Origin of the sequence: Streptacidiphilus pinicola, from assembly GCF_003258295.1 — a bacterium.
GTDB classification, from domain to species: domain Bacteria; phylum Actinomycetota; class Actinomycetes; order Streptomycetales; family Streptomycetaceae; genus Streptacidiphilus; species Streptacidiphilus pinicola.
In genome coordinates this window covers 1-43,833 of the sequence record NZ_QKYN01000093.1, presented here as the reverse complement: position 1 = coordinate 43,833, position 43,833 = coordinate 1, and the positions used below count along the sequence as shown (strand labels likewise).

Here is a 43,833-nt window from a genome sequence, read left to right as displayed (position 1 = left end):
TGCCCGGCTCACCCCGCCCTCGTCGTCGTCCTCGTGCTCGTCGAGGGCGGGGTGAGCCGGGCACACCGTGGCCCGCAACGCGTCCAGGTCCGCGATCAACGTCAGGTGCGGCCGCTGCCCGCCCGTCACCGGCAACGCCCCACACCCGAGCGCGAGATCGGTGACCACGCCCAGCGCGTCACCCATCCGCTCCGCATGCGTCCGCGACTCCCCCTCGACCGGAGTACCCATCGCCGCCTCCAACGCGGTGCGCAGCTTCTCCCCCACCAGCGGCGACAACTCCCCCGACACCACCCAGAACGGATCCGACGTCGTCCCGGTCTGCGACAGCCTCACCCACGACTGGAACGGCCTCGCCGCCCGCCCGCCGCCCACACCCTCGCTGTCACGCTCGGGAACCAGATGGGCATGCAACTGCCGGGCGGCCTGACGCACCTGGGCCAAGTGCAGCCGCGGCGCGTGCTCCACCATCAACACCGCGGCCTCCGCCCGCGCCCGCGGATCATCGACCGGCGCGAGCTCGCGCGCGAGCACCTCCCCCTGGTCCGCCGACAACACCCCCGCCGCCTGCGCATCACGCACCACCGGCAACCGGTCCAACTCCCGCGCCAACACCACCAACCGATTCGCCCGCCCCTGGGACATCTGCGCATGCGTACGCAGGAAACCCTTCGTCGAACGCGACCGCACCGCCAACGCCCCACCCATACGGTCGAACACCGCCAACCGACGCAACTTCTCCGCCGCCAGCCGCTCCTCCAACCGCTCCAACGCCAACAACTGCTCCGCCTGAAAATGCGGACCCGCAGCCACCAACGCCTCATCACCCTCACCGGCCAACCCAGCCAACAAGGCAAGCACCACCGACGGCAACGTCCGCAACACATCAACAACAGAAGCAGCAGAAGCCGAAGCAGCAGGAGAAGACGAAGAAGGGGAGGAGGAAAGAGAGCGGGATGACTGGCGAGAGGAAACCGGGGTCAGCGGATCAGCCAGAAAAGCATCCCCGAGCGAGGCAAAACCCCCACCCATGGACGCCTCTCCACCTTCACAACCGCCCCCGAACATCGAGGCGTCCATAGAACAAGTTTGACACCTCATCCCCTCCCCGTCATCACTCACAAGAGTGAAAACCCCCAGCTCAGACGGGATGTGATCACATCAGCGCGGCACCAGCGCCAGCACGCGCCCCTCCTGGCCGAACCCGTGCGCCAGGTCCAGCTGGAGCCGCAGGTTGCCGATCCGGGCCAGCACCAGACCGATCAGCCCCGCCGCGCCGGCCGAGACCAGACCGCACGCCATCAGGCCCACCCGCGGCCCGTACTGCTGCGTCAGCCAGCCCACGACCGGCGCGCCCAGCGGCGTCCCGCCGGCGAAGACCATCATGAACAGGCTCATCACCCGTCCGCGCATCTCCGGCGCGGTGCGCAGCTGAACGAGCGCGTTGGCCGCCGTGTTGAACGTCAGGCCGAGCAGGCCGACCAGGGTCAGCAGCACCGCGAAGGCCCAGAAGTCCGGCGCCAGGCCGGCCAGCGCCTCCAGCAGACCGAAGCCGAGGGCCGCCGCGACCAGCAGGCGCAGCCGGGGCCGGGAGCGGCGCGCGGCGAGCAGCGCGCCGACCAGGGAGCCGACGGCCAACGCGGTGTTGAGCAGACCGTACTGGCCGGGTCCGACATGGAAGACCGAGTACGCGAAGCCCGAGAGCACCGTCGGGAAGTTGAAGCCGAAGGTGCCGATGAAGCCGATCAGCACGATCGGCCAGATCAGGTCGGGGCGCTCGCCGACGTAGCGCAGGCCCTCGCGCAGCTGGCCCTTCTCGCGCGGGAGTCGGGGCTGGCGGCGCAGCTCGCTGCCGCGCATCGCCATCAGGCCGAGGATCACCGCGCCGAAGGACAACGCGTTGACCGCGAAGGCCCACCCGGCGCCGACGGCGGCCATCAGCGCACCCGCGATGGCGGGGCCGACGAGACGTGCGGTCTGGAAGTTGGCCGAGTTGAGACTGACGGCGTTGGCCAGGTCGGCCTTGCCGACCATCTCCACCACGAAGGTCTGCCGGGCGGGGTTGTCCACGACCGTCACCAGGCCGAGCAGGAAGGCGAACACGTAGATGTGCTCGGGCCGGACGACCCCGGCGAGGGTCAGCGCGGCCAGGCCGGCCGCGAGCAGGCCCATGGCGCCCTGGGTGGCCATCAGCAGCTTCCGCTTCGGGAAGCGGTCGGCGATGACGCCGCCGAACAGGCCGAACAGCAGCACCGGCAGGAACTGCATGGCCGTGGTGATGCCCACGGCGAAGGCGCTGCCCGTGAGACTGAGCACCAGCCAGTCCTGGGCGATGCGGGAGATCCAGGTGCCCGAGTTGGACACGACCTGTCCCGCGAAGAAGTAGCGGTAGTTGCGGTTGTGCAGGGCGGAGAACATGCCTCCGCGCTTGGCGCCTGTTGAGGCGTTACTGCCTATGGAGTTGTTGTGGATCGTCTTGGCTTCGGTTGTCTCAGGCTCTCCGTGCGACGAATGCAAGGCTTCGTGTCCCCTGTGCGGTTGTGTTTCTGTTCTCTCTCCTCCGTATGCCTGAGTGCCGAATCCGACGGTGCGGTGTCGCCGTGGTTCAGAGTTGCGCGAGCTTCTCGAGGACGGGCGCGGCGGCGCGCAGGACGGCCCGCTCCTCCTCGGTCAGACCCGAAGTGAGCTGGGCCAGCCAGGCGTCACGCTTGGCTCGACTCTGGTCGAGAATGCTCTCGGCCTGCTCGGTGCTGCTGACGACCACCTGCCGGCGGTCCTGGGGGTGCGGCTCGCGCCGCACCAGGCCCTTCTCCTCCAGCATCGCGATGATCCTCGTCATCGACGGCGGCTGCACATGCTCGCGCCGGGCGAGCTCCCCCGGGGTGGCGCTCCCGCAGCGCGCGAGCGTGGCCAGGACCTGCATCTCGGTGGGTGTGAGTGACTCCTCCACCCGCTGATGGCGCAGCCGCCGAGCCAGTCGCATCACCGCGGAACGCAGGGTGGCGATCGCGACGTCGTCCGTCGGCTCCGGCAACTCAGACATGATAGTTACCCTAGCTCATTACCTTTGCTAAAGAAAATGAGATTCCCCATGTGACCCCTGTGACTCGCGCAACAGTGCGACGATGCCGATGCCCGGATCACCACAGGTCGGGCAAGGGAGGGGAACCCACGTGAAACGAAGCATCCGGCGCGCCGCCGCAGGCGCCGCACTGACGGCGGCCTTGGCCGCCACTGCCATCCCGACCGCCTCCGCCGCGGAGTCCGCCCCGGGCCGCGCCGCCACCGCGACGCCCGCCACCGTCGCCGCGTTCGGGCGCCTCGCCGAGGCCGTGCTGGCGCAGCGCACCGCGGCATTGGTGGACCACCGCCAGGCGCGTACGCCGCTGGCCGCCCTCACCGCGGACGCGCGCGCAGGCGTCGGGCTCGCGGCGGCGGAGGCGCGCAGCGAGAACGCCGTGGACGCCTCGCTGCAGACGCGCCGCGCGCGGCTACGGGCCGCCGGGGAGGCGTACCGCGCGGGCAGCACCGCGGTGACGGTGGACCGGGTGCGGATCAGCGGCCACCGGGCGGACGTGCTGGTCACCGAGACCACGACACTGACGTACGAGAAGCTGCGCGGCGACGAGCCCCCGACGACCGGGTTCCAGGCGCAGCACGAGGCGACGTTCGTCGCGACGCCCGAGGGTCACTGGCAGCTGACCGGCCTCACCGACCTCGACACCGCCCCGGGCGGCCCCGGGGTCCCGCAGGTCAACGAGCCCACCCCGACGGGCTTCGACACCCCCGCGCCGGCCGCGGCCCACCTCGCCGTCCACGTCGACTCCCCGCTCGCCAAGCTGACCGACCCGCCGCAGGCGACGGCCGCGAGCACCGCATGGCCGGCCGCGCCCCGCCCGAAGCCCGCGAAGTCCGGCACAAACGACTACACCGCGATGGCCGCGTACGCGGAGACCTACTGGAGCCACTACAACCCGGCCTACCGGCAGTTCAACGGCGCCGGCGGGGACTGCACCAACTTCATCAGCCAGTCCCTCAAGGCGGGCGGCTGGCAGTTCGCCTCCGGCTGGGCCTCGGACTACGACCACACCTGGTGGTACAGCGCGACCAACCCGGCGACGCAGAGCTGGTCCTGGAACGGTGTGAACGAGTGGTCCTGGTATGCCCTGTCGAGCCGGCGCGTCACGAACCTCCCGGACGTCTACCAGCTCGGCGTCGGCGACATCCTGCAGATGGACTTCGACCGCGACGGCTCGAAGGACCACTCCATGATCGTCACTTATCGGAGCGGGTCCGGCATGCCGTACGTGACGTACCACTCCACCAACACCCTGAACCGCTCGGTGGCCAGCCTGGTCTCCGTCTACCCGGACGCGTACTACTACGCCTACCGGACCTGACGCTCCGTCGGCCACGGCCTGTTTGCGCCCCGCCGCGTAGTACTCGTCGCGTAGTAGTCTGCAGGCGCTGACGCTCACGCGACATGCGCGAGGAGAACAACGCATGCAGGCCAACGACGCCCAGACGCTGGTGCTCTGTGCGCTCGCCAACGGGCCGCTGCACGGGTATGCGATCAACACCGCCATCGAAGGGCTGACCGGTCAGCGCCTCGGCCCCGGCAGCCTCTACGGCGCGCTGACGCGACTCGAGGCCAAGGGACTGATCGAGCCCCTCGACGAGGTCGAGCGCACCCGGCCCGTGCAGCTGACCCCCAGGGGCCGCGAGGTGCTGGAACAGGAGCTGCGCTCCATGGCCCGCGTCGCGGCGGCGGGGCTACGGGGGCTCGGCGTGAACCCGGCATGAGCGGCGGGCGCGAGGGCCGCCGGACCCGGGTCGTGGTCGGGCCTGGTGGCGAGCGCCGTCGGGATGTGGCTGCACCCGGTCAGGGCCACACGGCACTCGTCCAGCCGTGCCCGCCCCGCCCCGGCAAGGGTCGGCGCCCCTCGCTCAAGCTCCGCCCAGGAGGCCATCCGCGCCTCGGTTCACCGGCCGGGACTCACTGCCCGATGCCCAGTGCTGGCATCAGGTAGTAGAAGGTGAACACTGCCGCCACCACGTACAGCGGGATCGGCACCTCACGCCAGCGCCCGGTGGCGATGCGCAGGATGCAGAAGATGATGAAACCGATCCCGATCCCGTTGGTGATCGAGTAGGTGAACGGCATGATCACCATGGTCAGGAACGACGGGATGGCGATCGTGAAGTCCGCCCAGTCGATCTGGCCGATGCCGCTGGCCATGATCAGGAAGCCGACGACCAGGAGGGCCGGGGTGGCCGCCTGGCTGGGGACCATGGTGGCCAGCGGGGTGAGGAAGAGGGCGGCGACGAAGAAGAGGCCGGTGACGACGGAGGCGAGGCCGGTGCGGGCGCCCTCGCCGACGCCGGTGGTGGACTCGGCGAAGCAGGTGCCGGCGGAGCTGGAGGTGGCGCCGCCGGTGAGGGTCGCGATGCCGTCGATCATCAGCACCTTGTTCATGCCCGGGAGGTTGCCCTGCTTGTCGAGGAGGTGGGCTTCCTCGGCGACGCCGAGGACGGTGCCCATGGCGTCGAAGAAGCAGGACAGCAGCACGGTGAAGACGAACAGAATGCCGGTCAGCACGCCGACCTGACTGAAGCCGCCGAAGAGGGAGACCTTGCCGAGCAGGCCGAAGTCCGGGGCCGCGACGAGGTTGTGCGGCAGGGCCGGGACGGTGAGGCCCCAGCTCGCGGCGGGGATGGTGGCGACCTTGTCGACGATCATCGCGAAGACGGTGGCGGCCACGATGGAGATCAGGATCGCGCCCGGGACCTTGCGGACCAGCAGGATCAGCGTGAGCAGGGCGCCGAGGACGAAGACCAGGGTGGGCCAGCCGTTGAGGTGGCCGTTGCCGCCGAGCTGGATCGGGACGGTGGTGTGGGCGGCGTCCGGGATGCGGGTGACGAAACCGCCGTCGACCAGGCCGATCAGGGCGATGAAGAGGCCGATGCCGATGGCGATGGCCTTGCGGAGGCTGAGCGGCACCGCGGCCATGACGCGCTCGCGCAGGCCGGTGGCGACCAGCACCATGATGGCGATGCCGGCCAGGATGACCATGCCCATCGCGTCCGGCCAGGTCATCTTCGGGGCGAGCTGCAGCGCGACGACGCTGTTGACACCGAGGCCGGCCGCGAGCGCGATCGGGACGTTGGCGAAGACGCCCATCAGCAACGTCGTGAAGCCGGCGGTGAGAACCGTCGCCGTGACCAACTGACCGCTGCTCAGGTGGTGGCCGAATTTGTCGGTCGCCGAGGACAGGATGATCGGGTTCAGCACGATGATGTAGGCCATCGCGAAGAACGTCGCGGCGCCGCCGCGGATCTCGCGGCCGAAGCTGGAGCCCCGCTCGGAGATCTTGAAGAACCGGTCCAGCCCGTTGCGGGGCGTCTGGGGGCCGGGATCGGGGGGCGAGGTCGTGGCGGGAGCGGCCGACGAGGTCATGAAGAAGATCCTGGTTCGAGCGGGAGTTCGAGCGCGTCCAGTATCAAATAAACAAAAAGCTTTAGCCATCTGCGCGCGTAGACTGTGCAAAGCTCTAAAGAAAGTGCGTCACGGTACGCTCAGCCTGTGAAGATGCCCGGCCTGATGAAGCGGACCGCCAAGCTGCCCTCGGCGCCTCCGATGGAGGCGAACGACGTCGCCATCGTGACCGGCGGCACGGTGCTGTGGCTGATCGGGTTCCTGGTGCTGCTGCCCTTCCACTCCTCCATGGCAGCGCACGGGCGCGGCGACTGGCAGTGGATCTGTCTGGCCGGCTTCGGGCTCGGGCTGATCGGCATCTGGTACTGCCGCGCCCGGCGCGACGCGATCCGGCGCGCCCAGCAGGCGCGGGAGGAGTAGCCAACCTAGGGTCGGCCGTATGACCAGCACGCTGCCGACCCTCACCGGACTGACCGACGCCGAGGTGGCGCAGCGGGTGGCCGCGGGGCAGGTGAACGACGTTCCGCTGCGGTCCAGCCGGAGCACCGCCGAGATCGTCCGGTCCAACGTCTTCACCCGGTTCAACGCGATCATCGGCACGCTGTTCGTCGTGATCCTGGTGGTCGGGCCGATCCAGGACGCGCTGTTCGGCTTCATCATCGTCGCCAACACCGGCATCGGGATCATCCAGGAGCTGCGGGCCAAGCAGACCCTGGACAACCTGGCCGTGATCGGCGAGGCGAAGCCCCGGGTGCGGCGCGGCGGGAGCACGCTGGCGATCAGCAACAGCGAGATCGTGCTGGGCGACCTGGTCGAGCTGGGGTCCGGCGACAAGATCACCGTCGACGGCGAGGTGGCCGAGGCCGAGGGTCTGGAGATCGACGAGTCGCTGCTGACCGGCGAGGCGGACCCGGTGCACAAGAAGCCGGGTGACCCGGTGCTCTCGGGCAGCTTCGTGGTGGCCGGCGGCGGGGCGTTCACGACGACGAAGGTGGGGCGCGAGGCCTACGCCGCCCAGCTGGCGGAGGAGGCCAGCCGGTTCACCCTGGTCGAGTCGGAGCTGCGCAGCGGCATCAACACGATCCTGCGCTTCATCACCTACCTGCTGATCCCGACCGCGATCGGGCTGATCCTCAGCCAGCTGTACGTCTCCGGCAGCGACATCCGCGAGGCGGTCCGCCGGATGGTGGCGGGGATCGTGCCGATGGTGCCGGAGGGTCTGGTGCTGCTGACCTCCGTGGCCTTCGCGATCGGCGTGGTCCGGCTGGGGCGGCGTCAGTGCCTGGTGCAGGAGCTGCCCGCGATCGAGGGGCTGGCCCGGGTCGACACGGTCTGCCTCGACAAGACCGGCACGCTGACCGAGGGCGGCATGGACGTCGAGGAGCTGCGCGTCCTCGACGGTGCGTGGCGAGAGGAGGTCGAGCGGGCGCTGGGCGCGCTCGGCACGGCGGACGCGCGTCCCAACGCGAGCCTGCAGGCGATCATCGACGCCTACCCGGCCGCGTCGGGGTCGGGCTGGCAGGTGGTGGAGGCCGCGGCGTTCTCGTCGGCACGCAAGTGGTCGGGCGCGGAGCTCCGGGACGGGTCCGGCGCGGTGGCGACGTGGCTGCTCGGCGCGCCGGACGTGCTGCTGCCCGCCGGGAGCCCGGCCCTGGCGGAGGTCGACGGGCTCGGCGCGCAGGGCCTGCGGGTGCTGCTGCTGGCGCGGACACCGACGCCGCTGGACGCGCCGGACCCGGCGCTCGGCCTCGCACCGCAGGCGCTGGTGGTGCTGCGGCAGCGGGTCCGGCCCGACGCGGCGGACACGCTGCGGTACTTCGGGCGGCAGGACGTCGCCGCCAAGGTGATCTCCGGCGACAACGCGCTGTCGGTCGGCGCGGTCGCGGGCTCGCTCGGGTTGCCGGGCGCGCAGGACCCGATGGACGCGCGGCAGCTGCCGAAGCCCGGCTCGGAGCCCGAAAAGCTGGCGGACGCGGTGGAGCACCACTCCGTCTTCGGGCGGGTGACGCCGCAGCAGAAGCGGGACATGGTCGCGGCGCTGCAGTCGCGCGGGCACCACGTCGCGATGACCGGTGACGGCGTCAACGACGTGCTGGCGCTGAAGGACGCGGACATCGGCGTGGCGATGGGCTCGGGCAGCGAGGCGACACGGGCGGTGGCCCAGATCGTGCTGCTGGACAACCGCTTCTCCACGCTGCCGGTGGTGGTCGCCGAGGGCCGGCGGGTGATCGGCAACATCGAGCGGGTCGCCAACCTGTTCCTGGTCAAGACGGTCTACGCGGTGCTGCTGGCGCTGGCGACGATCGTCTGCCGGGTGCCGTACCCGTTCCTGCCGCGGCACTCGACGGTGCTGAGCGGGCTGACCATCGGCATCCCGGCGTTCTTCCTGGCGCTGGCGCCGAACAACGAGCGCGCGCGGCCGGGCTTCGTGCGGCGGGTGCTGCGCTTCGCGATCCCGGCGGGCGTGATCGCGGGCGCGGCGGCGTTCACCTCCTACCTGCTGGCGCGCGCGAACCACGCGACCGGGCAGGTGGCGGACACCTCGACGGCGACGCTGACGCTGTTCATCGTGGCGCTGTGGGTGCTGGCGATCATCGCCCGGCCGTACGCGCTGTGGAAGCTGGCCCTGGTGGCGCTGATGGGCCTGGGATTCGTGCTGGTGATGACGGTGCCGTGGGCGCAGGACTTCTTCCAGCTGCATCTGGAGGGCTGGCGCGACCCGTGGACGGGCGTGCTGGTCGCGGTGGTGGCCGGGGTGCTGCTGGAGATCGTCTGGCGGTGGATCAACATCGGTCTGCCGCAGCTGCCGAGCGTCCGCAGCCGGCGTCCGTCCGACTAGTCGCCCTTCACCGGGAGGGGGCGGCCCGGTACCGTGCGGCGGGTGACTCAGGGAGCCGCCGCGGCCGGCCGCGCGTCAACCGGGATCCCCGCCCAGCGGGGCACCGGCTTCGGCATCGGTATCGGCAGCGGCGTCGGGCAGGTGCGGCACCGGCTGGTGGCCAAGCGGGCCACCTGGCCCTACCTGCTGCTCGGGCTGCTGTTCTGCGCGGTCTACTCCGTCATCGAGCTGAGCCGCTACCTGCACGACGGCGCGATGTCCTGGGACACGGCCATCTTCGTCGAGGAGGTGCGCCAGTACGCCGACTTCCACGCCCCGATCGTGCACATCAAGGGGGCGGACGCGAACATCCTGGGCGACCACTTCAGCCCGATCGTGGCGCTGCTGGCCCCGCTGTGGTGGCTGTTCCCCTCGACGGTGACGCTGCTGCTGGCGCAGTCCGTGCTGTTCGCCGGCTCGGTGACGGTGGTCGCGGCCACCGCCGGACGGTTCCTGGGCCGCACCAAGGGGATCTGCCTGGGCGTGGCCTACGGGCTGTCCTGGGGGATCCAACGGGCCGTCGACTTCGACTTCCACGAGATCTGCTTCGCCGTCCCGATCCTGGCGGTGGTGCTGCGCAACGTGCTGCTGCGGAGATTCCACCGGGCGGCCTTCTGGGCGCTGCCGCTGACGCTGGTCAAGGAGGACCTGGGCGTCACCGTGGTCGCGGTCGGGCTGCTGCTGTTCCTGCTGCGCGAGCGGGCGCTCGGGGTGATGCTGGCGATCTTCGGGGCGGGCATGACGGCGCTGACGGTGTGGGGCGTGATTCCGCACTTCAGCTCGACGGCTGCGTACGCCTACCGGGACAAGCTGCCCGGCGGAGCCTTTGCGCACCTGCTGACGGGCCTGCTCAGCCCGGCCGACGTCAAGCTGTCGACGCTCGGGATGCTGCTGGGGATCACCGGCTTCCTGGCGCTGCGTTCGCCGCTGCTGCTGGTGGCCCTGCCGACGCTGGGGTGGCGCTTCGTCTCGGTGGACCGGGACTACTGGGGCACCGGGTGGCACTACAACGCGGTGCTGATGCCGGTGCTGTTCCTGGCCCTCGTCGACGCGGTCCGGCGGTTGCGCGAGCGCGAGGACGCGCCGGGGTGGCTGCGCGCCTACGCCGAGCGCGGCGTCGTTCCGGCGGTGACGGCCGTCGCGCTGACGCTGTGCGCGACGCTGACGCTGCCGGCGGCGACGGTGCTGCGGCCGTCGACGTACGCGTCGACGCCGCGCAGCGACGCGATCTCGCGCGCGCTGGCGCTGGTGCCGGACGGGGCGGTGGTGGAGTCCAACATCACCGCGATGCCGCGGCTCGCCTCGCGCACCGACCTGTACTGGCTGGGCGGTTCGCCGGCCCCGCCGCAGTACCTGGTCGTGGACCTGTCCTACGGCTGGTCGCCGGCGCCGCCCGTCGACCTCCCGGCCTACGCCGCGCAGCTGCACCCGGGGCACAGCTACCGGCTGCTGAGCGACGAGATGCAGTTCGCGGTGCTGGAACTGACCGACTGAACCGGCGGACCCAGCTGCGGCTCAGCCCTCGAAGTCCCGTGCGGCGCTGAGCTCGTAGGCGCGGTCCGGGTCCCCGAGCAGGGCCAGCACCTCGAAGCGGCGTTGCCAGGCGCCGGCCGCCCAGGCGAGACCCGCGGCGAGGCCCTCCGGGGTGGCGGCGTGCAGGGTGCCGAAGGGGACGACGGTGGCGAACTCGTCCGAGGCGTCGGCGGGTTGCTCGCCCTCCGGCAGGGCCGGGGCCTCGCTGTCCGCGTCCCAGCGCCAGCCGACGGGGGCCTCCTCGCCGTCGGGGCCGACGACGAGCAGCTCCTCGTGCTCCTCGTAGACCGCGGGGCAGCCGGGCAGGAGTTCGCGGATCTCCTCCGGGACGGCGCGGACGGTGCCCTCGGTCAGCACCCGGCCACCCGCGATCTCGCTGGCCAGCGAGACGTGCAGGCGCTCGGCCAGTGCCGGCGCGAGCGCGGGGGCGACCGTGAGCAGCGGGAAGTCGTCCAGCAGCTGCACCAGGTCGGGGGCGTCGGCGACGACCGCGTCGGCGACGTCGACGATGACCGTGTGCGCGGGGCGCCGGTGGGTGGCCGGGTCGAGCGGCGGGAGGGCGCGGACCTCGTCCGGCAGCGGGATGCGGTCGAGCGGGACCGTCGCCAGCGCGGTGTAGATGCCGTGCAGCTGACGGTGCGCCACGGGGCGTTCCGCGTCGGCGAGGCGGTCGAGGACGTCGTCGGGGCCGTCCGGGTCCTCCAGCAGCGCGGCGAGCGTGGTGCGCACGCCGAGGGCGTGCAGGAAGGTCTCGTCGAGCTCGGTGCGGGCCTCGTCGTAGAGGCCGCGCAGCAGCTTGTCGCCGCCCGCGGCGCGCAGGCCGGCGGGGGCGCGGCCGTCGAGGACGGGGTGGTCGCGCAGCCACCAGGCGGCGTAGGGGACGACCTCGGCGGTTCGGCCGTCGGGCAGCAGCAGGCGGACCCGGTCCACCACGGCGCTGCGCAGCGGCGGCTGGGCGAGCAGGGCGAGGGCCTGCGGCCAGGCGTCGTCGGCGACGAGGTCGAGGTCGCGCACCGCGAGCAGCTCGGCGGCGACGGGCGGTACGGCGGGGACGCCGGGCGGCAGGTCGTCCCCCGCGCCGCCCAGGACGAGCTCGGTGACGTCCTCGGCCCAGTCGGCGAGGCCGTCGGGGGCCTCGTCGAGCAGGGCGGCGGGCTCGCCGCCGAGCGCACGGTCGGCCGGGGCGGTCGGGTCGAAGCGCTCCAGGTCGTCCGGGTCGAGGACGGCCTCCTCGGCGCGGAGCAGGCCGAAGCTGTGGGCGACGCCGACGGCGCGCAGCACGTCCGTGCCCCAGCGCTCGACCAGCTCCTCGTCGATGAAGACGGCGTCGTCCTCGTGTGCGACGGCGGCCAGGGGGCTGCCGGGCAGCACGAGTTCACCGGCCGGGGTCCACTCGCCCTCCTCGTCGGTGAGCGCGAGGCGGGCCAGCCACGGGTGCTGACCAGCCGTCAGTTCGCCCTCGGCCAGCGCGGATCGCACGACGCGGAGGACGGCGTCGGCGAGCTCCTCGGCCTCCTCCTCGTCGTCGAGCTCGGCGGAGCGGGCGACGGCGGCGCGCAGCTCGGGGGTGTCCAGCACGCCGGCGGGGGTGGCGACGCCCGCGCCGAGCTTCTCCAGCAGCGGGTGGGCGGCGTCGGGGTGGGCCAGGCGCAGGCCGAGGACCTCCAGGTCCTCGGCGCGGACCGGGCCCTCCTCCCCCACTGGCACAAGCACGCGGCGCGGGCCGCGCACCATCCGGCCGTCGGCGAGCGGAACGGGCAGCGCGCCGAGCGCCTCCGGGTCGGCGCCGGCGAGGGAGCCGTAGAGGTTGCGCCACCACTCGGGCTCACGGTCGAGGTTGGCGAGCTGGTCGACGGTCTCGGCCAGCGCGACGCGGCGCACCTCCAGGGCGCGCAGCTCCTGACGGCGCTCCAGCCCGGCGGGCAGCAGGCCGGGCAGGACGGTGGCGAGGGCGCGCACGACTTCGGCGTCGGCGCCCTCCAGCAGCAGCGCGTCGCGCGGACGCAGCGCGGTCTCGCCATCGACGGCGGCCGCGTCGCCCTGCTCGCTCGGCTCGCCCGCGTCGCCCGCCTCCGGCAAGCTGTGCTGGTCTTGTCCCGCCTCCGGCAGGAAGGGCGTCTCGGGCAGGCGGGCGAGGATGGCGCGGCGGAGCTTGGCGTCCAGTTCGCCCTTGCCGAGGAGGGCGGGGACGAGGCGGAGCGAGCCGAGGCTCGCGCCGCGGCGGCGGACCAGCTCGGCGTAGGCGTCGGCGGCCTGCTCGACGAGGAAGTCGGTGAGCGGGCCGGGCGCGACGTGGCGGCGGGTGGAGTCGAGCGGGAAGCTCGCGATCAGCAGCGCGGGCAGGCCGAGCGGCTCGTCGCTGGGGGTGGGCGCGTGCAGGTAGGCGCTGCGGACGCGGACCGGGTCACCCGCGTCGTCGACGGGGACGGCCCAGGTGAGGGACCAGTACGGGCGGTGGCGCTCCTCGGTGGTCCGGTCGGCGAGCAGCGCGGCGTCGAGCGCGCCGCTGCGGCCGAGCACCTGCCAGCGCGTCTCGCTCTCGTCGTCGGCGATGACGACCTCGTCCGCGGACCCGCTCGGGTGGCGGGCGAGGGTGCGGGCGCCGTCCTCGGTCTCGATGACCACCTCGGTGAGGCCCGGGAGAGCCAGCAGCAGGGCGTCGTCGGTGTCGTCGAGGAGACGGCGGGTCAGGTCCTCGGCGGCGGCGTCGCGCAGCGGCAGCAGGACGACGGTGTCGTAGCCGGCGGGCGGGGTGCCCTCGGCGGGCAGCGGCAGGCGCAGCAGCGGGACGTGGCCCTCGCGGCGGCGCAGCTCCTCGGCGAGGCCCGGCTCGGCCCCGGCCCGCTCCGCCGCCTCGGCGGCCAGCTGGCGCGCCTCGGCCAGGGACCAGCGGACGCCGCCCGGCAGACCGATCACGCTCGGTTCGTCGGTGATCGACAGCACGGCGGAGAAGCCGACGCCGAAGCGGCCGACCGAACCGGTGTCGCGCTGCTCGCGCTTGGAGGAGGCGCGCAGCGTGGAGAGCGACTCGACGCCCTCGGCGTCCAGGTGCGCGCCGGTGTTGGCGGCGGCCAGCACCCCGCCGCGCAGGGTCAGCCGGAGGCGGCCCGGGACACCGGCGCGCCGGGCGGCGTCGGCGGCGTTCTGGGCGAGCTCGACGACGAGGCGGTCGCGGTAGCCGCCCAGCGCGAGCTCCTCCTCGGCGTTGGCGTCCTCGCGGAAGCGGGCGGGCGCGGCGGCCCACGCGTCCAGCACCCGTCGGCGCAGTGCGGCGGTGCCGAAGGGGTCGACGCCCTCGGTGCCGTCCGTGCCGTACGCGTCCGTCGACGTCCTGGCGGTCATAGCCGTCCTCCCGGTCCCCTGAAGCCTGGCAGAAGCCACGGCGGAAGCCGCGGCTACCAGCCTGCGCCGCATTCTGCCTGGTGCGGGTGACAGGGACGAAAACGGGACGCCGGGTGTGTCCCGGCGTCCCGTCCCGTCAGTGCCCGAAGGAGTGCCTCAGATACCGGCGTAGCTGTGCTTGCCGTTGATGAAGATGCTCACGCCGTAGGCGTTGAACAGGTAGCAGGCGAAGGCGATGAAGACCAGGATCGCCGCCTTGCGGCCCTTCCACCCGGCGGTGGCGCGGGCATGCAGGTAGCAGGCGTAGGCGACCCAGGTGATGAACGCCCACGTCTCGGTCGGGTCCCACTCCCAGTAGTGGCCCCAGGCGGCCTCGGCCCAGATCGCGCCCGCGATGATGGTGAAGGTCCACAGCGGGAAGACGAAGGCGTTGATCCGGTAGGACCACTTGTCGAGCGTGGCCGCGGCGGGCAGCCGCTCGAACACGTCCGACCACCAACCGCCCCGCTTGACGAGGTCCTTGGCCTTGCGGGACTCGTAGACGTCCTTGGCGACGAAGAGCATCGCGGCGACCGCGCCCGCGTAGAGGGCGCCGCCGCAGACCATCGCCCCGGAGACGTGGATCCACAGCCAGTACGAGTGCAGCGCCGGGACCAGCTGCTCGGAGTCGACGTAGAAGACGGAGACGGCGAGACCGAGACCGAGCACCGAGCCGAAGGTGACCGGCAGGCCCATCCAGCGCACGTTCTTGCCCGCCGCGAGCAGCACGACGAAGAGCAGCGAGGCGACCATGGTGACCGCGACGGTGAACTCGTAGAGGTTGCCCCACGGCGGGCGGTGCGCGGAGATGCCGCGGGTGACGACCGCGCACAGGTCGAGCAGCGCGGCGAGCGTGGTCAGCGAGACGGCGATGCGGCCGAAGCGGTCCGCGCCCTCGTCGCCTCCGGAGGCACCTACGCCGTCGACGGGCGGGGCCGCGTCGCCGCGGGTGACCACGTCGACCTTGCCGGCCTTGGCGGCGACGGTGCGGGTCAGCGTGGTGGTGCCACCGCCCGCGCCGGTCACCTTGACGGCGACGGTCGGTGCGGTGCGCGCGGCCGCCCCCTCCGCCTCAGCGTCGGCGACGGCCTGGCCGAGCGAGGCGCCGGCCTTCGCCGCGAGCGCGGCGGACTGCCGCGCGACGCGGCTGCGACCGCCGAAGGTCCACTCGAACGTGTAGGCCAGGAAGGCCAGCAGGAACACCGCCATCGCGGAGTAGACCAGGATGTTGGAGATATTGGCGAACTTGGTGTCGATCGCCGCCTGGGCGAGGATCACGTTCACTCCTTCTCGGCTGCGGTGGTGGCGGTGTTGCCGGCTGCGGGGTCTTCGGGCTCGTCCGGCAGGTCGGCCGGGGCGGTGTCCTGGAGGGCGAGGGCGAGGTCGGCGAGTTCCTCGGCGATGCGGGCCGACTCGCTGCGGGCCAGGCCCGCGATCTCGACGGTGGTGGCGCCGTCCGGGCCCTCGACGGCGCGGACCCAGATCCGGCGGCGCTGCACGAACAGCGAGCCGATCAGGCCCACGACTGCCATGACCGCGCTGATCAGCGCCCAGCCGGTGCCCGGGTTGTGGGCGACGGTGAAGTTGGCCCACTGCTCGACGCCGGTGAAGGTGACCGTGCCGCCGCTCGGCAGCTTGAAGCCCTGGCCCGGCTGGCGGTCGAACTTCAACGGCTGGCCGTCGACCGTGTACTGGGTCATGTGCTTGGTGTCGAGCTCGTAGATGCTCTGCGGCGCACCGGAGTTGTTGCCCAGGTCACCGTGGTAGACGGTGAGGTACATGTGCGGGTCGAGCAGGTCGGGGAAGACCGAGTGCGGGCCCGTCGTCTTGAACTCGGAGGCGGGCGCGGCGGTCGGCGTGAACAGGCCGGAGATGCCGAGCTGGGTGGCGTTCCCCTTGTTGTCGACGTAGCCGTCGTTGACCTTGATGGCGCAGGTCGAGGTGATGTTGCCGTCCTGCGGCAGGCAGGGGGTCGGGCCGTCGAAGACGACGTCGCCCTTGGCGTCGGTGACCTGGAAGACCGGCGCGTAGCCGTGCGCGGTCAGGTAGACGTTGCTGCCGTCGATCGCCAGCGGGTGGTTGACCTGGATGCTCGCCTTGACCGCCTTGGACGGGTCGCTGCCGGTCCAGTAGGAGACGTTGGCCTGGAAGGTGCGCGCGGTGCCTACCTGGGTGCCGCTGGCCTGGTAGGTCGCCTCGAACTTGTCCAGCTTGAAGCCGAACGGGACCAGGCTGTCGGCGGTGTAGAAGGTGCTCGGCATGAAGTCGTCGTACATGGCGACGTTGTTGCTGAACGCCTTGCCCTCGATGACGAGGACGGTGCCCATGCCGCCGAAGAGCTTGCCGACCGCGAAGGCGATCAGCATGCCGAACAGCGAGATGTGGAAGAGCAGGTTGCCGACCTCGCGCAGGTAGCCCTTCTCCGAGGTGATCGCGTCGCCGCTGCGGGCGACCCGGAAGCGGCGGCGGCGCAGCAGCGACTCGGCGGCGGTCAGCGTCCGCTCGGCGTCGGCGCTGGTACCCGTCCCGGCGGAGCGCCAGGTGGCGTAGACGGGCAGCCGCACCAGGTGCTTGGGCGCGGCGGGCGGCTGAGCGCGCAGCACGCCGACGAACTGCCAGGTGCGCGGGACGATGCAGCCCGCGAGGGAGATGAAGAGCAGCAGGTAGATCGCGGAGAACCAGAACGAGCTGTAGACGTGGAACAGCCCGAGCTTCTGGTAGATCGGCGCGAGGGTGCTGTGCTTGGCGACGAAGTCGGCGACCTTGGTCGGCGACGCGGCGGTCTGCGGCACCAGCGAGCCGGGGATGGCCGCGAGCGAGAGCAGGAACAGCAGGATCAGCGCGGTGCGCATGGAGGTGAGCTGCCGCCACATCCAGCGCAGCCAGCCGAGCAGGCCGATGCCGACGTCTCCCCCGCCCCCGTTGTCCTCCTTGGGGGCGGAGCTCAACTGCTCCGCGGCGTCGAGGTCGGTCGTCATCAGATACCCACCGTGTTGTTGGGGAACCAGTACTTCAGCTGCGTGGTGACCTGGTCCCACGCCCCGGTGACCAGCAGCAGGCCGACCAGGACGAGCATGCCGCCGCCGATCCGCATGACCCACTGGTTGTTGCGCTTGATCCAGCCGAACGCGGCGAGCGTCCGGCGGAAGGCGAGCGCGGCGACGATGAACGGCAGGCCGAGGCCGAGGCAGTAGGCGACGGTCAGCAGCGCGCCGCGACCGGCGCTCGCCTGGTTGAAGGAGAGGGTGTTGACGGCCGCCAGCGTCGGCCCGAGGCAAGGGGTCCACCCGAGCCCGAAGACGACGCCGAGAAGGGGCGCGCCGATCACGCCCATCACCGGCTTGCGGTGGCTGCGCAGCTCGCGCTGGGTGAAACCGGGCAGGAAGCCCATGAAAGCGAGGCCCATGAGGATCACCAGCACCCCGGAGACGCGGGTGATCGTGCTCTGGTACTGCGCGAGCGTGTTGCCGAAGTAGCCGAAGAGGGCGCCGCCGGAGACGAAAACGGCCGTGAACCCCAGCACGAACAGCAGCGAGCCGAGCGCCATCCGGCCGCGGCGGCGGCCGTCAGCGGCCGCGAGGTCGGCGGCGGAGAAGCCGGTGACGTAGGAGAGATAGCCGGGGACGAGCGGCAGCACACAGGGTGAGAAGAACGACACCATCCCCGCGAGCAGCGCGATCGGCAGGGCGAGCAGCAGCGCGCCGTGCAGGACCGTCCCGTTCACGACTTCTCCGCGATCACCGGATCGAGGATCTTGCTCAGCTGGTCGCTGGTCAGCGGCTGGAGCGCGCGGACGGCGATGCGGCCCTGGCGGTCGAGGATCAGCGTGGAGGGGATGGCCTGCGGGTTGAGGCTGCCCTTGGGGAACTGGAGCAGCAGCGAGCCGTCCTCGTCGTAGAAGCTCGGGTAGGTGAGCTTGTGCGCCGCGACGAACTGCTGGGCCTGGTCGATCTGGGTGTCGCGGGTGTTGATCCCGACGAACTCGACGCCCTTGGCCTGGTCGGCGGTGAAGACCTGCTCGAAGTCGTCGGCCTCGGCGCGGCAGGGACCGCACCAGGAGCCCCAGACGTTCAGGACGACGACCTTGCCCCGGTAGGAGGAGAGGTCGATGGCCTTGCCGTTCAGGTCCTTGCCGGTCAGGTTGATCGCCGCGCCGCGCTGCGCCGCCGGGACGGACACGGACTCGCCGGTGCCCGCCACGTAGCCGCTGTCACTGCCTCCGCCGGTCTCGGCGGCGTTGCTGCCGCTGCAGGCGGAGAGCATGAGAACGCCGCTCAGGGCGGCGAGTGCGAGCAGAGAGCGGCGGCGCGTCATGTGAAGAGTTTCGCATGCTTGTTTAGGGCGATTTCACGCCCCCCACGAATGCGTCGTGGTAGGCCCTTGACCTGCCACGACGCTTCGTGTAGTGGATATTTAATTGATCTTTATGCTCGCTCAGGCCCCGAATGACTTGTTGGTCAGGGGCCCCTTCTTGCCGGTCAGATGAGCCGGGAGCAGATCGCGGGCGGGCTCGCTGTAGCCGATGGAGACGATCTTGTCGCCCTCGTAGGTGAAGGACGTCAGGCTCGCCAGCGAGCACTGGCGGCGGCGCGGGTCGTGCCAGAGCCGGCGGTGCTCGGCGAAGCAGCGGGTGACCCAGATCGGCAGCTGGTGGCTGACGCAGACCGCCTCGTGGCCGCGCGCGGCGTCGCGGGCCGCGCCGAGCGCGCCCATCATCCGCACGACCTGCTCGATGTACGGCTCGCCCCAGGACGGCTTGAACGGGTTGGTCAGGTACTTCCAGTGGGACGGGTTGCTCAGCGCGCCGTCGCCGACGCCGAAGGTCTTGCCCTCGAAGATGTTGGCGGCCTCGATCAGCCGCTCGTCCTCGGCGACGGTCAGCCCGTGCGCGGCGCCGATCGGGGCGGCCGTCTCCTGGGCGCGGTCCAGCGGCGAGGCGACGACGTGGGTGATGTCGCGTCCGGACAGGTGGTCGGCGACCCGGTCGGCCATCTTCCGGCCGAGCTCGGAGAGGTGGTAGTCCGGCAGCCGCCCGTAGAGGATGCCCTCCGGGTTGTGCACCTCGCCGTGCCGCATCAGGTGGACGACGGTGATGTCGCTCTTGCTCACGGCTCAGTACCCCTTCTGGGTCGTTTCCGCGGCCGCGCGGGCCGCGACCGGCAGCGCGGCGGCGATGCGCTCCAGCGCGCGCTCGTCGTGCGCGGCGGAGACGAACCACGACTCGAACGCGGAGGGCGGCAGGTAGACGCCCTGGCTGAGCATGGCATGGAAGAAGGCGGTGAAGCGGAACGACTCCTGGGCGCGCGCCTCGTCGTAGTTGGTGACCGGCTGGTCGGTGAAGAAGACCGAGAACATGTTCCCGGCGGTCTGCAGCCGGTGCGCGACGCCCTCCTTGTGCAGCGCCTCGGTGACCAGCGCGCCGACCTCGGCGGCGACCTGGTCGACGGTCGCGTAGACGGCGTCGGTGCAGGCGCGCAGCTGGGCGAGTCCGGCGGCCGTGGCGACCGGGTTCCCGGAGAGCGTGCCCGCCTGGTAGACCGGGCCGGCCGGGGCGAGGTGGGCCATCACGTCGGCGCGGCCGCCGAAGGCCGCGGCGGGGAAGCCGCCGCCCATGACCTTGCCGAAGGTCATCAGGTCCGGCTTGACGTCCGCGGACCACCCTTCGTTCGCGGATTCGAAGCCGTACCAGCCGGCCTTGGAGACGCGGAAGCCGGTCATCACCTCGTCGGAGATGAAGAGCGCGCCGTTCGCGCGGCAGAGCTCCGTCAGCCCCTTGTTGAAACCGGGCAGCGGCGGGACCACACCCATGTTGCCGGGGGACGCCTCGGTGATCACGCAGGCGATCTCACCGGGGTGTGCGGCGAACGCGGCGCGGACGGCGTCGAGGTCGTTGTAGGGCAGCACGATCGTGTCGCCGGCCTGGGCGCCGGTGACGCCGGGGGTGTCCGGCAGCGCGAAGGTGGCGACGCCGGAGCCGGCCGCGGCCAGCAGCGCGTCGACGTGACCGTGGTAACACCCGGCGAACTTCACGACCTTGGCGCGGCCGGTGAAGCCGCGGGCCAGCCGGATCGCGGACATGGTGGCCTCGGTGCCGGAGGAGACCAGGCGCACCTGCTCGACCGGCGTGATCCGCGCCACGATCTCCTCGGCCAGCTCGACCTCGCCCTGGCCCGGCGTACCGAAGGAGGTACCCCGGGAGACGGCGTCCTGAACTGCGCCGATGACCTCGGGGTGGGCGTGGCCCAGGATCATCGGGCCCCAACTGCACACCAGGTCGACGTACTCACGTCCGTCGGCGTCGGTCAGCCACGGTCCCTGACCTGCGACCATGAAGCGGGGCGTGCCGCCGACGGCCTTGAAGGCGCGGACCGGCGAGTTCACCCCGCCGGGTGTCACGACGGACGCGCGTTCGAACAACGCCTGGGAGGCAGGTGCCTCGTACGGGTACGGACTGCCGATGGTGTGCTTGCTCACGAGATCGCTCACGGGAACATGGTCTCAAATCGCTGTCGTTTCAAAATCGCAGCCTCGCACACGGCATGTCCGCGCCGATCATCTGGGACGATGATCGGGCCATCCGGCGCACATGCGTGTGCGTCCTGCGGAGGTGCGCGGCGGCCTGTTGGCAAATCGACGACGGACGGTAAGGATGGTCCGGGGTGTCCGAGGAGCGTAGGGACTCCGAGTGCGGCGCGGGACGTGTCGGTGACGGCTGCGTCGAGCGGCCGGGCCGCGCTGCGCGCCGTGGGCGCGGGTTCGACAGGACGACGTCGCAGCGGGGCGACGGAGGTGGAGGTGCTGGCCGCGTGGGGGTGACCTACAAGTATTTCGGCGCACCCGACCGCGCCACGGCCGCCCGCGTTCCCACCGCCCTGGGCCGCGACGGCCTCGGTCTCGAAGCAGGCGAACTCGCCACGCTCGGTCGCCTGGGCGAGCTCCACGGCCTCGACGCCGGCGCGGACGGCTCCGACGAGCCCATCAGCGGCAGCCTCTCCACCAAGATCAAGCCGGAGACGGTCAGCGCGATGGTCCTCACCGGCATCCTGGGCATGCCCCTGAACGAGGTACCCCCACTGGAGCTGGTCGTCCTCCACCCGGACTACGCGGTCGTCCAGCTCCCCCAGTCCGTGGTCGAGCCCCTGCTCAAGGCGGACGAGGCGGAACTCGGCACGGCGGCCTTCATCTGGTCCACCGTCCCGGACCGCCGCGGCCCGCGGGACGCCTTCGTGATCTACCAGATGCTGCACGAGTGGCAGGACTTCGCGAACCGCCTGCATGACGCGGGGCACCAGCTCTACTGCCTGATGTGGCCGTGAGCTGATGCGCCGACCCCACCGTCCGGGGCGGTGGGGGGTGGAGTAGGGTCGCGGGCCGCAGCGGTCTCCTTCGGACCGCATCGGGCCCAGGGGGGATCCACGTGAACCGCAAGCTGTTGAGCCTGGCCGCCACCACCGTGTTGACGGCGGCGGCGGGTGCTCTGGGGGCTTCGCCGGCGCAGGCCGCCGGGGGCACGCTGACGGTGACCACGATCAGCCGGACCGGGGCGAAGGTCACGTCGAACGTGGTGCTGACCAACCCGAGGACCGGCGACCGGGTGACGGCCAAGAGCGGCAAGCCGGTCCGGCTGGCCACCGGATCGTGGTCGCTGGTGGTGGACATCGAGACGCCGGACAACTCGGTCTACCGGATGAGCGACACGCTCGCCGCCACGCAGGTCGCCGTCTCCGGGAACACCGCCGTGACGCTCGACGCGCGCAGGGGACGACCGGTCACCGCCTCGGTCGACGCCACCTCCGGCAAGGCCGCCTCCTCCTACGGCTCCGAGGAGACCGCGGTCGCCTGCCCCGTGAACGACATCGGCGGCGAGGTCGGCGTCTACAACATCCCGGGCAAGGTCTACGAGATCCCGAACCCGCGGGCGACCCAGTTCCGGTTCGCCTGGATGCAGACCTGGGCCTCGGACATGGCGAGCGGGCCGGGGCAGCCCTCCTCGAACGGGTTCTACGCCGTCACCCGGGTGACCAGCGGCCTGCCCGCCGCGCCGAACGCCGCCTTCCGGCAGGCCGGCATGGCCGAGGTCTCGCTCGCGATGCGGAACGGCGAAACCTCGCAACCGATCAACTCGGTGCTGGCCCAGCCCGCCCCCGCGGGCGGGAGTTGTGACTCGCAGCTCTACGGCTACGCCGACATGCTCGGCAACGGCGTCACCGGCAACGCCTACCTCTCCCCCGGTCAGTGGTCGCTCCAGGGCTACAACGACACCGGCGCGCAGGGGCTGGACACGTCCGCCACCACCGGGAACCTCAACCTGACCGGCGGGCGGCACATCTGGCAGACCTTCGGCCGCGCGGCGTGGGGGCCGGCGGCGGGCCTGCCGTACGTGACCGGGCGGGCCGTCACCTTCACCCCCTACAAGATGATCGCGGACACCGACGCGGGGACGAGCGGGTCCGCGGACACCCGCGACGTGGTGACGCTCAGTCAGGGCGGTCGGGTCCTGAAGCGGCAGACCCTGAAGGCGAGCTACGGCGCGCCGACCTTCTCCCAGCGGATCGGCGCGGCCGGCTGGTACGACCTCGCGGTGTCCGCCACCCGCGTGCTGCCCGCGCAGCTGACCACGGGGGTGACGCTGGACTGGCACTTCCACGCCGACCCCGCCGTCTCCGAGGTGGCCCCCGGCTACCTGGCCACGCTGAACCCGTGGGGGCTGAGTCTCGGCAACAGCGCGGCCCCGGGCAGCACCACCCCGGTCTCGATCAGCCTCCACCGCGTCAACGAGCCGTGGCCGGACGGCCAGCAGCACTTCGCCCCGGAGTCCGTCAAGGAGCTGCGCGTCTACGCCTCCCACGACGGCGGCAAGACCTGGCACTACGTCAAGGCCACCTGGTCCGGCGGCCAGTGGCTGGCGGAGGTCCCCGAGCCCGCGACGGCGGGAGCCGTGGCGCTGCGGACCTACGTCGTGGACACGGCGGGCGGCACCTCCACCCAGACGGTGTACGGCGCGTTCCTGGTGGGGTGAGCGCGAGGGCGCTCGTCCGAGGCACGCTCGTCCGGGGCACGCGACCGGCAGAACTACCGGTGAGTTGCCGTGCCGATTCCTGGGACCGGAGGGCGGGCGCGGCGAGGATCCGAGGGTGATGCCCCGACGCAGCCCCCTTGGAGCCCGGAGATGACGCCCTCCCGACTGGAAGCCGCCCTGCCGCTGACGCCCTTGCAGCACGGAATGCTGTTCCACGCCCTGTACGAGAACGAGGGTGTGGACGCCTACACGGTCCAGGTGGCCTTCGAGTGGTGCGGCCCCCTGGGATCCGACGCGCTGCGCGGGGCGCTGGAGCGGCTGGTGGCGCGGCACGCGGTGCTGCGGGCCGGGTTCCAGACGCGCAAGAGCGGCGAGCCGGTGCAGCTGATCAGCCGGAGCGTCGAGCTGCCGTGGCAGGAGCTGGACCTGCGCGGACTGGACGGGCCGGAGCAGCGGCGGAGGCTTGCCCGCTACCGCGAGGACGAGCGGGCCCGCCGGTTCGACCTGGCGCGGCCGCCGCTGCTGCGGGCGGCGGCGGTACGGCTGGACGACGACCGCCAGGTGCTGGTGCTGACGTACCACCACATCCTGCTCGACTCCTGGTCCTTCCAGCTGGTGCTCCAGGAGCTGTTCGCCCTCTGCGCCGCACCGGCGGGCGACGGGCTGCCGCCCGTGGTGCCGTTCCGCCGCTATCTCGCGTGGCTGGAGGCGCAGGACCGGGACGCGGCCGGCGAGGCGTGGCGCGCAGCGTTCGCCGGGTTCGAGGAGCCCACCCTGGTCGCGGCCGGACGTGGCGGCGACGCCGGTCCGCAGCGGCTGCCGAGGCTCACGTCCGTGGACCTGTCCGAGGAGCTGACCGACGCCCTGGTGCGGTCGGCCCGCCGGGCCGGACTGACCGTCAACACGCTGGTGCAGGGCGCCTGGGCGCTGCTGCTTGCGGGGCTGACCGGGCGGCAGGACGTGGTCTTCGGCCAGACCGTCTCCGGACGCCCGCCGCAGCTGGAGGGGGTGGAGGAGATCGTCGGCCTGCTGATCGGCGCCGCGCCGGTGCGGGTCAGCATGGATCCGAACGAGACGGTGACCGCACTGCTGCGGCGCATCCAGCGCGAGCAGATGGACCTGGAGCCGCACCACCACCTGGGCCTGTCGGAGATCCAACGCCGGGTCGGCCTGGGTGACCTGTACGACAGCACCGTGGCCTTCGCCAGCGGCCCGTCCGGGGTGGGCGCCGCCCACGACGACGTGCGCGTGGGCGACACGGCGGTCCGGGTGCTGCCCGACAGCCCCGGGGAGGGCGGCGCCGCGACCGGCTCCACCCACTATCCGCTGAACCTCACGGCGGCGGTGGGACGCTCGCTGCGGCTGGCGCTCAGCCACCAGGAGGACGTCTTCGACACGCTCGACGCGGACCGGCTGCTGGGGCGGCTGAGCACACTGCTGACCGTCTTCGCGATGGAGCCGGACACCCTCGTGGGCCGGATCCCGCTGCTGGCCGAGGACGAGCTGGAGAAGGTGCTGCGCAAGTGGAACGACACCGAGCAGCGGCTCCCGGAGGAGCTGACGCTGCCGGACCTCTTCCGGGCCCAGGTGGCGCGCACTCCCGCCGCCACCGCCCTCGTCTGTGCGGGACAGGAGCTGAGCTATGCCGAACTCGACGCACGCGTCCAGGAACTGGCAGCCGTGCTGCGCGCACGGGGGGTGGGTGCAGGCGACCGGGTGGCGGTCGCCGTCCACCGGTCGGTCGAGCTGGTCGTGGCGCTGCACGCGGTGCTGGCGACGGGCGCAACCTACCTTCCCGTCGACCCCGACTACCCCACCGAGCGCATCGGCTGGATCGTGGAGGACGCGCGTCCGGCGCTGGTGGTGACCACGGGCCGCGACGCCGGCGCGCTGCCGGAGGGCCCGCCCCGGCTGCTGCTCGACGAGCCGCTGCCGGGGGTGGACCGCTCGCCCGCGCGGCGCGCGACCCTGCCGGGCGACGCGGCCTATCTGCTGTTCACCTCCGGCTCGACGGGACGTCCCAAGGGCGTCGTGGTGTCGCACCGCGCCATCGTGAACAGCCTGGCCTGGATGCAGCACCGCTTCGGCCTGCGGCCGGACGACCGGGTGCTGCTCAAGACCTCGGCGGGTTTCGACACCTCGCTGTGGGAGCTGGTGTGGACGCTGCAGACGGGCGCCGCGCTGGTGATCGCCGAGCCGGGCGGCCACAAGGACGCCGCGTACCTGGCCGACCTGATCGACCGTGAGCGGGTCACGACCGTGCAGTTCGTCCCGTCGATGCTGCAGGCGTTCCTACTGGAGGAGCTGACCGGGCGGTGCCGGAGCCTGCGCCGGGTGTTCTGCATCGGCGAGGCGCTGCCGCCGCAGACCCGGGACCGGTTCCGCGCGGCTGGGTTCGACGCCGAGCTGCACAACCTGTACGGGCCGACGGAGGCCGCGGTGCAGATCACCGTGGCCGACGAGCTCATGGCGCAGGGCGTGGACGCGCCCGTCACCATCGGGCGTCCGATCTGGAACTCGCAGGCCTACGTCCTGGACGGGGCGCTGCGTCCGGTGCCGCCTGGTGTGGCCGGCGAGCTCTACCTGGGCGGGAGCCAGCTGGCGGACGGCTACACCAACCGCCCCGCGTTGACCGCGGAGCGCTTCGTCGCGGACCCGTACGGCGAGCCGGGCAGCCGGATGTACCGGACCGGGGACGTGGTGCGCTGGACCGAGGAGGGCGAGCTGGACTATCTCGGCCGCGCCGACGACCAGGTCAAGCTGCGCGGCCAGCGGATCGAGCTGGGCGAGATCCAGACCGCGCTGACCCGTCACCCCGCCGTGGGGCACGCCGTGGTCGTGGTGCGCGACGGCCTGGGCGGTGCCAGGCAGTTGGTGGGCTACGTCGTCGCCGCGCCGGGAGCCGTCCTTTCCCGGGACGAGCTGCTCGCGCACGCCTCGGCCACGCTGCCGAGCTACATGCTGCCGCAGACCCTGGTGGAGCTGGCCGAGCTGCCGCTGACGCCGAACGGCAAGCTGGACCGCAAGGCGCTGCCGGCGCCCCTCGCCGCGCCCGAGGCCGGGGGACGCCCGGTGTCCGGGCCGGCGGAGACCACGCTGGCGCGGCTGTTCGCGGCCGTCCTGCACGGCGAGGAGGCGGACGGCATCGGCGCGGAGGACAGCTTCTTCGAGCTGGGCGGCGACTCGATCACCTCGATCCAGCTGGTGGCCCGCGCCCGCCAGGCCGGGCTGCGGTTCACCCCCAAGGACGTGTTCACGCACCGCACCGTCGCCGCGCTGGCGCGGGTCGCGCAGACGGACGCTCCGCCCGTCGCCGAGCCCGCCGAGTCGGGCAGCGGAACGCTGCCGGCCACTCCGGTCATGCACTGGCTGGCCGACCACCACGGCCCCGTCGAGGACTTCGCGCAGGCGACCCTGCTGACCGTCCCCGCCGGTCTGGGCCGGGGACGGCTGGTGTCGGCGGTACAGGCGCTGCTGGACCGGCACGACGCGCTGCGGCTGCGGGCCCGGCGGCAGGGGCGGGCCCAGGCGGTGGGCGGCGAGCCGTGGGCGTTGGACGTGTCGCCCGCCGGGACTGTCCGCGCCTGGGACTGCGTGCGGCGGGTCCCGGCCGAGGGCCTGGACGCGGAGGCGCTGACCGCGCTGCTCGCCGTCGAGACGGCTCGCGCCCGCGCCGAACTCGCGCCCGAACTGCGGCAGGTGCTGCGCGTGGTGTGGCTCGACGCGGGCCCGGCCCAGGGGCGGCTGCTGCTGGTCGCCCATCACCTGGCGGTCGACGAGGTGTCCTGGCGGATCCTCGTGCCCGACCTGCGCGCCGCGTGGGAGGCGGCAGAGGCGGGGGGCGGCCCACACGCGCCCGCGCCGGTCGCCACCTCGCTGCGCACCTGGGCGCGACGGCTGACCGAGGCCGCGTCGCGGCCCGAGCGGGTCACCGAACTGCCCTTCTGGGAAGGCCTGCTGGCCGGCGGCGACGCGCCGCTGACGCCGCGTCCGCTCGACCCGGAGCGGGACGTGCACGGCACCGCCCGGTCCCGGTCCTGGACGCTGCCGCCCGAGCAGGCGCAGGCGCTGCTCGGCGCGCTGCCGACGGCGTACCGGGCCACCGTGGAGGAGGTGCTGCTCACCGGGCTGGCGCTGGCGGTCGAGCGCGGACGCGACGGGGAGGCGGGGGCCGACGGGGCACCGGCCGCCCCGGGCCTGCTGGTGGACCTCGAGGGCCACGGCCGTCAGCAGGACCACGGCACAGACCTGGACCTGGACCTGTCCGGGACGGTCGGCTGGTTCACCGACCTGCGCCCGGTGCGGATCGACCCCGGTGTGGGCGTCGACGGGACGCCGGTCACGCCCGGCACGGCGCTGAAGCGCGTCAAGGAGCAGGTCCGGGCGCTGCCGGACCACGGCATCGGCTACGGGCTGCTGCGCCGCCTCAATCCGCGGACGGCGCCGGTCCTGGCGGCGCTGCCGACGCCGCAGGTTGGGTTCAACTACCTGGGCCGCAGCGGCCGGACGGCTTCCGCGCTCTGGGCGTCGGCGCCCGAGGGCGCGGAGCTCGGCCCGATGGCGCACCCGGAGATGTCGCTCGCGCACGCGTGGGAGGTGACCGCCGTCGCGGCCGACACCGCGGACGGTCCGGCCCTGTGCCTGCAACTGATGTGGCCCGAGGGGCTGTTCACCGAGGAGCAGGCCGAGCGGCTCGGCTCCGCCTGGCTGGGCGCACTGCGCGAGCTGGCGGAGCACGCCGGGGCGCCCGGAGCGGGCGGGCTGACGCCCGCGGACGTGCTCCCGGCGGTCGTCGGGCAGCGGGAACTGGAGGGCTTCGAGGCCGCGGTGGCGCGGCACGGCGGCCGGCTGGCGGACGCGCTGCCGGTGACGCCGATGCAGGAGGGCCTGCTGTTCCACCATCGCTACCGCCCCGAGGCGCCCGACGTCTACCACGTGCAGCTGGTGCTGGAGCTGGGCGGCGCGGTCGAGCCGGCGGCGCTGCGCGCGGCCTGCCAGCGGCTGGTGGACCGCCACGCCGCGCTGCGCGCGAGCTTCCGCACCGGCGCCTCCGGCGCGCCGCTGCAGCTGGTCGCCGAGCGCGTCCAGGTCCCCTGGCAGGAGCTGACCGTCGACGAGGCGGGGGCGGCCGCGTTCCTCAGCGCGGACCGGCTGCGCCGTTTCGACGTGACCGAGGCGCCGCTGCTGCGGTTCGCCCTGCTGCGCGAGGGGACCGGCCGCGCCCGGCTGGTGCTGACGGTTCATCACGTACTGGTGGACGGCTGGTCCTTGCCGCTGCTCCTGAACGAGCTGAACGACCTGCTGGGCGGCGCGGAGGTGTCCGTCGGGACGCCGGTGCCGGTCCGCCCCTACTACGCCTGGCTGGCGGCCCAGGACCGGACGGCGGCGCGGGCGGCGTGGTCCGCCGCGCTCGCCGGGCTGGACGGGCCGACCCTGGTGGCTCCGGGCGTCGACGCGGCCGGGCTGCCGACCCTGCCGGAACGTGTCTCCACCGAGCTGCCGGAGGGGGTGACGCGGGATCTCGGCCGGCTGGCGCGCGCCGCCGACACCACGACGAACACCGTGGTCCAGGCCGCCTACGCGGCACTGGTGGGCGAGTTGACCGGTCGCCGGGACGTGGTCGTCGGGGCGACGGTGTCGGTCCGCCCGCCGGAACTGCCCGGGGTGGAGGCGATGGTCGGGCTGCTGCTCGCCACCGTTCCGGTGCGGGTCCGGCTGGAGGCGACGGAGTCGCTGACGACGCTGCTGCGGCGGCTGCACCGGGAACAGGGCGAGCTCGCCGCCCACGCCCACCTGGGCGCGGCGGAGATCGCGCGCGCGGCCGGCCTCGGACCGCTCCACGACGCCTCGATGGTCTTCGAGAACTACCCACAGGAGCAGCGGGAACAGCCGGAACAGGGCGGTCGGCCACGCGTCACCGGGATCGACGGCGTCGACGCCTACCACTACCCGCTCAAGCTCACCGCCGCGCCCGGGGAGCGGCTGCTGCTCGCGCTGGACCACCGGCCCGAGGCGATCCCCGCGCCGGTCGCGCGGCGGCTGCTGGCACGGCTCGTCGACCTGCTGACGGCGTTCGCCGCCGCGCCGGCGGACGGCAGCGTGGGCGCGTTGCTCGACGTCGCCGACCGCGACCCGGACCGGGCCGCGGAGTTGGCGGTGTTGGCGGGCGAGGTCCTGGGCCGCGCGGTGGGGCCCGGTGAGGACCTGTTCGCGGCGGGGCTCGACTCCGTCGGGGCGCTGCGGCTGGCCGGCCGGATCGGCCTGCGGTACGGGGAGGCGCCGGACGTGCACCGCGTCTTCGCCTGCCGCACGGCCGCCGGGCTCGCGGCGGCGCTGCACGGCTGATCGACCGACCGCGAGGAGCGGCCGGGCACCGAAAGGTGCCCGGCCGCTCTTTTTTGCGTTCCCGTTCCGTTCCGGTTCCCGATCCCGTTCCCGTTCCCGCCCGCGTTCCCGTTCCTGTTCCGTTCCCGGCAGAATCCCGGCGGTACCGGACGGTATCGAGGAGCGGTATTGCCGGGAACGAAACGGGAATTGCCGGGACGCTGCCTGGGTCGCCCACGCCCGGACTGGAACCATCAAGGAGAAGCGAAAAGCCCACCGAAAGACCGAGGAGAAAGGAACCCGGCCATGCGTATCGTGCTGATTTCCGGGGCTTCCAGCGGAATCGGGGAGGCCACGGCCGCCCGCTTCGCCGCGGCCGGGGACCGGGTCTACAACCTGGACGTACGGCCTCCGGCGGCGGACGCCCCGGGCGTCACCTGGCGGGAGACCGACGTCGCCGACTGGGCCGCCGTCGCGGCGGCCGTGGACCGGGCGCACGAGGAGCACGGACGCCTGGACGTGGTCATCGCCAACGCCGGCATCAGCGTGCGGCACAACGTCCTCGCGACGACCTGGGCCGAGGCGCGCCGGGTGGTGGACGTGAACCTGCTCGGCGTGTTCGGCCTGTGGCAGGCCGCGGCCCGGCACATGGTCGTCGACGGCGGCGGCGTGCTGCTGGGCACCGCGTCCGTCAACGGGCACCGGGCCTTCCCGAACTACGCCGACTACAACGCCACCAAGGCCGGCGTGGCGGCGCTGTGCCGCACCTTCGCGCTGGAGCTGAGCCCCGTCGTGCGGGTGGCCTGCGTGACCCCGGGTGCGGTGCTGACGCCGATGCAACTGGCGGAGTACAGCCCGGAGATGCTCGCCGAGGTGAACGCCAGGATCCCGGCGGGCCGGCACGCCCTGCCGTCGGAGATCGCCGCGGCGTTCCACTATCTGGCCTCGCCGGAGGCCGCTTTCCTGACCGGCCAGGAGCTCGTCCTCGACGGCGGCGAGATCGCCGGCTCCACGACCTCCGACTTCGGCGTGGCGGTTCCGCAGGGGTCCGCCCTGAGTTGAGTTCTCGAGACGAAACCCGGAGATTCCCATGACCACGCACCACTTCACCGGTCCGACGTCGACGCACGCCGGAAGAACGCATTCGTACACGCTGAACGAGGCCGAGATCGACGACGTCCTGGACGTGGTGCAGGAATTCGCCGACAGCGGCATCTCCCCGGTCGACCCGGATTTCTACCGCAAGTTCGAGCGCTGCGACGAACTGCTGCCGCCGCACCTGCTGCGCTTTCTGCGGGAGTTCCGGGACGACCCGGCCGCCACCGTCTGCCAGGTGCACGGCTTCCCGATCGACCACGCGGTGGTCGGGCCCACCCCGGACCACTGGGAGCGGCCCGAGGGACTGTCCGCCACGCTGCACTCCGACATCTACCTGGCACTGTGCGGCACCGCGCTCGGCGACCCGTTCACCTGGGCGACGCTGCAGTACGGCCGAATGATCCAGGACATCTTCCCGATCCGCGGCGACGAGAAGCGCGAGAGCGGCCACGGCAGCGAGGGCTTCCTCTCCTTCCACACCGACGACGCGTTCCGCACCGACTCGGCCGACTACCTGCTGCTCTTCGGGATCCGCAACACCGACGTGGTGCCGACCTTCGTCGCGGCGGTGCGGGACGTCGACCTGAGCGACTGGGACCGGAAGCTGCTGTCCGAGCCGCGGTTCCACATCGTGCCGGACGACGAGCACATCCGGCAGTTGGAGCTGCGGGCGCCGGGCGCGCCGGAGCTGGAGCGGGCGATCGCGATGCGCGACCGGCCGGAGCCGGTGGCGGTGCTGTCCGACGCCCCCGACAACCCGCGGGTCCGCCTGGACCTGCCGTTCATGCGGGTGATCGACGACGACCCGGTCACCGTGCGCGCGCTGGCCCGGCTCCGGATGGAGCTGGACCGGGTCCGCCGGCCGCTGGTCGCGGCCGCCGGCACCCTGCTGATCCTCGACAACCGCAGCGTCGCCCACGCCCGGGACTCCTTCACCGCCCGCTACGACGGCACCGACCGCTGGCTCCGCAAGATCATCGTCAGCCGCGACCTGGGCGCCGACGGCGCCGACCCGACGGACCGCGTGCGCTTCTGAGCCCCGCCCGCACCACCGCTCCCCGAGTCCGAGAACGTCACCGCCACCACCGACCACCAAGAGAGGGTTCCGACGCCATGAACGCGCCCACCCAGCAGGACCGAACGGCACGCGAGGCGCTGCTGCGTGAGCTGTTCGCCCAGATCCTCGACATGGACGTGACCGAGGTCGAGTCCGACGACAGCTTCTTCGAGCTGGGCGGCGACTCGATCACCTCGATCGAGCTGGTCGCCAGGGCCCGTGAGTCGGGCCTGGTGCTGGAGTACCGCCACGTCTTCGAGGGCGAGACCCCGGCCGCGCTGGCCGAGGCCGCCGTCGAGGTCACCGAGGAGGCCGGCCTCGGGGCCGCCGAGGGACCGCTGGTGGCGCTCGACGAGGCCGAGTACGCCGAGCTGACCGCCGGTTTCGGGGCGGTGGACGAGATCTGGCCGGTGACGCCGCTGCAGGAGGGGTTGCTCTTCCACTCCGTCTACGACGAGGAGCAGGCCGACCCCTACCTGCTGCAGGCGCCGCTGGTGCTGGCCGGCGCCGTGGACTCCGGACGCCTGCGGGCGGCGTTCCAGGGCCTGTTGGAGCGGCACGCGGGTCTGCGGGCCGGCTTCGTGCTGCGGCGCGGCGGCCAGCCGGTGCAGGTGATCCGCTCCTCGATGGAACTGCCCTGGCAGGAGCAGGACCTGACCGGGCTGTCGGGGGAGCGACGCCGGGAGCGGATCACCGAACTGCTGGCGCAGGACCGGCTGGAGCGCTTCGACCCGGCGCGCACGCCGCTGCTGCGGGCGCTGCTGCTGCGGGTGGCCCCGGACCGGCAGCTGCTGGTGCTGACCAGCCACCACATCGTCTGGGACGGCTGGTCGATGGCGCGGGCGCTGGACGAGGTGGCCCGGCTGTACGAGCCGGACGGCGACACCGGCGTGCTGCCCGAGGTCGTGCCGTTCCGCAGCTACCTGAGCTGGCTCGCGGCGCAGGACCAGGAGGCCGGCCTGGCCGCCTGGGGCGAGGCGCTGGCCGGGCTGGAGGAGCCGACCCTGGTCGCCCCCGGCGCGGGCGCGACGCTCACGGCCCTGCCGGCCCGGGTCCTGGGCTCGCTGGACGAGGAGACGACGGCGCGGGTCACCGCCGCGGTGCGCGGCCGGGGCCTGACCATGAACACCCTGCTCCAGGGCGCCTGGGCGATGCTGCTCTCCGCGCTGACCCGGAACCAGGACGTGGTCTTCGGCACCACGGTGTCGGGCCGTCCGCCGCAGCTGCCGGGGGTCGAGCAGATCGTCGGTCTGCTGGTCAACACCGTGCCGGTGCGCGTCTCGCTGCACCCGGCGCGGCCGGTCGGCGCGCTGCTGGCCGAGATCCAGGAGCAGCAGGCCGCCCTGTCGCCGTACCACCACCTGAGCCTGGCCGCGATCCAGCGGCGGAGCGGCTTCGACGAGCTGTTCGACACCTCCATCGGCTTTGAGAACTTCGCGGCCGACGCCGACTCCCCGGGCCTGTGGGAGGCGGGCTTCCTGCGCGGCGAGCAGCTGGACCTGCTGCCGCAGGAGGCGCGGGACGGGCGCGGCTTCGGCCACTTCCCGCTGACTCTCGCCGTCTTCCCCGGGTCGCGGCTGAGCATCGAGCTGAGCTACCGCCAGGACGCGTTCGACGCCGACTTCGTACAGGGCCTGGTGGACTGCCTGGGGCAGCTGCTGACGGTCCTCGCCGAGGAGCCGGAGCGGACGGTGGCCCAGGTGCCGCTGCTCTCCCCGGAGGGACTGCACCGGGTGCTGACCGAGTGGAACCAGGCCCCGGCCCAGCCGGCGCCGGCCACCCTGGCCCAGCTCTTCGAGGCGCGAGCCGCCCGCGACGGCGCGGCCACCGCGCTGCTCTGCGAGGACGACGCGATCAGCTACGCCGAACTCAACGAGGCGGCCAACCGCCTCGCCCACCAGCTGTCCGCCGAGCACGGCGTGGGCCCCGGCTCCCGGGTGGCGGTGGCGCTGCCCCGCGGCACCGACTGGGTCACCGCGGTGCTGGCCGTCACCAAGACCGGCGCCACCTTCGTCCCTGTCGACCTGGCCTTCCCGTTCGAACGTATCGGGCTCGTCCTCGCCGACGCCCGGCCGGGCTGCGTGATCACCACGAGCCGGACCCGGCTCGCCCGCGAGACCGTGGCGGCCCCGATGCTCCTCCTGGACGACCCGGAGCTGCGGGCGGCGCTGCGCGACCGTCCGACGGACAACCCCGCGCCGGGTATCGGCCCCGAGCAGAGCGCCTACCTCATCTACACCTCGGGCTCGACCGGCACGCCGAAGGGCGTCGACGTCACCCACCGGGGCCTCGCGGGCCTCGCCCACAGCCTGTCGACCGGTCTGCGGATCACCTCCGAGAGCACGGTGCTGCAGTTCTCCTCGCCCAGCTTCGACGCCATCGTCATGGAGCTGTGCATGTCGCTGCTGTCCGGCGCGCGGCTGGTGCTGGCCCCCGGCGAGGCGCGGCTGCCCGGCGAGCAGCTGGTCGAGCTGATCGCCCGGCACGGCGTCTCGCACATGTTCATCGTCCCGTCGCTGCTGGCCGCCGTCGACCCGGCGAGCGTGCCCTCGCTGACCACGCTGGCGGTCGGCGCCGAGGCCCTGCCGCCGGCGCTGCTGGAGCGCTGGGCGCCCGGCCGCCGCCTCCACAACGTCTACGGGCCCACCGAGACCACGGTCGTGGTCGCCGCGTCGGAGCCGCTGAACCCCGGGGACGTGCCGGTCATCGGCCGTCCGATCGCCGGCGCCAGGCTCCACGTGCTGGACCCGTACCTGCGACCGGTCCCGCCCGGCTTCACCGGGGAGCTGTACATCGGCGGGCCGGGCCTGGCCCGCGGCTACGTCGGCGACCCGGCGCAGACCCTCGCGGCCTTCGCGGCCTGCCCGTTCGGCGCGCCCGGTGACCGCATGTACCGCAGCGGGGACCTGGTGCGCTGGACCGCGGACGGGCAGCTGGAGTTCGTCGGCCGCGCCGACCACCAGGTGAAGGTCCACGGCTTCCGCATCGAGCTGGGCGAGATCGAGGCCGTCCTGGGCGCCCGGCCCGGCGTGGGGCAGGCCGTCGTCGTGGTCCGGGAGGACCAGCCCGGCGTCAAGCGCCTGGTGGCCTACCTGGTCCCGGAGGGTGAGGCCCCGGACGTGGACGAGCTGCGCGAGCAGCTGGGTCTGACGCTGCCGCACTACATGGTTCCCGCCGCGTTCGTGGTGCTGGACGCGTTCCCGGTCACGGTGGCCGGCAAGCTCGACCGCAGGGCCCTGCCCGCGCCCCGGTTCACCGGCGACGCCGACAGCCGCGCCCCGCGTGACGACCGCGAGGAGCTGCTCTGCTCCCTCTTCGCGGACCTGCTCGGCCTCGACCGGGTCGGCATCGACGACAGCTTCTTCGAGCTCGGCGGCGACTCGATCTCCTCCATCCAGCTCGCGGCGCGGGCCTGCGCGGCCGGGCTGAAGCTCGCCCCGCGCGACGTCTTCGAGTGCAAGACGGTGGTGGCGCTGGCCCGCCGGGCGGGCACCACCGGGCCGGCCGCCCCGGCGACGGCCCCGGCCGGGCCGCTGGTGACCGTGGACGAGCGCGAGTACGCCGAACTCACCGCCGGGCGCGGCGCGGTGGAGGAGATCCTGCCGCTGGCCCCGCTCCAGCACGGTCTGCTCTTCCACGCCCTGTACGAGGGCGCCGACGACGGGACGGGACCGGGCGACGTCTACGTCGGCCAGATACCCCTCCGGGTCGAGGGCGAGCTGGACGCGGAGCGGCTGCGGGCCGCCTTCCAGAGCCTGGTGGACCGCCATGCCGCACTGCGCGCCGGGTTCGCCGTGCGCGCCGACGGGGAGCCGGTCCAGCTCGTCGCGGCCCGGGCGGCCGTCCCCTGGGCGGAGTTCGACCTGTCCGCCCTCGACGCCGAGGGGCAGCGGGCCCGTGTCGCGGAGCTGCTGGCGGCGGACCGCGCGACCCGCTTCGACGTGGCCAGGCCGCCGCTGGTCCGGGTCGCCCTGGTCCGGCTGGCGCCGCGCGAGCACGTGCTGCTGATCACCAGCCACCACATCGTGTGGGACGGCTGGTCCATGACGCGGGCCATCGGCGACGTGCTGACCCACTACGCGGCAGACGGCGCGCCCGGCGCTCTGCCGGAGCCCGTCCCCTACCGCCGCTACCTGGACTGGCTGGTGGGCCAGGACGCCGAGGCGGCGCTCGACGCCTGGGCCGCGCACCTGGCCGACCTGCCCGAGCCGACACTGGTCGCGCCCGGGGCCTCCTCGGACGCGCCGGTGCTGCCGGCCCGGGTGGTGACCACCCTGGACGCGGAGAGCACCGAGCGGCTCGCGGCCGCGGCCCGCTCCCGCGGGCTGACCAGCAACACGCTGGTGCAGGCGGGTTGGGCGCTGCTGCTGTCCACCGTCACCGGACAGCAGGACGTGGTCTTCGGCGCGACCGTCGCGGGCCGTCCGCCGGAGGTCGCCGGCGTGGAGGACCTCGTCGGGCTGCTGATCAACACCGTGCCCGTCCGGGTCACCCTGGACCCCGGGCAGAGCGTCGCGGGTCTGCTCGCCGCGATCCAGCAGCAGCAGGCCGGACTGACCCCGTACCACCACAGCAGTCTGCCCGCGATCCTGCGCCGCACCGGGCACACCGAACTGTTCGACACCTCGGTGGTGTTCCAGAACGCGCCGTGGGACGAGTCCACGCTGCGCACCGCGGGGCTGAGTCTGCGTCCGCTGGAGCAGGCGGGCGAGCAGGCCGGCGGCTTCACGCACTTCCCGCTCAGCCTGGACGTCTTCCCCGGCACGGAACTGCGGGTCGAGGTCAGCTACCGGCCGGACCTGTTCGACGCCGCGGCGGCGCTGCGGCTGGCCGAGCGTCTGGCCCGGGTGCTGCGGGCCTTCGCCGAGGACCCGGAACAACTGGTGGGACGCCTGCCGCTGCTGTCGGAGCAGGAGCTCACCCAGGTCGGGCGCTGGAGCGCGACCGAGGGCGAGGGCCACGACACCACCCTGCCGGAGCTGTTCGAGGCGCAGGTGCGGGCGACTCCTCGGGAGACGGCCCTGGTCGTCGGCGGGGAGGCGCTCGGTTTCGCCGAGTTGAACGCGCGGGCCAACCGGCTGGCGCACCGGCTCGTCGCGCTGGGCGCCGGCACCGACGACAAGGTCGCGGTGTTGCTGCCGCGGACCGTCGACGCGGTGGTGGCCGTGCTCGCCATCCTCAAGGCCGGCTGCACCTACCTGCCGACCGAGCTGACCTGGCCGCAGGAGCGGATCGACGGCCTGCTGGAGGACGTGCGCCCGGTGGTGGTCGTCACCGACGCCGGGACCGCGTCCCGGGTGCCGGAGGGCGCGGGCGGCTGGACGGAGCTGCGGGTCGACGAGCCTGCGGCGGGGCCGCTGCCGGACCACGACCTCGGCGACGCCGACCGGTTGCGGCCGCTGCTGCCCGGCCACCTGGCCTACGTGATCCACACCTCGGGCTCGACCGGCCGTCCCAAGGGCGTCGCGGTGACCCACCGGAACATCGTCAACATGTTCCACGCCCAGAACCACGGCTACATGCAGCCCGCGGTCGAGGCGGCGGGCGGGCGGCGGCTCAAGGTCGCGCTGGTGTCCGGCTTCGGCTTCGACGCCGCCTGGGCCGACCTGCTGCGCATGGTCGCCGGGCACGAGCTGCACCTGGTCGAGGAGGACCTGCGCCGCGACGCCCGGGGGCTGATCGCGTACTCGGCGCGGCACGGCATCGACTCGCTCAGCGTCACCCCGCTGTACGCGACGCAGCTGCTGGCCGCCGGGCTGCTGGACTCCCCCGACTACCGGCCCCGGCTGATCTCGCTCGGCGGCGACCTGGTCGACGACGGCCTGTGGAGCGAGCTGGGCGCGGGTCCGGTTCCGGCCTACAACTTCTACGGTCCGACCGAGTGCACCGTGGACTCCACCTACAGCCGCATCGCCGGCGAGGTGACCACCCGGATCGGCCGCCCGGTCGAGAACGCCCGCTGCTACGTGCTGGACGCGGCGCTGCGGCTGGTGCCGCCGGGCACCCCCGGCGAGCTCTACATCGCCGGCGCGGGCCTGGCCCGCGGCTACGTCAACCGCTCGATGCTGACGGCGGAACGTTTCGTCGCCTCCCCGTTCGGCGGCCCGGGCGAGCGCATGTACCGCACAGGCGACCTGGTCCGCTGGACCGAGGACGGCGAGTTGGAGTTCCTCGGCCGCGCCGACGAGCAGGTCAAGATCCGCGGCTTCCGCATCGAGCTCGGCGAGATCGAGACCGCGCTGCGCCGCCACCCGCTGGTGGGCCAGGCCGCGGTCGTCGCCCGGGAGGACCGGCCCGGCGTCAAACGGCTGGCGGCCTACGTGGTCCCCAGCAGCGAGCCGCCGCAGCCCCACAGCCTGCGCGAGCACCTCGCCGCCGCGCTGCCCGACTACATGGTCCCCGCCGCCTTCGTCGTGCTGGACGCGCTGCCGCTCGGCGCGACCGGCAAGGTGAACCGCAAGGCGCTGCCCGCACCGGAGTTCACCGGCAGCGCGGACAGCCGCGCCCCGCGCGACGAGCACGAGGAGCTGCTCTGCGCGCTCTTCGCGGAGGTCCTGGGACTCACCCGGGTCGGCATCGACGACAGCTTCTTCGAGCTCGGCGGCGACTCCATCACCTCCATCGCGCTGGCCACCAAGGCCCGCCGGGCCGGCCTGGTGTTCGCCCCGCGTGACGTCTTCGCCGGCAAGACCGTCGCCGGGATCAGCCCACTCGCGGTCGCCCTCGCCGACACCGACCCGGTCACCTGGGCCGACGGCCCGCTGCTGGACCTGGACCCGGCCGAGTACGCCGAACTGACGGCCGGCTACGGCCCGGTGGACGAGATCTGGCCGGTGACCCCGCTGCAGCAGGGCCTGTTCTTCCACGCCGTCTACGACGGCGAGGGCACCGACCCGTACGCGATGCAGGCGCCGCTGCGGCTCGACGGCGAGGTGGACGCGGAGCGGCTGCGGGCCGCCTTCCAGACCCTGCTGGACCGCCACGCCGCGCTGCGCGCCGGCTTCGCGCTGCGCGCCGACGGCGAGGCCGTGCAGATCATCCCGAGCAGCGCCCCGATCCCGTGGACCGAGCACGACCTCACCCACCTCTCCGCCGCGGAGCAGCACGTCCACACCGCCGCGATCCTCGCCACCGACCGGGCCACCCGCTTCGACCCGGCGGCCCCGCCGCTGGTCCGCGTCGCGCTGGTCCGGCTCGGCGCCGAGCGGCAGCTGCTCGTCATCACCAGCCACCACGTCATCTGGGACGGCTGGTCCATGACGCACGCGCTGGAGGAGGTGCTGCGGATCTACCGGGCGGACGGCGACACGAGCGCGCTGCCGCAGCCGGCCCCGTTCCGCACCTACCTGAGCTGGCTCGCGGCGCAGGACGAGGCGGCCGGGCTGGCCGCCTGGGGCGAGGAGCTGGCCGGGCTGGAGGAGCCGACCCTGGTCGCGCCCGGCGCCGCGACCACCCTGGAGGAGCCGCCGGCGCGCATCGTCAGCTCGCTCGACGCGCCGACCGCGCAGGCCCTCGCCGCCGCGGCCCGCTCCCGTGGCCTGACCAGCAACACGCTGATCCAGGGCGCCTGGGCGCTGCTGCTGTCCACGCTCACCGGTCGGCAGGACGTCGTCTTCGGCGCCACCGTCTCCGGACGCCCGCCGGAGCTCCCCGGCGTGGAGGACATGATCGGGCTGCTCATCAACACCGTCCCGGTCCGGGTCCCGCTCGACCCCGGCGCGACCCTGGCCGAGGTGCTCACCGCGCTGCAGGAGCGACAGGCCGCGCTGACCGCGCACCACCACACCAGCCTGCCGGCCATCCTGCGCCACACCGGGCACACCGCCCTGTTCGACGCCGTGGTGGTCTTCCAGAACCTGGACTGGAACGAGGACTCGCTGCAGAGCGAGGGGCTGCGCGTCCACGCCTACGAGGGCGACGAGCAACCGCCGGTGATCCACTACCCGCTGAGCCTCGCGGTGACCCCGGGCGACGCGGGCTGGCGGCTGGAGCTCGGCTACCGCACGGACGTCTACGACGAGGAGACGGCGGGCCGGCTGGCCGAACAGCTGCGTCTGCTGCTCACCTCGCTGGCGACCGGGCTGGACCGACGCGTGGCCGAGGTGGAGTTGCTGACGCCGCGCCAGCGCGAGCTGGTGCTGCGGGAGTGGAACGCGGTCGAGCCCGCCCCGACCGGCACCACCATGGCCCGGCTCTTCGCGGCCCAGGTCGCCCGCGACCCCGAGGCCACCGCGCTGGTCTGCGACGACGTCCGGATCGGCTACGGCGAGCTGAACCGGGCCGCCAACCGGCTGGCACACCACCTGGCCGGCGGCGGCGTCGGCCCCGGCAGCCGGGTCGCCCTGGCCCTGCCGCGCGGCGTCGAGTGGATCACCGCCGTGCTGGCGGTCACCAAGACCGGGGCCGCGTTCGTCCCCCTGGACCTGGCCTACCCGGCCGACCGGATCCAGCACATCCTCACCGACGCCAAGCCGAGCTGCCTGATCACCACCGGCCGCAGCGAACCGGCCGCGGCCGCCGTCGTCGGGCACACGGTCCACCTGGACGCCCCCGAGCTGCGGGCGGTGCTCGACGCGCTGCCGGACACCGATCCGGTCGGCGCCGTCACCCCGGACCACCCGGCCTACCTCATCTACACCTCCGGCTCGACCGGCACCCCCAAGGGCGTCGAGGTCACCCACCGCGGGCTGGCCGGCCTCAGCCGGAGCATGGTCGAGCGGCTGGCCATCACCCCGGACAGCGCCGTCCTGCAGTTCTCCTCCCCCGGCTTCGACGCCGTGGTGTTCGAGCTGAGCGTCTCCCTGCTGGCCGGTGCCGCCCTGGTGCTGGCACCGGGCGAGTCCCGGCTCCCCGGGGAGCAGCTGGTGGAGCTGATCGCCCGGCACCGGGTCACCCACGCGCTGATCGTGCCGTCGCTGCTGGCCGCGATGGACCCGGCGAGCGTGCCGAGCCTGACCGGGCTCGTGGTCGGCGCCGAGGCCTGCCCGCCCTCGCTGCTGGAGCGCTGGGCGCCGGGACGGCGCGTGGTCAACGCCTACGGGCCCACCGAGGCCACCGTCATCGCCACCGCCTCCCAGGCGCTGCGGGCGGGCGACGTCCCGGTGATCGGCTCCCCGATCGCCGGCACCCGGGTCTACGTGCTCGACGAGGCCCTGCGCCCCGTCCCGCCCGGCGCGACCGGAGAGCTGTACATCGCCGGCGGCGCGCTGGCCAACGGCTACGTGGACCAGCCGGGACGGACGGCGAGCGCCTTCGTCGCCTACCCGTTCGGCGCGCCCGGCGAGCGGATGTACCGGACCGGCGACCTGGCCCGCTGGACGCCCGACGGGCGGCTGGAGTTCGCCGGCCGCGCCGACGACCAGGTCAAGGTCCGCGGCTTCCGGATCGAGCTAGGCGAGATCGAGGCGACCCTGCTCCGCCACGCCGACGTCGACCAGGCCACCGTCGTGGTCCGCGAGGACCAGCCCGGGGTCAAGCGCCTGGTCGCCTACCTGGTGCCCACCGACGGCGCCACCCCCGAACCCGAGCGGCTCCGCGCCCACCTGGCCCGGACGCTGCCCGAGTACATGGTCCCGGCAGCCTTCGTCACCCTCGGGGCGCTGCCGGTGACCGTCACCGGCAAACTCGACCGCCGGGCACTGCCCGCACCGGAGTTCACCGGCGGCGCCGACAGCCGCGCCCCGCGCACCCCGCGCGAGGAGCTGCTGTGCTCGCTCATCGCCGACCTCCTCGGCCTCGCCCGGGTCGGCATCGACGACAGCTTCTTCGAGCTCGGCGGCGACTCCATCACCTCCATCCAGCTCGTCTCGCGCGCCCGCAAGGCCGGCTTGCTCTTCGCACCCCGGGACGTGTTCGCGGCCAAGACCGCGGCCGGCCTCGCCGAGGTGGCCACCCAGGCCGAAACGGCCGACACGGCACCGACCGAGGCCGAGCCGGAGGCCGATTCGCCCTCCCTGGTGGACCTCAGCGCCGAGGAGCTCGACGAGTTCGAGGAGCTGCTCCGTGTCTGACCCGCACCCCACAGCTCGTCCCCGCGGCCCCACCGGCGGCCCGGGGGACGGAACCGGCAAGAACAGCACACCCATCCCGACCCACGCACCACCCACCGAGAAGGAGTCCGTCATGGCCAACCCGTTCGAGAACAAGGACCAGTCCTACCTCGCCCTGGTCAACGACGAGGGGCAGTACTCGCTGTGGCCGAGCTTCGCGGCCGTCCCGGCCGGCTGGACGGTCATCCGCGGCCCGGAGGACCGGGAGATCTGCCTGGCCCACATCGAGGAGGCCTGGACCGACATGCGGCCCAAGAGCCTGGTCGCGGCGGCCGCCGCGACCTCGGCCGCCTGACCCGCTCCGCCCCGTCGCAGCTGCCGCCCGGTTCCCAGGAACCGGGCGGCACTTGCCTGTCCGGCCAAAATTGCCGGGCGCTTTCCTTCAGTCGGCCGGGTCCTGCTCGCGACACTCGCAGCACTCACTCCCGCCCGCGCTCTGGAGGTCACCATGGCACCGCCCGCGATCCCGGTGGAGGCAGTGGTCCTCGCCGACATCGCCATCGTCGTCGCCGTCTGCGCGCTGCTGGCGCGCCTGCTGCGACGCCTGCACCAGCCGCCGGTCGTCGCCGAGATCGCCGCCGGGCTGCTGCTCGGTCCCAGCGTGCTGGGGCTGCTGCCCGGTGACCTGCCCGACCATCTCTTCCCTGCCGACGCACGGCTGCCGCTCTCGGCCATCGCGAACCTGGGCCTCGTACTGCTGATGTTCCTGTGCGGCTGGGAGCTCGACGCGCGTCAGATGCGCGGCGCCCGCGGCTCGGTCGGCGCGGTGGCGGTGCTCGCCATGGCCCTGCCCTTCGCGCTCGGCGGCGGCTTCGCGACCCTGATCCGGGACCAGGCGCCGCACGGGGCCCGCCCGTTGGCCTTCGTGCTCTTCCTCGCCACGGCCTTCTCCATCACCGCCTTCCCGGTGCTGGCCCGACTGCTGCGCGACCAGGGGCTGACCCGGACCCGGGTCGGGGTGATGGCGATGAGCTCCGCCGCGCTCGGCGACGTGGTCGCCTGGTGCGTGCTGGTCCTGGTCACCGCCGTCGCAGGCGGCCAGAAGAGCGGCGGCTTCTGGGTGATGCTGGGCTGGACGGCCGCCTTCGCCGCAGCGATGGTCCTGGTGGTGCGCCCGCTGCTGCACCGGGTGCTGGCGCGGCTGAACGCGGTCGGCAACCCCGGCGCGGCGACCGCCGTGGTGCTGTGCGGGATCCTCTTCGCGGCCTTCGCGACCTCCTGGATCGGCGTCCACCCCATCTTCGGCGCCTTCGCCTTCGGCCTGCTGATGCCGCGTCGCACCTCGGCGGGCGCCGGGCTGGGCGACGAGCTGATGCAGCAGGTCGGGGTGCCGCTGGACCGGGCCGCCACCCTGCTGCTCCCGGTCTTCTTCATGCTGACCGGCCTGTCCGTCGACATCCGCCACCTGGGCGTGTCCGGCCTGCTGCTGCTCGTCGCGGCGCTGTTGGTGGCCTCCGCCGGGAAGTTCCTCGGCGCCGGGCTCCCGGTCCGGCTGGCCGGCCTGCGCGGCCGTGAGGCGCTGGCCTTCGGCACGCTGATGAACACCCGCGGGCTGACCGAGATCGTCGTGCTCGGCATCGGCCGTCAACTCGGCCTGATCTCCGGGGAGCTGTTCACCGTGATGGTGCTGGTGGCGCTGCTCACCACCGCGCTGGCCGGCCCGGTGCTGCGGTTCCTGCGGATCACCGGCCCGACGTCGGTGCCGACACCCGAGCCCGCCGTCGCACCCGTGCGCGAGGTCCAGACCGTCTGAGCGGCACGCGTCGCCCACCCCCTTCCAGGTCCCAGGCGAAAGAAGGCAGTCAGCGATGAACCGTCCACCGTACTTCGGTTACCAACGGCACTCCGAGGAGAACGTCGTGCTCATCACCTACCGCTGCCGACGGGTCTGCAGCGTGCGCGGGGCGGACCAGGTCGCCGCGCTGCTGCGGGACCTCGCCGAGGGCGACCCGCAGCTGGTGCTCGCCCGCTGGTCCGGCCTGGCGCCGACCGCCGAGCACGGCCACGCGGCCTGAAGGGACGACGACCACCGTGACCACCACCCCGACCACCCCGACC

General features: G+C 73.0%; 25 protein-coding genes. 14 read left to right on the top strand and 11 right to left on the bottom strand.

Annotation, left to right across the window (positions count from 1 at the left end):
- The 3 genes from DN069_RS23695 to DN069_RS23685 form a co-directional block, all read right to left on the bottom strand.
- A partial coding sequence (locus DN069_RS23695) for a DUF222 domain-containing protein (RefSeq protein ID WP_165845612.1) occupies positions 1-1,080 on the bottom strand: 1,080 nt, incomplete at its 3' end.
- Positions 1,081-1,161: 81 nt separating this feature from the next.
- Positions 1,162-2,418 carry an MFS transporter gene (locus DN069_RS23690; protein ID WP_111504024.1) on the bottom strand — a complete coding sequence of 419 codons (1,257 nt, stop codon included), beginning with the start codon at positions 2,416-2,418 and terminating at the stop codon, positions 1,162-1,164.
- Positions 2,419-2,605: 187 nt separating this feature from the next.
- A complete protein-coding gene (locus tag DN069_RS23685; RefSeq protein ID WP_111504022.1) occupies positions 2,606-3,043 on the bottom strand; it encodes a MarR family winged helix-turn-helix transcriptional regulator in 438 nt (145 codons plus the stop codon).
- Between the two features lie 130 nt (positions 3,044-3,173).
- Here DN069_RS23685 and DN069_RS23680 point away from each other — a divergent pair, with 130 nt between their 5' ends.
- Both DN069_RS23680 and DN069_RS23675 read left to right on the top strand, forming a co-directional pair.
- On the top strand, positions 3,174-4,400 hold the full coding sequence (locus tag DN069_RS23680) for an amidase domain-containing protein (protein ID WP_243639646.1): 1,227 nt from the start codon (positions 3,174-3,176) through the stop codon (positions 4,398-4,400).
- A 103-nt stretch (positions 4,401-4,503) separates the two neighbouring features.
- On the top strand, positions 4,504-4,803 hold the full coding sequence (locus DN069_RS23675; RefSeq protein ID WP_111504018.1) for a PadR family transcriptional regulator: 300 nt from the start codon (positions 4,504-4,506) through the stop codon (positions 4,801-4,803).
- Between the two features lie 193 nt (positions 4,804-4,996).
- Here the strand turns inward: DN069_RS23675 and DN069_RS23670 are convergent, their stop codons facing one another.
- A complete protein-coding gene (locus DN069_RS23670) occupies positions 4,997-6,457 on the bottom strand; it encodes an NCS2 family permease (protein ID WP_111504016.1) in 1,461 nt (486 codons plus the stop codon).
- Positions 6,458-6,589: 132 nt separating this feature from the next.
- Between DN069_RS23670 and DN069_RS23665 the strand changes: the two genes are divergently transcribed.
- The 3 genes from DN069_RS23665 to DN069_RS23655 are packed head-to-tail and all read left to right on the top strand — an operon-like array spanning position 6,590 to position 10,808.
- A complete protein-coding gene (locus tag DN069_RS23665) occupies positions 6,590-6,856 on the top strand; it encodes a DUF2530 domain-containing protein (protein WP_243639650.1) in 267 nt (88 codons plus the stop codon).
- A gap of 19 nt (positions 6,857-6,875) precedes the next feature.
- On the top strand, positions 6,876-9,275 hold the full coding sequence (locus tag DN069_RS23660; RefSeq protein ID WP_111504014.1) for an HAD-IC family P-type ATPase: 2,400 nt from the start codon (positions 6,876-6,878) through the stop codon (positions 9,273-9,275).
- A gap of 42 nt (positions 9,276-9,317) precedes the next feature.
- Positions 9,318-10,808, top strand: a complete 1,491-nt coding sequence (locus DN069_RS23655; RefSeq protein WP_243639645.1) for a DUF2079 domain-containing protein — start codon at positions 9,318-9,320, stop codon at positions 10,806-10,808.
- A 21-nt stretch (positions 10,809-10,829) separates the two neighbouring features.
- Here DN069_RS23655 and DN069_RS23650 read toward each other — a convergent pair whose 3' ends face one another.
- From DN069_RS23650 to hemL, 7 genes are all read right to left on the bottom strand, one after another.
- Positions 10,830-14,189, bottom strand: a complete 3,360-nt coding sequence (locus DN069_RS23650) for a sacsin N-terminal ATP-binding-like domain-containing protein (protein WP_111504012.1) — start codon at positions 14,187-14,189, stop codon at positions 10,830-10,832.
- A gap of 156 nt (positions 14,190-14,345) precedes the next feature.
- A complete protein-coding gene (gene ccsB / locus DN069_RS23645; RefSeq protein WP_243639648.1) occupies positions 14,346-15,503 on the bottom strand; it encodes a c-type cytochrome biogenesis protein CcsB in 1,158 nt (385 codons plus the stop codon).
- Between the two features lie 5 nt (positions 15,504-15,508).
- Positions 15,509-17,206 carry a cytochrome c biogenesis protein ResB gene (resB, locus tag DN069_RS23640; protein WP_111504010.1) on the bottom strand — a complete coding sequence of 566 codons (1,698 nt, stop codon included), beginning with the start codon at positions 17,204-17,206 and terminating at the stop codon, positions 15,509-15,511.
- A complete protein-coding gene (locus tag DN069_RS23635; protein WP_243639643.1) occupies positions 17,206-17,952 on the bottom strand; it encodes a cytochrome c biogenesis CcdA family protein in 747 nt (248 codons plus the stop codon). The genes resB and DN069_RS23635 overlap by 1 nt, the downstream gene beginning before the upstream one ends.
- Positions 17,949-18,542, bottom strand: coding sequence for a TlpA family protein disulfide reductase (locus DN069_RS23630; RefSeq protein ID WP_111504008.1), 594 nt, complete (start codon positions 18,540-18,542; stop codon positions 17,949-17,951). The genes DN069_RS23635 and DN069_RS23630 overlap by 4 nt, the downstream gene beginning before the upstream one ends.
- 120 nt (positions 18,543-18,662) lie before the next feature.
- Positions 18,663-19,304, bottom strand: coding sequence for a histidine phosphatase family protein (locus DN069_RS23625; protein ID WP_111504028.1), 642 nt, complete (start codon positions 19,302-19,304; stop codon positions 18,663-18,665).
- A gap of 36 nt (positions 19,305-19,340) precedes the next feature.
- Positions 19,341-20,714 carry a glutamate-1-semialdehyde 2,1-aminomutase gene (gene hemL, locus DN069_RS23620; protein WP_243639641.1) on the bottom strand — a complete coding sequence of 458 codons (1,374 nt, stop codon included), beginning with the start codon at positions 20,712-20,714 and terminating at the stop codon, positions 19,341-19,343.
- 326 nt (positions 20,715-21,040) lie between these two features.
- On the opposite strand from hemL, the gene DN069_RS23615 reads away from it, so the two are divergent.
- The 9 genes from DN069_RS23615 to DN069_RS23575 all read left to right on the top strand — a co-directional run bounded on the left by DN069_RS23615 (position 21,041) and on the right by DN069_RS23575 (position 43,790).
- Complete coding sequence (locus DN069_RS23615) at positions 21,041-21,544, top strand: hypothetical protein (RefSeq protein ID WP_341538496.1); 504 nt, start codon at positions 21,041-21,043, stop codon at positions 21,542-21,544.
- A gap of 101 nt (positions 21,545-21,645) precedes the next feature.
- Positions 21,646-23,247 (top strand): hypothetical protein, encoded by a 1,602-nt coding sequence (locus DN069_RS40995; RefSeq protein WP_207892241.1) that lies wholly within the window; start codon positions 21,646-21,648, stop codon positions 23,245-23,247.
- Positions 23,248-23,397: 150 nt separating this feature from the next.
- Positions 23,398-29,592 (top strand): non-ribosomal peptide synthetase, encoded by a 6,195-nt coding sequence (locus DN069_RS23605; protein ID WP_111504004.1) that lies wholly within the window; start codon positions 23,398-23,400, stop codon positions 29,590-29,592.
- Between the two features lie 285 nt (positions 29,593-29,877).
- Positions 29,878-30,633 (top strand): SDR family NAD(P)-dependent oxidoreductase, encoded by a 756-nt coding sequence (locus tag DN069_RS23600; protein WP_111504002.1) that lies wholly within the window; start codon positions 29,878-29,880, stop codon positions 30,631-30,633.
- Between the two features lie 28 nt (positions 30,634-30,661).
- Complete coding sequence (locus tag DN069_RS23595) at positions 30,662-31,705, top strand: TauD/TfdA family dioxygenase (protein ID WP_111504000.1); 1,044 nt, start codon at positions 30,662-30,664, stop codon at positions 31,703-31,705.
- A 77-nt stretch (positions 31,706-31,782) separates the two neighbouring features.
- Complete coding sequence (locus DN069_RS23590; RefSeq protein WP_111503998.1) at positions 31,783-41,736, top strand: non-ribosomal peptide synthetase; 9,954 nt, start codon at positions 31,783-31,785, stop codon at positions 41,734-41,736.
- A 112-nt stretch (positions 41,737-41,848) separates the two neighbouring features.
- Entirely contained in the window at positions 41,849-42,070 is a 222-nt protein-coding gene (locus DN069_RS23585) for an MbtH family protein (RefSeq protein WP_111503996.1), read from the top strand.
- A 153-nt stretch (positions 42,071-42,223) separates the two neighbouring features.
- Positions 42,224-43,528, top strand: coding sequence for a cation:proton antiporter domain-containing protein (locus DN069_RS23580; RefSeq protein ID WP_111503994.1), 1,305 nt, complete (start codon positions 42,224-42,226; stop codon positions 43,526-43,528).
- A gap of 55 nt (positions 43,529-43,583) precedes the next feature.
- A complete protein-coding gene (locus tag DN069_RS23575; protein WP_111499246.1) occupies positions 43,584-43,790 on the top strand; it encodes a hypothetical protein in 207 nt (68 codons plus the stop codon).
- Positions 43,791-43,833: the final 43 nt, after the last annotated feature.

What these genes read in the sequence shown, in the direction of transcription:
- DN069_RS23585 (WP_111503996.1), top strand. Translation starts at nt 41,849, where the DNA reads ATGGCCAACCCGTTCGAGAACAAGGACCAGTCCTACCTCGCCCTGGTC.
- DN069_RS23600 (WP_111504002.1), top strand. Translation starts at nt 29,878, where the DNA reads ATGCGTATCGTGCTGATTTCCGGGGCTTCCAGCGGAATCGGGGAGGCC.
- DN069_RS23670 (WP_111504016.1), bottom strand. Translation starts at nt 6,457, where the DNA reads ATGACCTCGTCGGCCGCTCCCGCCACGACCTCGCCCCCCGATCCCGGC.
- DN069_RS23675 (WP_111504018.1), top strand. Translation starts at nt 4,504, where the DNA reads ATGCAGGCCAACGACGCCCAGACGCTGGTGCTCTGTGCGCTCGCCAAC.
- DN069_RS23685 (WP_111504022.1), bottom strand. Translation starts at nt 3,043, where the DNA reads ATGTCTGAGTTGCCGGAGCCGACGGACGACGTCGCGATCGCCACCCTG.
- DN069_RS23665 (WP_243639650.1), top strand. Translation starts at nt 6,590, where the DNA reads ATGCCCGGCCTGATGAAGCGGACCGCCAAGCTGCCCTCGGCGCCTCCG.
- DN069_RS23590 (WP_111503998.1), top strand. Translation starts at nt 31,783, where the DNA reads ATGAACGCGCCCACCCAGCAGGACCGAACGGCACGCGAGGCGCTGCTG.
- DN069_RS23690 (WP_111504024.1), bottom strand. Translation starts at nt 2,418, where the DNA reads ATGTTCTCCGCCCTGCACAACCGCAACTACCGCTACTTCTTCGCGGGA.
- DN069_RS23605 (WP_111504004.1), top strand. Translation starts at nt 23,398, where the DNA reads ATGACGCCCTCCCGACTGGAAGCCGCCCTGCCGCTGACGCCCTTGCAG.
- DN069_RS23575 (WP_111499246.1), top strand. Translation starts at nt 43,584, where the DNA reads ATGAACCGTCCACCGTACTTCGGTTACCAACGGCACTCCGAGGAGAAC.
- DN069_RS23660 (WP_111504014.1), top strand. Translation starts at nt 6,876, where the DNA reads ATGACCAGCACGCTGCCGACCCTCACCGGACTGACCGACGCCGAGGTG.
- DN069_RS23595 (WP_111504000.1), top strand. Translation starts at nt 30,662, where the DNA reads ATGACCACGCACCACTTCACCGGTCCGACGTCGACGCACGCCGGAAGA.
- resB (WP_111504010.1), bottom strand. Translation starts at nt 17,206, where the DNA reads ATGACGACCGACCTCGACGCCGCGGAGCAGTTGAGCTCCGCCCCCAAG.
- DN069_RS23630 (WP_111504008.1), bottom strand. Translation starts at nt 18,542, where the DNA reads ATGACGCGCCGCCGCTCTCTGCTCGCACTCGCCGCCCTGAGCGGCGTT.
- DN069_RS23580 (WP_111503994.1), top strand. Translation starts at nt 42,224, where the DNA reads ATGGCACCGCCCGCGATCCCGGTGGAGGCAGTGGTCCTCGCCGACATC.
- DN069_RS23625 (WP_111504028.1), bottom strand. Translation starts at nt 19,304, where the DNA reads ATGCGGCACGGCGAGGTGCACAACCCGGAGGGCATCCTCTACGGGCGG.
- DN069_RS23650 (WP_111504012.1), bottom strand. Translation starts at nt 14,189, where the DNA reads ATGACCGCCAGGACGTCGACGGACGCGTACGGCACGGACGGCACCGAG.